At 68.2% G+C, this 52,993-nt stretch carries 54 protein-coding genes (1 of these 54 running past the window's edge); 24 read left to right on the top strand and 30 right to left on the bottom strand.

Annotated elements, in window-relative coordinates:
* Nucleotides 1-319 precede the first annotated feature (319 nt).
* The 7 genes from SGCZBJ_RS10385 (at nt 320) to SGCZBJ_RS10360 (ending at nt 6,282) form a co-directional block, all read left to right on the top strand.
* Complete coding sequence (locus tag SGCZBJ_RS10385; protein ID WP_101717918.1) at nt 320-808, top strand: TniB family NTP-binding protein; 489 nt, start codon at nt 320-322, stop codon at nt 806-808.
* A gap of 686 nt (nt 809-1,494) precedes the next feature.
* Entirely contained in the window at nt 1,495-1,878 is a 384-nt protein-coding gene (locus tag SGCZBJ_RS10380; RefSeq protein ID WP_101717917.1) for a YciI family protein, read from the top strand.
* Entirely contained in the window at nt 1,875-3,161 is a 1,287-nt protein-coding gene (locus SGCZBJ_RS10375; RefSeq protein ID WP_101717916.1) for an RNA polymerase sigma factor, read from the top strand. The genes SGCZBJ_RS10380 and SGCZBJ_RS10375 overlap by 4 nt, the downstream gene beginning before the upstream one ends.
* Nucleotides 3,162-3,221: 60 nt before the next feature.
* A complete protein-coding gene (locus tag SGCZBJ_RS10370; protein ID WP_101717915.1) occupies nt 3,222-3,746 on the top strand; it encodes an SRPBCC family protein in 525 nt (174 codons plus the stop codon).
* A 35-nt stretch (nt 3,747-3,781) separates the two neighbouring features.
* Nucleotides 3,782-3,943, top strand: a complete 162-nt coding sequence (locus SGCZBJ_RS25625) for a hypothetical protein (RefSeq protein WP_165799294.1) — start codon at nt 3,782-3,784, stop codon at nt 3,941-3,943.
* A 354-nt stretch (nt 3,944-4,297) separates the two neighbouring features.
* Nucleotides 4,298-5,884 carry a DEAD/DEAH box helicase gene (locus SGCZBJ_RS10365; RefSeq protein WP_101717914.1) on the top strand — a complete coding sequence of 529 codons (1,587 nt, stop codon included), beginning with the start codon at nt 4,298-4,300 and terminating at the stop codon, nt 5,882-5,884.
* Nucleotides 5,885-6,024: 140 nt separating this feature from the next.
* Entirely contained in the window at nt 6,025-6,282 is a 258-nt protein-coding gene (locus SGCZBJ_RS10360) for an aa3-type cytochrome c oxidase subunit IV (RefSeq protein ID WP_101717913.1), read from the top strand.
* A 9-nt stretch (nt 6,283-6,291) separates the two neighbouring features.
* Here the strand turns inward: SGCZBJ_RS10360 and SGCZBJ_RS10355 are convergent, their stop codons facing one another.
* Both SGCZBJ_RS10355 and SGCZBJ_RS10350 read right to left on the bottom strand, forming a co-directional pair.
* Nucleotides 6,292-7,422: a glycosyltransferase family 61 protein gene (locus SGCZBJ_RS10355; protein WP_101717912.1), complete on the bottom strand. Its 1,131-nt coding sequence runs from the start codon at nt 7,420-7,422 to the stop codon at nt 6,292-6,294.
* Nucleotides 7,423-7,473: 51 nt separating this feature from the next.
* Entirely contained in the window at nt 7,474-8,931 is a 1,458-nt protein-coding gene (locus SGCZBJ_RS10350; RefSeq protein WP_101717911.1) for a coniferyl aldehyde dehydrogenase, read from the bottom strand.
* 179 nt (nt 8,932-9,110) lie between these two features.
* Between SGCZBJ_RS10350 and SGCZBJ_RS10345 the strand changes: the two genes are divergently transcribed.
* From SGCZBJ_RS10345 to SGCZBJ_RS10335, 3 genes are all read left to right on the top strand, one after another.
* The gene (locus tag SGCZBJ_RS10345; protein ID WP_101717936.1) at nt 9,111-10,172 is read left to right on the top strand and encodes a GGDEF domain-containing protein; all 1,062 of its coding nucleotides are present in this window, start codon (nt 9,111-9,113) and stop codon (nt 10,170-10,172) included.
* A 134-nt stretch (nt 10,173-10,306) separates the two neighbouring features.
* Nucleotides 10,307-11,110 carry an enoyl-CoA hydratase/isomerase gene (locus SGCZBJ_RS10340; protein ID WP_101717910.1) on the top strand — a complete coding sequence of 268 codons (804 nt, stop codon included), beginning with the start codon at nt 10,307-10,309 and terminating at the stop codon, nt 11,108-11,110.
* 20 nt (nt 11,111-11,130) lie between these two features.
* The gene (locus tag SGCZBJ_RS10335) at nt 11,131-11,457 is read left to right on the top strand and encodes a low molecular weight protein tyrosine phosphatase family protein (RefSeq protein ID WP_101717909.1); all 327 of its coding nucleotides are present in this window, start codon (nt 11,131-11,133) and stop codon (nt 11,455-11,457) included.
* A gap of 84 nt (nt 11,458-11,541) precedes the next feature.
* Here SGCZBJ_RS10335 and SGCZBJ_RS10330 read toward each other — a convergent pair whose 3' ends face one another.
* On the bottom strand, nt 11,542-11,928 hold the full coding sequence (locus SGCZBJ_RS10330) for a DUF6165 family protein (protein ID WP_101717908.1): 387 nt from the start codon (nt 11,926-11,928) through the stop codon (nt 11,542-11,544).
* Nucleotides 11,929-12,903, bottom strand: a complete 975-nt coding sequence (locus SGCZBJ_RS10325; protein ID WP_101717907.1) for a glycosyltransferase family 9 protein — start codon at nt 12,901-12,903, stop codon at nt 11,929-11,931.
* Between the two features lie 96 nt (nt 12,904-12,999).
* Here SGCZBJ_RS10325 and SGCZBJ_RS10320 point away from each other — a divergent pair, with 96 nt between their 5' ends.
* From SGCZBJ_RS10320 to SGCZBJ_RS10310, 4 genes are all read left to right on the top strand, one after another.
* Nucleotides 13,000-13,560 carry a TetR/AcrR family transcriptional regulator gene (locus SGCZBJ_RS10320; protein ID WP_101717906.1) on the top strand — a complete coding sequence of 187 codons (561 nt, stop codon included), beginning with the start codon at nt 13,000-13,002 and terminating at the stop codon, nt 13,558-13,560.
* A gap of 35 nt (nt 13,561-13,595) precedes the next feature.
* Nucleotides 13,596-14,378 carry a lysophospholipid acyltransferase family protein gene (locus SGCZBJ_RS10315; RefSeq protein WP_101717905.1) on the top strand — a complete coding sequence of 261 codons (783 nt, stop codon included), beginning with the start codon at nt 13,596-13,598 and terminating at the stop codon, nt 14,376-14,378.
* A 168-nt stretch (nt 14,379-14,546) separates the two neighbouring features.
* Nucleotides 14,547-14,681 carry a hypothetical protein gene (locus tag SGCZBJ_RS26370; protein WP_276308945.1) on the top strand — a complete coding sequence of 45 codons (135 nt, stop codon included), beginning with the start codon at nt 14,547-14,549 and terminating at the stop codon, nt 14,679-14,681.
* A gap of 11 nt (nt 14,682-14,692) precedes the next feature.
* On the top strand, nt 14,693-15,235 hold the full coding sequence (locus SGCZBJ_RS10310; RefSeq protein WP_165799293.1) for a CDP-alcohol phosphatidyltransferase family protein: 543 nt from the start codon (nt 14,693-14,695) through the stop codon (nt 15,233-15,235).
* On the opposite strand, the gene SGCZBJ_RS10305 is transcribed toward SGCZBJ_RS10310, so the two are convergent.
* The 8 genes from SGCZBJ_RS10305 to SGCZBJ_RS10270 are packed head-to-tail and all read right to left on the bottom strand — an operon-like array spanning nt 15,201 to nt 22,159.
* The gene (locus SGCZBJ_RS10305) at nt 15,201-15,593 is read right to left on the bottom strand and encodes a HesB/IscA family protein (RefSeq protein ID WP_101717903.1); all 393 of its coding nucleotides are present in this window, start codon (nt 15,591-15,593) and stop codon (nt 15,201-15,203) included. The two genes, SGCZBJ_RS10310 and SGCZBJ_RS10305, sit on opposite strands and share 35 nt — an antisense overlap.
* 14 nt (nt 15,594-15,607) lie before the next feature.
* Nucleotides 15,608-15,958, bottom strand: a complete 351-nt coding sequence (locus SGCZBJ_RS10300) for an SUF system Fe-S cluster assembly protein (RefSeq protein ID WP_101717902.1) — start codon at nt 15,956-15,958, stop codon at nt 15,608-15,610.
* A gap of 4 nt (nt 15,959-15,962) precedes the next feature.
* On the bottom strand, nt 15,963-17,183 hold the full coding sequence (locus tag SGCZBJ_RS10295; protein WP_101717901.1) for an aminotransferase class V-fold PLP-dependent enzyme: 1,221 nt from the start codon (nt 17,181-17,183) through the stop codon (nt 15,963-15,965).
* Nucleotides 17,180-18,346 (bottom strand): Fe-S cluster assembly protein SufD, encoded by a 1,167-nt coding sequence (sufD, locus tag SGCZBJ_RS10290; protein ID WP_240621466.1) that lies wholly within the window; start codon nt 18,344-18,346, stop codon nt 17,180-17,182. The genes SGCZBJ_RS10295 and sufD overlap by 4 nt, the downstream gene beginning before the upstream one ends.
* On the bottom strand, nt 18,343-19,092 hold the full coding sequence (gene sufC / locus SGCZBJ_RS10285; protein WP_101711973.1) for a Fe-S cluster assembly ATPase SufC: 750 nt from the start codon (nt 19,090-19,092) through the stop codon (nt 18,343-18,345). Before sufC ends, sufD begins: the two co-directional genes overlap by 4 nt.
* Nucleotides 19,093-20,562: a Fe-S cluster assembly protein SufB gene (gene sufB / locus SGCZBJ_RS10280; protein ID WP_101717900.1), complete on the bottom strand. Its 1,470-nt coding sequence runs from the start codon at nt 20,560-20,562 to the stop codon at nt 19,093-19,095. It abuts the gene before it with no gap.
* Complete coding sequence (locus tag SGCZBJ_RS10275) at nt 20,562-21,710, bottom strand: cysteine desulfurase family protein (RefSeq protein ID WP_101717899.1); 1,149 nt, start codon at nt 21,708-21,710, stop codon at nt 20,562-20,564. Before SGCZBJ_RS10275 ends, sufB begins: the two co-directional genes overlap by 1 nt.
* On the bottom strand, nt 21,707-22,159 hold the full coding sequence (locus SGCZBJ_RS10270) for an Rrf2 family transcriptional regulator (protein ID WP_101717898.1): 453 nt from the start codon (nt 22,157-22,159) through the stop codon (nt 21,707-21,709). Before SGCZBJ_RS10270 ends, SGCZBJ_RS10275 begins: the two co-directional genes overlap by 4 nt.
* 195 nt (nt 22,160-22,354) lie before the next feature.
* On the opposite strand from SGCZBJ_RS10270, the gene SGCZBJ_RS10265 reads away from it, so the two are divergent.
* Entirely contained in the window at nt 22,355-23,008 is a 654-nt protein-coding gene (locus tag SGCZBJ_RS10265; RefSeq protein WP_101717897.1) for an alpha/beta hydrolase, read from the top strand.
* Between the two features lie 153 nt (nt 23,009-23,161).
* Nucleotides 23,162-24,442 carry an NAD(P)/FAD-dependent oxidoreductase gene (locus SGCZBJ_RS10260; protein ID WP_101717896.1) on the top strand — a complete coding sequence of 427 codons (1,281 nt, stop codon included), beginning with the start codon at nt 23,162-23,164 and terminating at the stop codon, nt 24,440-24,442.
* 29 nt (nt 24,443-24,471) lie between these two features.
* Here the strand turns inward: SGCZBJ_RS10260 and hflX are convergent, their stop codons facing one another.
* The 8 genes from hflX to dusB form a co-directional block, all read right to left on the bottom strand.
* Entirely contained in the window at nt 24,472-25,824 is a 1,353-nt protein-coding gene (gene hflX, locus SGCZBJ_RS10255; protein ID WP_101717895.1) for a GTPase HflX, read from the bottom strand.
* Nucleotides 25,825-25,837: 13 nt separating this feature from the next.
* Complete coding sequence (gene hfq / locus SGCZBJ_RS10250) at nt 25,838-26,086, bottom strand: RNA chaperone Hfq (RefSeq protein WP_058348899.1); 249 nt, start codon at nt 26,084-26,086, stop codon at nt 25,838-25,840.
* A 128-nt stretch (nt 26,087-26,214) separates the two neighbouring features.
* Nucleotides 26,215-27,078, bottom strand: coding sequence for a D-amino-acid transaminase (locus SGCZBJ_RS10245; RefSeq protein WP_101717894.1), 864 nt, complete (start codon nt 27,076-27,078; stop codon nt 26,215-26,217).
* Between the two features lie 8 nt (nt 27,079-27,086).
* Nucleotides 27,087-28,475, bottom strand: coding sequence for a nitrogen assimilation response regulator NtrX (ntrX, locus tag SGCZBJ_RS10240; protein ID WP_101717893.1), 1,389 nt, complete (start codon nt 28,473-28,475; stop codon nt 27,087-27,089).
* Nucleotides 28,472-30,715, bottom strand: a complete 2,244-nt coding sequence (locus tag SGCZBJ_RS10235) for a sensor histidine kinase NtrY-like (RefSeq protein ID WP_101717892.1) — start codon at nt 30,713-30,715, stop codon at nt 28,472-28,474. The genes ntrX and SGCZBJ_RS10235 overlap by 4 nt, the downstream gene beginning before the upstream one ends.
* 82 nt (nt 30,716-30,797) lie before the next feature.
* On the bottom strand, nt 30,798-32,219 hold the full coding sequence (locus SGCZBJ_RS10230; protein ID WP_058348895.1) for a sigma 54-interacting transcriptional regulator: 1,422 nt from the start codon (nt 32,217-32,219) through the stop codon (nt 30,798-30,800).
* 4 nt (nt 32,220-32,223) lie between these two features.
* Nucleotides 32,224-33,339, bottom strand: coding sequence for a two-component system sensor histidine kinase NtrB (locus SGCZBJ_RS10225; protein WP_101717891.1), 1,116 nt, complete (start codon nt 33,337-33,339; stop codon nt 32,224-32,226).
* Complete coding sequence (gene dusB / locus SGCZBJ_RS10220) at nt 33,336-34,343, bottom strand: tRNA dihydrouridine synthase DusB (RefSeq protein ID WP_101717890.1); 1,008 nt, start codon at nt 34,341-34,343, stop codon at nt 33,336-33,338. Before dusB ends, SGCZBJ_RS10225 begins: the two co-directional genes overlap by 4 nt.
* A gap of 100 nt (nt 34,344-34,443) precedes the next feature.
* On the opposite strand from dusB, the gene SGCZBJ_RS10215 reads away from it, so the two are divergent.
* Genes SGCZBJ_RS10215 through SGCZBJ_RS10205 form a run of 3 tightly spaced genes read left to right on the top strand, consistent with a single transcriptional unit; the run spans nt 34,444 to nt 37,226 of the window.
* Nucleotides 34,444-35,592, top strand: a complete 1,149-nt coding sequence (locus SGCZBJ_RS10215) for a bifunctional 2-C-methyl-D-erythritol 4-phosphate cytidylyltransferase/2-C-methyl-D-erythritol 2,4-cyclodiphosphate synthase (RefSeq protein ID WP_101717889.1) — start codon at nt 34,444-34,446, stop codon at nt 35,590-35,592.
* Nucleotides 35,593-35,616: 24 nt separating this feature from the next.
* Nucleotides 35,617-36,111 carry a CinA family protein gene (locus SGCZBJ_RS10210; RefSeq protein ID WP_101717888.1) on the top strand — a complete coding sequence of 165 codons (495 nt, stop codon included), beginning with the start codon at nt 35,617-35,619 and terminating at the stop codon, nt 36,109-36,111.
* Complete coding sequence (locus tag SGCZBJ_RS10205) at nt 36,111-37,226, top strand: FUSC family protein (RefSeq protein ID WP_101717887.1); 1,116 nt, start codon at nt 36,111-36,113, stop codon at nt 37,224-37,226. The genes SGCZBJ_RS10210 and SGCZBJ_RS10205 overlap by 1 nt, the downstream gene beginning before the upstream one ends.
* On the opposite strand, the gene SGCZBJ_RS10200 is transcribed toward SGCZBJ_RS10205, so the two are convergent.
* On the bottom strand, nt 37,223-37,675 hold the full coding sequence (locus tag SGCZBJ_RS10200) for a type II toxin-antitoxin system RatA family toxin (RefSeq protein WP_101717886.1): 453 nt from the start codon (nt 37,673-37,675) through the stop codon (nt 37,223-37,225). The two genes, SGCZBJ_RS10205 and SGCZBJ_RS10200, sit on opposite strands and share 4 nt — an antisense overlap.
* A 4-nt stretch (nt 37,676-37,679) precedes the next feature.
* Nucleotides 37,680-38,657, bottom strand: coding sequence for a lipoyl synthase (lipA, locus tag SGCZBJ_RS10195; protein ID WP_101717885.1), 978 nt, complete (start codon nt 38,655-38,657; stop codon nt 37,680-37,682).
* Nucleotides 38,658-38,740: 83 nt separating this feature from the next.
* Here lipA and SGCZBJ_RS10190 point away from each other — a divergent pair, with 83 nt between their 5' ends.
* From SGCZBJ_RS10190 to SGCZBJ_RS10180, 3 genes are all read left to right on the top strand, one after another.
* Nucleotides 38,741-39,784 carry an alpha/beta fold hydrolase gene (locus SGCZBJ_RS10190; RefSeq protein ID WP_101717884.1) on the top strand — a complete coding sequence of 348 codons (1,044 nt, stop codon included), beginning with the start codon at nt 38,741-38,743 and terminating at the stop codon, nt 39,782-39,784.
* A gap of 143 nt (nt 39,785-39,927) precedes the next feature.
* Entirely contained in the window at nt 39,928-41,472 is a 1,545-nt protein-coding gene (locus SGCZBJ_RS10185) for an AMP-binding protein (protein WP_101717883.1), read from the top strand.
* A 95-nt stretch (nt 41,473-41,567) separates the two neighbouring features.
* The gene (locus SGCZBJ_RS10180) at nt 41,568-41,963 is read left to right on the top strand and encodes a DoxX family protein (protein ID WP_101717882.1); all 396 of its coding nucleotides are present in this window, start codon (nt 41,568-41,570) and stop codon (nt 41,961-41,963) included.
* 154 nt (nt 41,964-42,117) lie between these two features.
* Here SGCZBJ_RS10180 and SGCZBJ_RS10175 read toward each other — a convergent pair whose 3' ends face one another.
* From SGCZBJ_RS10175 to SGCZBJ_RS10145, 7 genes are all read right to left on the bottom strand, one after another.
* The gene (locus SGCZBJ_RS10175; RefSeq protein ID WP_101717881.1) at nt 42,118-43,530 is read right to left on the bottom strand and encodes a porin; all 1,413 of its coding nucleotides are present in this window, start codon (nt 43,528-43,530) and stop codon (nt 42,118-42,120) included.
* A gap of 116 nt (nt 43,531-43,646) precedes the next feature.
* On the bottom strand, nt 43,647-45,047 hold the full coding sequence (lpdA, locus tag SGCZBJ_RS10170) for a dihydrolipoyl dehydrogenase (protein ID WP_101717880.1): 1,401 nt from the start codon (nt 45,045-45,047) through the stop codon (nt 43,647-43,649).
* 77 nt (nt 45,048-45,124) lie between these two features.
* On the bottom strand, nt 45,125-45,601 hold the full coding sequence (locus SGCZBJ_RS10165; RefSeq protein WP_101717879.1) for a glutathione peroxidase: 477 nt from the start codon (nt 45,599-45,601) through the stop codon (nt 45,125-45,127).
* Nucleotides 45,602-45,718: 117 nt separating this feature from the next.
* Complete coding sequence (locus tag SGCZBJ_RS10160) at nt 45,719-47,029, bottom strand: pyruvate dehydrogenase complex dihydrolipoamide acetyltransferase (protein ID WP_101717878.1); 1,311 nt, start codon at nt 47,027-47,029, stop codon at nt 45,719-45,721.
* Between the two features lie 138 nt (nt 47,030-47,167).
* The gene (locus SGCZBJ_RS10155) at nt 47,168-48,523 is read right to left on the bottom strand and encodes a pyruvate dehydrogenase complex E1 component subunit beta (RefSeq protein ID WP_101717877.1); all 1,356 of its coding nucleotides are present in this window, start codon (nt 48,521-48,523) and stop codon (nt 47,168-47,170) included.
* Entirely contained in the window at nt 48,520-49,551 is a 1,032-nt protein-coding gene (pdhA, locus tag SGCZBJ_RS10150; RefSeq protein ID WP_058348880.1) for a pyruvate dehydrogenase (acetyl-transferring) E1 component subunit alpha, read from the bottom strand. The genes SGCZBJ_RS10155 and pdhA overlap by 4 nt, the downstream gene beginning before the upstream one ends.
* A gap of 175 nt (nt 49,552-49,726) precedes the next feature.
* Entirely contained in the window at nt 49,727-50,023 is a 297-nt protein-coding gene (locus SGCZBJ_RS10145) for an FtsB family cell division protein (RefSeq protein WP_058348879.1), read from the bottom strand.
* Nucleotides 50,024-50,412: 389 nt separating this feature from the next.
* Here SGCZBJ_RS10145 and SGCZBJ_RS10140 point away from each other — a divergent pair, with 389 nt between their 5' ends.
* Nucleotides 50,413-50,994 carry a hypothetical protein gene (locus SGCZBJ_RS10140; RefSeq protein ID WP_133149226.1) on the top strand — a complete coding sequence of 194 codons (582 nt, stop codon included), beginning with the start codon at nt 50,413-50,415 and terminating at the stop codon, nt 50,992-50,994.
* 29 nt (nt 50,995-51,023) lie between these two features.
* The gene (locus tag SGCZBJ_RS10135; RefSeq protein ID WP_101717875.1) at nt 51,024-51,986 is read left to right on the top strand and encodes an alpha/beta hydrolase; all 963 of its coding nucleotides are present in this window, start codon (nt 51,024-51,026) and stop codon (nt 51,984-51,986) included.
* On the opposite strand, the gene eno is transcribed toward SGCZBJ_RS10135, so the two are convergent.
* On the bottom strand, nt 51,973-52,993 hold the 3' portion of the coding sequence (eno, locus tag SGCZBJ_RS10130) for a phosphopyruvate hydratase (protein WP_101717874.1). 260 nt of this gene lie beyond the right edge of the window; only the last 1,021 of its 1,281 coding nucleotides appear in the window; the start codon falls outside the window, past its right edge — the gene reads right to left on this strand; it ends in the stop codon at nt 51,973-51,975. The genes SGCZBJ_RS10135 and eno overlap by 14 nt on opposite strands.

Here is a 52,993-nt window from a genome sequence, read left to right as displayed (position 1 = left end):
GATGCGGGTGCTCTGGATCGGCTTAGCGCTGGCCATTTGCTTCGCCGGTGCCTTCCTCTTGATCAAGCCAGGCTGATAGGTCGGTCTGGGGGCAGCGCCTGAATGTCGCCTTCCTGGAGGCGTGCCAACGGCAGCAAATGGCGCAGAGCTGACAAAGAGGGCGCTCGAGAGCACTCTCAGAGCTCCGTGAGAAGGAATATCCCGATGTCCGATGCGAGAGAGGCCGAATTTGCGAGGATGCTGGAGCGGTCTCGCCTGGACTGCAGGGAAGGCCGCTGCCTCAAAGGTGATGAGGCTATAGAGTTCTTGGACCAAATGATTGAGCGCATGGAGCGGCATTTTGAGCGGGCCAGGATGGTCGACAACAAGGCGCTCCGAAGCGAATAACCAACCTACTTCGTTTGGCTCGGTGCTTTGGTTTGAACTGAACGACGGGCTCACCGAGAAGCGTCTGTATATCGACATCCTCACCGCCCTGAACTCGCCGGCTCCTGACACAGCCGCTCCAAGACTGCAGGCCATGGTGATGCGCCACCTAAGCGCACGCGGTACTCGTCTAATGATCCTCGACGAGCTTCAGCGCGTAACGGAACTTCGCCCACGGGAGCAGCGGGCAATTTTGAATGCCCTCAAATATCTGTCCAACCAACTCTCCATGAGCTTGGCGGGCTTCGGATCGGGGGAAGCCAAAGCACTGATCAAATCCGATCCACACTTGGAAGAGCGGTTCGATAAGAACCGCCGAGGCGCACTTACTGACCGTGCGCGAGCTGGAGAAAGAGATCGGAGCCTCGATTTCGGGGTTTGATCGAGGTGCGGATTTACTGATCCCGCGGCTCGCAATGATGTTGCGCGTCGCGCCTTCCGACCTTCACGCGATGGTTTGGGAAGACCTCATTGCTTGCCCAATGCGACCAGGACCACGCCCGCCTTATGGATGGTCAGTTTGCCCCCATTGCCTGGAGGCCGACATCCAGGAGGGGAGGGCTCCTCACATTCGGCGCAGTTGCCCGAGCAGCGGCTTGGCCGGCTGACCTACGCCGGCGCTTGACCTATGCGACGGCCGCCACGCGCGATAGGCACCGCTATTTTCCGGGGTTACCGCCAATTTTGATCTCTTAGTTCGAGCCTACGTGGCGGTGCATTCGCAGAGTTTGCGAGCAACTCGGTCGCTGAATTTGGAGTCAGAAAACGTGCAAACCCGGAACGTTATAGCAACCGGCGGCAAGCGACCTGCGACTCGCAGAATTTGGAGTCAGTGACACGACTCGCAGGGTTTGCGATCCGTGACACGTGTCGTTCCGCGTCAATATTTATCGCCTAAGGAATATTATCAGAAATAATGTTAGGCTCGATCTGAAGCGCCAGTCGCGCCGTGGGTCGATTTAGGCGCCTTCCATGCGCCACAGAGCGCATTTCTTCGTCGCCAGTGTCGGCTTGCGGCGCGTCACCACGTCCTTGGCTCACGGCGCTGCGGCCGTGGGAGCTTGTCGGATGCTGTACGCCGTTCTCTGCTATCACATGGAAGACGTCGTCGGCGCATGGAGTCCGGCGCATGATGAGGCTGTGATGGCGCGATTGGCGGCCGTGCGCGACGATCTGGCCGGCCAAGGCCGCCTGAGCCTTTCGGCGCGGCTGCTGCCGACCACGACGGCCGTGACGCTGCGCAAGGACCGCGAGCCGCCGCTGCTGGTCGACGGACCGTTCGCGGAAACCAAGGAACAGTTGCTGGGCTTCTACCTGGTCGACTGCGCGGACCTGGCTGAAGCCGCGTCCGCCGCGCGTGAACTCGCAGCGGCAAACCCCGGCGGCTGCTACGAAATTCGTCCCGTGGCGACCGCGTGGAAATCGAACGACGTTCACGGAGCGCGCCCGTGAGCGACCCCGACTGGATCGACGCTGCGCTGGTTTCGGCGCGCCCGCGGGCCATGGCGGCGCTGCTGCGCTATTTCCGCGACCTCGACACGGCCGAGGAAGCTTATCAGGACGCCTGCCTGCGGGCTCTGAAATCCTGGCCGGAGAAAGGCCCGCCGCGCGATCCCACCGCCTGGCTGATCCTGGTGGGCCGCAACAGCGGCGTCGACGCCGCCCGCAGGAAAAGCCGTCAGACCGCCCTGCCGTCGGACGAGGTCCTGACCGACCTGGCCGCAGGCCTCGACGACGCCGAGACCGCCCTTGCCGAGCGCCTGGACGGCGCCGACTATCGCGACGACATCCTGCGGCTGCTGTTCGTCTGCTGCCATCCAGACCTGCCGGCCACCCAGCAGATCGCCCTGGCGCTGCGCATCGTCTCAGGGCTCTCGGTGCGCCAGATCGCCCGCGCCTTCCTGGTCGGCGAAAGCGCCATGGAGCAGCGGATCACCCGCGCCAAGGCCCGGGTGGCCAAGGGCGACACGCCCTTCGAAGCCCCCAGCCCCACCGAACGCGCCGAGCGGCTGCTGACCGTGATGGCCATGGTCTATCTGGTGTTCAACGAGGGCTATTCGGCCGGCGGCGCCGAGGCCGACGCGCGCCGGCCGCTGTGCCACGAGGCGTTGCGGCTGTCGCGACTGCTTCTGCGGCTGTTTCCCACCGAACCGGAAGTCATGGGCCTTACGGCGCTCATGCTGTTGCAGCATGCCCGGACGCCGGCCCGGCTGGACGCCGACGGCCTGATCGTGCTGCTCGAGGACCAGGATCGCGGTCTCTGGGACGCGGCGATGATCACCGAAGGCCTGGCCCTGATCGACAAGGCCATGCGCCATCGTCGCCCGGGTCCCTACCAGGTGCAGGCCGCCATCGCCGCCCTGCACGCCCGGGCCGAACGCGCCGAAGACACTGACTGGGCCCAGATCGATCATCTCTACGCGGCCCTTGAGCGCATGACGCCCTCCCCGGTCGTCAGCCTCAACCGCGCCGTCGCCGTCTCGAAGGTCGCCGGCCCGCAGGCCGCGCTGGACATGATCGCGCCGCTGGAAGGGCGCCTGGCCGGCTACTTCCATTTTCATGGGTTGCGGGGCGCGCTGAGCCTGCAACTGGGCCGTGACGAGGCCGCCCGCGAGGCCTTCCATCAGGCCATCGCCCTGGCCGGCGGCGCCGCCGAGGCCGCCCATATCCGCCAGCACCTCGATCGGCTGCAGGCCGAAGGCGAGAAAAATCGCGCGGCGGTGTCGGAAGGCTGAGCCGTCGCGCGTCCTTGTGGCGAACGGCCCGCAAGGGGCCACGCTCAAGGAAGTCGCCCGATGTTCAAGATACTTGCCGCCATCGTCGTCCTGGCCGTGGTCGGCCTGCTGGTCGCCGCGGCCCTGCGTCCGCCCGCCTTCCGGGTCGAGCGCTCGGTGCTGGTCAACGCCCCGCCCGAGGCCGTGCTGGCCCATGTCGCCGACTTCAAGGCCTGGCGCGCCTGGTCGCCCTACGAGACGCTCGACGCCGACCTCTCGCGCACCTACGGCGGGCCCGAGCGGGGCGTCGGCGCGACCTACGCCTGGGCCGGCAAGAAGGCCGGAACCGGCCGCATGCGCATCGTCTCGGCGACCAATCGCGAGGTCGCCATCGCGCTGGACTTCGAAAAGCCCTTCAAGGCCAGCAACACCGCCGCCTTCACCGCCGAGCCGGCCGGCGAGGCGACCCGCGTCACCTGGGCGATGGCGGGGCCCGCGCCCTACGTCTCGCGCCTGATGGGCCTGGCCTTCGACATGGACAAGATGATCGGCCGCGATTTCGAGGCGGGTCTGTCCAATCTGAAATCCGTCGCCGAGCGTAACTAAGGTCCCCTTCCCCACGAGCTTTAGAGGAAATCCGCATGGCCCGCTTTCTTCTGCTGAAGTTCGAACCCGCCCCGGGGGCGCGGGCGCTGCCCGCGCCTAGCGAAAGCAAGCAGGGCGTTGGCGACAAACGGGCGGCTTTGGCGAGAAAAGCTGAACTCGCCGGTAAGCGGGATGGCGAGCACCTTGCGCATCACTAGGCGTAGCCACCTGACGGCGGCTTCAGAAAAACTGGGGCGATCGAATCCATACCAATCAAGTAGTAATTCATCAGCGCCGTCTTCCTCCCCTTTGGCGGCGCCGAGGCGAGCGCCGCCCCGCCAGGACGATACCGACGGCTCCGGTGTCCTGGTCTGGTCCTTCGGGGGAAGGATCGGGGCGGCGCTCGCCCTTGACCTCGCCGTCCACCGATCCCACCTGAAAGCGCGTAGGCCCCGCGAAGATTGACTTTGCGGCGATTGCGCCTATTTATCCGCACCTTCGGAGCAGGTCTGGCGAATCCGCGCCGCCCGCTCGCCCAAGCACGGGCGGCTCCGAGTCCAGACCAGCGTGACATGACAGAATTTTCCGACCTCGGGCTTTCGCCCACGACCCTTCAAGCGGTCGCCGACACCGGCTACACGACCGCCACGCCGATCCAGGCCCAGGCGATCCCGGTCGCCCTCGCCGGCCAGGATGTCCTGGGCATCGCCCAGACCGGCACCGGCAAGACCGCCGCCTTCACCCTGCCCCTGATCGACAAGCTCGCCTCGGGCCGGGCCAAGGCCCGCATGCCGCGCGCCCTGGTCATCGCCCCGACGCGCGAGCTGGCCGACCAGGTCGCCTCCAGCTTCGAGAAGTACGCCAAGGGCACCAAGCTCTCGTGGGCGCTGCTGATTGGCGGCGTCTCGTTCGGCGACCAGGAAAAGAAGCTCGACCGCGGCGTCGACGTGCTGATCGCCACCCCGGGCCGCCTGCTCGACCACTTCGAGCGCGGCAAGCTGCTGATGACCGGCGTGCAGTTCCTGGTCGTCGACGAAGCCGACCGCATGCTCGACATGGGCTTCATCCCGGACATCGAGCGCATCTTCAAGCTGACGCCGCCCAAGAAGCAGACCCTGTTCTTCTCGGCGACCATGCCGCCGGAAATCACGCGCCTGACCAAGCAGTTCCTGCGCGATCCGGTCCGCATCGAGGTGGCCAAGCCGGCCACCACCAACGCCAACATCACCCAGCTTCTGGTCAAGGTCCCCTCCTCCGACCCCAAGGCCAAGCGTCTGGCTCTGCGCACCATCGTGGAGAAGGCGGCGCCGGAAACCGGCATCGTCTTCTGCAACCGCAAGACTGAAGTCGACATCGTCGCCAAGTCGTTGAAGGTGCACGGTTTCGACGCCGCCGCCATCCATGGCGACCTCGACCAGAGCCAGCGCATGAAGACCCTGGCGGACTTCCGCTCGGGAGCGCTGAAGATCCTGGTGGCCTCGGACGTCGCCGCCCGCGGCCTCGACATCCCGGCCGTCAGCCACGTCTTCAACTACGACGTCCCGCACCACGCCGACGACTACGTGCACCGGATCGGCCGCACGGGCCGCGCCGGCCGTTCGGGCGTCGCGTACATGCTGGTCACCCCCGCTGACGACAAGGGCTTCGACAAGGTCGTCAAGCTGATCGGCTCGACGCCTGACGAGGAAGTCATCGACGTCGACTACACCAACGCCGTCACCGTGCCGCGCGAAGGCGACCGCCGCCGCGGCCGTGGCGAGCGCCCGGGTCGTGAGCGCGGCGAACGCAGCGAACGTCCGGGCCGCGGCCGTCGCGAACGCGCCGAAACCGCTCCGGAAGCCGAAGTTTTGGAAGCCGTCGCCGTCGAGGCCGCGCCGGAAGTCCCGACCGAACGCGCCGAGCGTCCGGAACGCGAGCGCAAGCCGCGCCGCGAGCGTTCGCGTGATCGCGCCGCCGCCCAGACGGTCGAGGCTGGTCCGGTCGAGGAAGTCGCACCGGTCGCCCGTCCGTCGCGCGAACGCCCGCCGATGCCGGTTCGCGGCGTCCAGCCGGTTCGTGGCCGCGAGGACGACGACGATCGTCGCGTGGTCGGCTTCGGCAATGACATCCCCGCCTTCCTGCTTCGCGCCCCGCCGAAGCTGGCCAAGGTCGAGGATTGATCGACCAGGACTGACGAGCGCCTGAAAACGGCGTAGATTGGCCGGCGTGCTCCCACGGAGCCGCCGGCTTTTTCTTTGCCGACAGCCGCGTCGCCAAGGCGGCTCCGCGTGTTTTTCCCGAAGACTTCGGAGGAACCGCCATGGCCGACTTCATGCCGCAGCAATCTGATCCCGAACTGCTGGTGCACGAGCGCACCTACCATGCCTTCAGCGTCTTCGTGCGCTGGTCGATCGTCGGCGTCGCCGTCGCCCTGACGGTGCTGACCCTGTGGTTCGCCACGCCGGCGGGCTTCGTCGGCGGCGCCATCGCCGGGATCCTGCTGGGCGTGGCCGGCTATTTCGCGGTCATCCGCCACGAACAGCATCAGCCGCTGGACCTGTGGACCGAGGGACGTTGATCACGGGGCTCAAAGCGCCGCGTCGATGAACTCCAGAAGCTCGCCCAGCGGCGGCCGATAGGCGAAGCGAAAGCCGCGACGCGCCCTCGACAGCCACGAGGCTTCTCGGGGATCGGTCGGCGACGGACAGACAAGGCCGCGCCATTCGACCCCGACCTGGCGACAGGCCGCCCATACCCATCGGCTGGTGAAGTTGGCCGGCTGCACTTCGATCACCCGGGCGCCTGGGCGCAGGAACATGGCGTTGGCCAGGGCCGCGCCCGATGCGCCGACCACGACCTCTGCGCCGCGCATCAAGGCGACCTGGGCCAGCGCCGACATTCGTTCGGGCTGTACGATTACAAAGCCGCGCCTGCGCAGGGCCTCTTCGAGGGCGGCCTCGTTGACCATCACCCGCATCGACTGACTGCGGCGCGACAGATAGACACGCCGACCGCCGACGGGGCGTTCAGGCGCGGTCGCCACGATCCGTTCGGCGACCCTGCGCACCAGCGCCGTGGGCGCGTGAAGGAAGTGATCCATGGAGGTGGCGTAGGCCGACTGCTCCAGGTGGATCCTGGGCCCGCGAAGCTCCCGGAACTCGCATTCCGGAAAAGCCGCGGCCAGGAGGCTTCTCTGCCAGGGCTTCAAGGGCGGCGCGAGAACCGGCGCGCCGGCGGCGAACCCGTGCTCGACCGCGGCCAGGACCGACGGCATGGCGTCCAGTAGGAAGTGCCCGTAGTTGAAGCCCCCGCCCCAGGGCATGAACACCACGCCGCGCTCGATGGTCGTGCTCGGCTGGCGCGCCGTCAGTTTGGCGACCGGCGCGAGGTCCGGCCAACGATGCAGCGCCTCTCCGCTGGCCGACCGAAGGACGCGCCCGCCCGGTCCGGCAAGCACGCCATAGGCGGGGAACCAGTCGACGTCGCGAACATGGCAGATGTCAGGCCCGCAGGCCTCCGGCGGGGCGTCTGGGGGAAACGGCCAAGCCGCCGCCATGTCGCGCACCACGTGCGGCGCTGATAGCGGCTCGCCGGCCTCCACCAGCGGCGAGCGCCCCTCCTCGCCCCTGTTGAAGAACGCATGGCGAAGCGTCGCCATCTCCCTGTCGGGCAGGGCCTGGCGTTCATCGACGATGTCGAGGGCGGCGAACTGAGCCATGCGGCCCCTAAGGTCGATGATTCTCGTTCGACGACCATTGGTCCGGACGGATTATCGCTTGATCTGCCCCGCCAGGTACTTGCGGATGCCTTCGCCATAGGGCGGACGCAGGGCCAGCATCGGCCCGATGTCCTTCTTCAACTGGTGGAACACCGCCTTGCGGTGGCTGAACTCACGGAAGCCGTCGTGGCCGTGATAGGCGCCCATGCCGGCCGGACCGACGCCGCCGAACGGCAGGTCCTCCTGGGCGACGTGGAAGATCACGTCGTTGACCGTGGCCCCGCCGCTGGTCGTGGCGGCCAGCACCCTTTCGCGCTCGGCCTCGTCGGTCCCGAACCAGTAGAGCGCCAGGGGGCGATCCCGGCCGTTGACGTAGTCGATGGCGTCCTCGATGCGGTCATAGGCCTTCACCGGCAGCAGCGGGCCGAAGATCTCGTCCTGCATCACCGCCATGTCGTCGGTCGGTTCGAGGATCAGGGTCGGCGGGATCTTGCGGTGCTGCTGCTGGGAGAAGTCCTCGCCGGCCGGGTTCAGCTCGACCACCTTGCCGCCCTTGGCCCTGGCGTCGTCGACATAATCCTTGACCCGATCGTAGTGCCGCTGCGCCACCAGGGCGGTGTAGTCGGGGTTGTCCTTCAGCGTCGGGAAGCTCTTCGCCACCGCCGCGCGGGCGGCCTCGACGAAGCGATCGACGTCCTCGGCCGGGGCCAGCACATAGTCGGGCGCCAGGCAGATCTGGCCGGCGTTCAGCGTCTTGCCGGCCATCACCCGCGCGGCGGCGGTTTCGAGGTCGGCCCCGCGCGACAGGATCACCGGGCTCTTGCCGCCCAGTTCCAGCGTCATCGGCACCAGGTTCTCGGCTGCGGCCCGCATCACGTGCCTGGCCACCGAGGTCGCGCCGGTGAACAGCAGGTGGTCGAAAGCCAGCCCCGCGAAGGCCTGGCCGATCTCGGGCCCGCCGGTGACGACGGCGATCTCGTCCTCGTCGAAGGCCTTGGCGAACATCGCCTTCAGCAGCTCGGAGGTCGCGGGCGTGTATTCCGACGGCTTGATCATGGCCCGATTGCCGGCCGACAGCACGCCGGCCAGGGGCGCGAAGGTCAGATTGACCGGGAAGTTCCAGGGGCTGATCACGCCCACCACGCCCTTGGGCTGCCAACGCACCTCGGCCTTGGCGCCGAACAGTCCCAGCAGCGCCGGCGTCGTGCGGCGCTTCTCGGTCTTCATCCATTTGCGCACGTGGTCGCGGGCGTGCTTGAGCGGGCCGATCGAGCCGGCGACGTCGGTCAGCGCCGTGGCGTCCTTCGACCGCACGCCGAAATCGTCGCCGACCGCCTGGGCGATCTGCGTCTCGTGGTCGACCAGCAAGGCGATGCAGCGGTTCAGCCAGTCGATCCGGCGCTCGACGGGCGGCGCGCCGTCGCGCAGGTGCGCGGCCTTCTGTCGCTGAAGCAGGATCTCGAGGCTGGCCTTGGCGGCCTCGTGGCCGAGATTGGCGGGGGCGTTCATGCGGCGTCTCTCCCGAAAACGGCCTCTCGGCTCATCTTATCAGCGTTCAGAATGCTTTGGAGTTGTGACGGGCGCAAGCACCCCCGCGCAGCCTTAACCGCTCGTTTGAACTCTCGTGCCTATGCTCGCCGCGCAAGCGATCGGTCTGGGAGAAGCCCGGATCGGCGGGGGAATGAATGATGTCGGACGTCGAGACCACTCTGCGCGGGCCGGAAGCCTACAAGATCGCCCGTCGGGCCCTCGATCTGATGGAACGTCACCAGATCTGGCCGACCGCGCTGAACTTCGAACTCTGGACCCACTATGTGGCCGATCCCGACGGCGCCCTGGCGCGCGAGATCACCCGCCTGATCTCGATGGGCGAGCCCATCACCGAGATGCTGAGCGAGGAACTCGCCGCGGCCTACCTGCCCAAGGCTCGCCTCAACGAACAGATCCGCGACGCCGGCGACCTGCTCTCCAAGGAGCTGGAGTCGGTCTCCAAGGCCATCCAGAACGCCCAGAAGACCAACGCCGCCTTCGGCAAGACCCTGGCGGGCGTCTCCAAGGACCTCGACGCCCCGACCGGCGTCGAAGGCATCAAGGCCGTGGTCTCCAGCTTGGCCGACGCCACCCGTCGCGTCGCCAAGGAGAACAAGGCCCTCGAAACCCGACTGGCCGAATCCACCGCCGAGGTCGATCGCCTGCGCGAGCATCTCGAGCAGGTCCGCCGCGACGCCACTACCGATGGCTTGACCAACCTCGCCAACCGCAAGGCCTTCGACGAAGAGCTCGAGCGCGCCTGCGCCGAGGCAGACGAGGCCGGTTCGGCCATCTGTCTGGCCGTGCTCGACATCGACCACTTCAAGGGCTTCAACGACACCTGGGGCCACCAGACCGGCGACCAGGTGATCCGCTACGTCGCCAGCGTCATCGGTCGCGTCGCCGCCCTGCCCCGTTTCGCCGCCCGTTACGGCGGCGAGGAATTTGCGATGATCTTCCCGGGTGAGGCCGCCGCCATCGTCGGCGCCACGCTGGAAGAGATCCGCGTCGAGGTTTCCTCGCGCATGCTCAAGCGCCGCTCGACCAACGAGGACTTGGGCGCGATTACCCTGTCGTCGGGCTTCGCCGAGCGTCGCAAGGGCGAGACCGGCCACTCGGTCATGGAGCGCGCCGACGCCGCCCTCTACGCCTCGAAGCGCAGCGGCCGCAACCGCGTCACCGCCGCCGAGACGCAGAGCGAGTCGGCCAACGCCGCCTAAGGGATACCCGTTCTTCTCCAGAGAACCGGGTTTGAGAGAGCCGTCGGCGCTTCTGGCGCCGGCGGCTCTTGCGTTCCGCAGGGACAGTCGCGCCTAGCTGTCGTCCAGGCGCGTAAAGACGCCCGGAGGATAAGATGGCCTACGAGAAGATCCGGCTGGAAACCCAGGACGGCGTGGCCGTCGTCACCTTGTCAGACCCCGCCACCCTGAACGCCGCCAGCCCCGAGGTCGCCCGCGAACTGGCCCAGGCCTTCGGCGCGATCGCCGCCGGAAAGGTGGAGGCCCGGGCGGTGATCCTGACCGGCGAAGGGCGCGGCTTCTGCTCGGGCGCCAATCTTTCGGCGGGCGCGACCGCCGGCCGTCCCATGGATCCCGACGGCAAGCCCGACGCCGGCGCGGCGCTGGAGAGCGTCTACAATCCGCTGGTCACCCTGCTGCGCGATTTCCCGCTGCCGATCGTCACTGCCGTCAACGGCCCGGCCGCGGGCATCGGCTGCTCTCTCGCCCTGCTGGGCGACATCGTGGTCGCTGCCGACAGCGCCTATTTCCTGCAGGCTTTCCGCCGCATCGGCCTTGTGCCCGACGGCGGCTCAACCTACCTGCTGCCGCGCCTTGTCGGCAAGGCGCGGGCCATGGAGATGATGCTGCTGGGCGACAAGATCCCGGCCGCCACGGCGCTGGACTGGGGCCTGATCAACCGCTGCGTCCCCGACGCCGAGTTGATGCCCAAGGCCCTTGAGCTGGCCCGCGCCCTGGCCGAGGGGCCCGCCTCGCTCGGCGAGATCCGCCGCCTGGTCTGGAGCAGCCTGGACGCCGACTGGGTGGGGCAACTGCACGCCGAGCGCCACGCCCAGCGCGCCAGCGGCAAGACGGAGGACTTCATCGAAGGGGTCAGCGCCTTCCTGCAGAAGCGCCCGGCGGCCTTCAAGGGGCGATGAAGCCAAGCTAGACTGCGGCGATGAACGTGCTCTTCGTCTGCAGCCAGAACAAGCTGCGTAGCCCCACCGCCGAACAGGTGTTTTCGCGGTGGCCGGGGATCGAGGTCGACTCGGCCGGCCTCAACAACGACGCCGAGAACCCCGTGACGCCGGAGAACGTCGCCTGGGCCGATGTGATCTTCGTTATGGAGAAGATGCACCGGAACAAGCTGTCGAAGAAGTACCGCCAATACCTTCGCGTCAAGGTGGTATGCCTTGGTATTCCCGACGACTACGACTTCATGGACGAAGCCCTGGTGGCGCTGCTCCAGGCCCGCGTTCCGCCGTTTCTGCCGTCGCCCCGCTGACGGGGGCAGTGCACGAAACAGGGGCGGCCGCACCGGCGGCGCCCCTTTATATGTTTTCGACAATGATCTGATTTTCCTGGAAAATCAGTACGGCTTGTAACTCTTTTCTTCGACGATGTCCGACCCCGTCAGGGCGTTGATCTGGCGCTTCACGGCGGCGCGTTTGTCGTTGTCCTTGTAGACGCGGCGGGCCAGCTCGACGAACTCGGGGCCGAAGGTCTGGTTGCGCTCGCAGGCGCGCTTGCCGTCCTCGATGTCCCACAAGGCGGCGTTGATGGCGGTCAGTTCGGCCGTCAGTCTGTCCAGCTCGTCGCTCGGCGTCAGGGCGCCGGCGGCGATGCCTTCCAGCAGGGCCAGCTCCTTTCTGACGTTGGCCTCTTTCGCCGCGTCGCCGATCCGCTCGGCCTTCACGCGAAGGATGGTGATCTTGTCGACGAGTTCCCCGGCGGAGATGGGGGCGAGAATGGACATTCAGGATGCTCCGGCGATCAGGGTGTCGAGGGCGGCCTTGACCGCATCGGGCGGCAGGGCGGCCATGCCCTCTCCGTAGTCTTCGGCGCATAGCATCTCAAGACGGCGGGCCGCGGGCTTGAACTTGACGGCCTTGCGGCGGTTCAGTTGCAACGACAGCAAAGGTGCGCCACCGGCGGCCAGCATGTGGCCCGGACCGGCGTCATTGGCCACGGCCGCGGCAAGGCGTCCGGCCAGGGCGATGGCCAGGATGGGCCCCTTGACGCCTGTGAAGCCATCCGTCCGGTCTGCCTCCGGGAACAGCGCGGCGGGAACCTCCGCCCGGGCGATCGTCGCGTCTGCGGCCTCGTCGGGACCGAAGAAGAACACCGGGGTGCGTCCCGCCGCCTGCTGGGCGCGGGCCAGGTCGAGATAGCTTTCCAGCGGCCAGCGCTTTTCCTGGCCGCCGGCGCCGGGCGCCAGGCCGACATAGGTCGGGCCGTCCGGCAGAAGCGCTGCGGCGGCCGCCGTAGCGTCCACCTCGGTCAAGGTCAGCGGGCGCAAAGCCCCCTGCCCGTCACTGGCCATGCTGAGCAGCCGCGCCAGCCGATCGACCACGGCCGGCGGCCAGTCGGGCTTGCGGGCCTGCATGGCCGCCGAGACGAACCGCCCCCTGGCGGCGCGGCGCGCCACCAGGCTACGGCGCAGGTTTTCCTGGGTGTCGACGACGAGGTCGAAAGTCCGGCCGCCGAACGGCTTGACCCATGGCAGCACATCCAGCGCGCCAGCGCCCATGACCCCGTCCTTGAGGATTTCGTCTATGTAGCCGGCCACCACGCGCTTGAGCGGGCCGTCATAGACGGTATCGCCCTTGGCCGCGCACCAGGTGATCCGCGCGTCGGGAAAGGCCGCGCGCAGGCCGGCGATGAAGGGCAGCTTGATCAGGCCGTCGCCGATCACCTCGCCCATGGAATAGATCAGAACCGTCTGGACCATGGACGTCCATGGCCGCGACCGTCGCCTGCGTCAATCGCGCTGGCGGTATGTGAGCATTTACTTGCAAGTGGTGCGATTTGCGATAACGTCGGCTGCATGAGCGCCAAGCCCCGTATCGAACGCGCCGCCCTCGAGGTTTTCGCCGCCCATGGCGTCGACGGCGCCACGACCAAGCTGATCGCCGCCCGCGCCGAGGTCTCGGAGGGTGCGATCTATCGCCATTGGAAGAGCAAGGACGAGCTCGCCATCGGCCTGTTCATGGCCGCCCACAAGCGCCTGTCCGACCTGATCGAGGCCGAGGCCGGCGCCGTGCACGGCGTCGCGGCCAAGGCCGCCGCCCTGGTCAAGGCCTACTGCACGGCCGCCGACGAGGACTGGACGCTGTTCTCGTTCCACCTGCTGCAACTGCACCACTTCCTGCCCTACTACCAGGATGACGGCCGCGATCCGGTCACCCTGGTCGAGATGATCATCAAGTACGCCATGATGAAGATGGAGCTGCCGCCGGGCGATCCCCGGGTCGTGGCCGCCATGGCTATCGGCGTGATCACCCAGACCGCCCAGAACAAGGCCTACGGGCGCCTGGGCGACGACGCCCTTTCGGCCCATGCTCCGCTGATGACCGCGGCCGTCCTGGCCGTGCTCAAGGCCCGCTGACCCCCAACCGCCCAAGCCCTTCAAAGGACCGAACAATGCGCAGCGCGCTGTTCAACGCCTACTACTGGGTTCTGTCGATCTTCTACGGCCTGTCGGCCGCTCTCTCGGCCCTTTTGCCGGGCCGCCGCCCAGTGACCTTCGCCCTGCGGCTGTATTCCAAGCGCATGCTGTGGGCGCTGCGCGTCTTGGCCGGCATCCAGGTCGAGCTGAAGGGCCAGGAAAACCTGCCGAAGGGGGCCTTCATCATCGCCGCCAAGCACCACAGCTGGGGCGACGGCTTCGTGATGTTCGCCAATGTCGACAACCTTTCCTTCGTGACCGGCGACCACCTGGAGAAGTTCCCGCTGCTGGGCAACATTCTCAAGAAGTTCGGCGCCATCGTCGTCGACAGCTGCGGCGGCCCTGAAGCCCGCGCCGCCCTGTCCAAGAGCGCCGCCCAGGTCGCCGCCGAGGGGCGCCGCATCCTGATCTATCCGGAAGGCCACCTGGCCGCCCCGGGCGAGCGCTTCCGCTACCGCACGGGCGTCTACCACATGAGCCAGGATTTCGGCCTGCCGGTGGTGCCGGTAGCCACCAACCTCGGCTGTTTCTGGAAGCAGCAGGAAGCGAAAAAGACCCCCGGCCGCGCCACGGTGGAGTTCCTGCCTGCACTGCCCCAGGGCCTGCAGAAGGCCGAGTTCATGAAGCTGCTGGAGAACACGGTCGAGACCCGCACCAACGAACTGATCGCGGAGGCCACCGGCCAGCCGGTGAAGGCCTCGGTGCTGGTCGATCCGCCGAGGAAGAAGCCGGCCGAAGCCGAGCCGCTGTCGGCGTAACCCGATGCGCTTCGCTGTCCTCATGGGCCTGACCTATGCGACGGCGCTGGCTTCGGCGGCTCTCCACCTGGCCGCGACACGGGGGCCATCGACCCAAGACATCTGGGCGAAGGCGATCCCCTTCTCCTGGCCCTGTCGCACGCCGCGCGCCTGGCTTGGCTGCTGTCGATGATCGCGACGGTGTTCATGCTGCAGGGGCGGGTGCTGTGGACCGCGCCGAGCGCCCTGCCCGCCCTGCTGCCTTGGACCGGTTTCGCCGCGCTGGTGCTGGCCTGCGCAACAGGCTCGTCCGGCTGCTTCTGAGGGAGACGGCTATGCTGCCCAACCTGCTGACCGCGCTTCGCCTGCTCGCCCTGCCCTTCCTGGTCTGGACCGTTATGGTCGACGCCGGCTGGGTCGCTGTTGCGCTCTTCCTGGGCGCTGGCCTGACCGATGTGCTCGATGGCTGGATCGCCCGGCGCCTTGGCCTGACCTCGGCCTTCGGCGCGATGTTCGACCTGCTGGCCGACCGGATGCTGACCCTGGTCAGTCTGGGGACGCTGATGGCCTCCGGCGCGTTTACAGGCGCCTGGATCGCCGTTCCGCTGGTGCTGATCGCCAGGAACTTCGTCGTCGCCGGATTGCAGCAGGCGCTGCCGGGGCGGGACTTCAACTACCCGCCGATCGAACACCCGAAGATCGCCCTGAACTTCCTGGGCGTTGGCCTCCTGCTCTCGCCGGTCGGCGCGCAGTCAGTCGGCCTATGGATGCTGGCGGCCAGCGCGGCGCTGTCGGTCGTGACGATGGCGCTCTATGCGCGCCGGGCCGCGCCCAGCTTCCAGGTCAATCCAACGCCTCGGGCGCAGGCTGGATCGTGACGCTCTCGCCGCAGCCGCAGGCGTCGGTTTCGTTCGGATTGTGGAACACGAACTTCGACGACAGCTTGGTGATCTCGTAGTCGATCTGCGTGCCGATCAGGAACAGCACCGCCTTCGGCTCGATCAGTATGGTGACGCCCTTGTCCTCGACGACTTCGTCGATGGGGCCCTTCTCCTTGGCGTATTCGAAGACGTACTCCTGGCCCGCGCAGCCGCCGTTCTTCACGCCCACGCGCAGACCGGCATACGGCTGATCGGCGCGATCCATGATTTCCTTCACACGCGTGGCCGCGGCGTCGGTCAGGGTGACGACCTTGGGACGCGGGCGACGCGGACGGGGGCTGACGGCGGCTTCCATGGCGGGCTCCTGCCTTAGAACATGTTCAGCTGCAGCTTGGCCTCGTCGCTCATGCGCGAGGCGTCCCACGGCGGATCGAACGTCAGGTCAACATTGCACGACCGGATGCCCTCGATCTCCATGATCGCGTCCTTGACCCAGCCGGGCATGTCGCCGGCCACCGGGCAGCCCGGCGCGGTCAGGGTCATGTCGATGGCCACGTCCTTGTCGTCGCTGACGTCGACCTTGTAGATCAAGCCGAGCTCGTAGATGTCGACCGGGATTTCCGGGTCGTACACCGTCTTCAGCTTCTCGATCAGCTGGTCGGTCAGGCGGTTCAGCTCGTCCTGGGACAGGGCCGTCGCGGCGGGGGCTTGGTCGGTCATCGGCTCAACTGAAGAAGCTACGGGCCTTGTCCAGCGCGTCCACGAACGCGTCGGCCTCGGCAGGCGTATTATATAGGGCGAAGGAAGCGCGAGCGCTCGACGTCACCCCGAACCTTTTCATCAGGGGCTCGGCGCAGTGCGTGCCGGCGCGTACGGCCACGCCATAGCGGTCCAGCACCTGGGCCACGTCATGGGCGTGGGCGCCCTCGACGACGAAGCTCATCACCGCGCCCTTGCCCGGGGCCGTGCCAAGGATCCGCACGCCGTTGACGCCTTCCAGCCGCTGGGCCACCCGCTCGTACAACGCGTGCTCGTGAGCCAGGGCCGCGTCGCGGTCGATGGTGTTCAGCCACTCGATGGCCGCACCCAGGCCGACGGCTTCCAGGATCGCCGGCGTGCCGGCCTCGAACCGGTGCGGCGGGTCGGCATAGGTGATCTTGTCCAGAGAGACCGAACCGATCATCTCGCCGCCGCCCTGGTACGGCGGCAGGGCCGCCAGGCGCTCGGCCTTGCCATACAGCACGCCGATGCCGGTGGGGCCGTAGAGCTTGTGGCCGCTGAAGACGTAGAAATCGACGTCCAGCGCCTTCACGTCCACCTTGGTGTGGACGATGCCCTGGCAGCCGTCGAGCAGCACCGGCGCGCCGGCGTCGTGAGCCAAGCGCACGATCGTGGCCACGTCGTTGACCGTGCCCAGCACGTTCGACATGTGGGTGACGGCGACCATCTTGGTCTTCTCCGACAGCAGGCCCGCATAGGCCTCCATGTCGAGACGGCCATCGTCGAGCACGGGCACGAACTTCAGGACGACGCCGTAGCGTTCGCGCAGGAAGTGCCACGGCACGATGTTGGCGTGGTGCTCCATCTCCGAGAGCACGATCTCGTCGCCGGCCCTCAAGGACCGCCCAAAGGTGTCGGCCACCAAGTTCACCGCCTCGGTGGCGCTCTTGGTGTAGACGATCTCGTTGACGTCGGCGTTGATGAAGGCTGCGATGGTTTCGCGAGCCTTTTCATAGGCTTCTGTCGTTTCGTTGGCCAGCGTGTGCAGGCCGCGATGGACGTTGGCGTACGACGTGCGGGCCAGGCCCGTCATGGCGTCCAGCACCGAGTCGGGCTTCTGGGCGCTGGCGGCGCTGTCCAGATAGATCAGCGGCTTGCCGTGCACCGTGCGCGACAGGATCGGGAACTGGGCGCGGATCGCGTCGAGGTCGAAGGTCACGCTCATTCGGCCCCACCTTCTTCTGAGCGTCCCAACTGCTTGGCGACCCAGGCGGCGGCGATCTCGCGGGCGCCGTCGTGCTCGATGCGCTCGACCACCTCGCCCACGAAGGCCTGGGTGAGCATGGCGCGGGCCTCCAGCTCGGGAATGCCGCGCTGGCGGGCGTAGAACACCGCTTCCTCGTCCAGGGCGCCGATGGTGTTGCCGTGGGCGCACGAGACGTCGTCGGCGAAGATCAGCAGTTCCGGCTTGGCGTCGATCTCGGCCCTGTCCGACAGGATCAGGGCGTGGTGGCCCATGCGCGCGTCGGTCTGGTCGGCGCCTTCGGCGACGATGATGCGGCCCTGGAACACGCCGCGGGCCTGGTCGGCGACCATGCCCTTGGTCAGCTGGGTGGTGACGCCGTCGACGCCGCCATGGGTGACCACGGTGGTCTGGTCGGCGTGGCGCTGGGCGTTCAGCAGGTAGATCCCGTCCAGTCGCACCTGGGCGTGGGCGCCGGGATGGGCGACGTGGGTCTCGATCCGCTGGCGACGCGCGCCGCCGGTCAGGACGGTCTGGTTGAAGGTCGCGCCGGCGGCGACCTTGACGATCGCCGTCGTCACGGCGACGGCTTCCGCCGCGTCGTCGGCCAGCACGATGCGCTCCAGCTTGGCGCCCTCTTCGAGGAAGATCTCGATCAGGGTGTTGGCCAGGTAGCGGTCACCCCGCCCCTCATGGCTTTCGAGCAGCACGGCCGACACGCCGGCCTTCACCACGACGCCGAGACGAGCATGGTGGGATGTGCCGTCGGTGGCCGACACGAAGCGCACGCTCGCCGCGTCGTCGCCGTTGAACTGGATGATCGACGCCCGCGGCTCGATCGCATGATCCGCGGCGATCGCCGCCATCGGCAGGCTCGCGCGGTCATAAGGATTGTCCGGCGCGTCATGCTCGAAGAACTCGACGGTCTCGGCGTCTTTGCCCGGCCACCAGTTCTGGCGTCCGTTGGCGATGATCAGTTCGGCGTTCGCCTGCCCTTCGAACGGGCCGCTGGACTTGATCACGTCGAAGAACACCGGCGAGACCGGCGGCACGGTCCGGATCAGGCCGCGCAGGTCGGTCCAGCGCCAGTCTTCGTGACGGCGCGACGGCAGGTCGCTGTTCTCGATGGCGGTCGAAAGGCTCACGCGGCGGCCCCGACGTACTTGTCGTAGCCTTCGGCTTCCAGCTGCAGGGCCAGTTCCGGGCCGCCCGAGGCGACGATCCGGCCGGCGGCCAGCACGTGCACGCGGTCGGGTTTGATGTAGTCGAGCAGGCGCTGGTAGTGGGTGATCACCAGCATGCCGCGCTCAGGGCTGCGCAGGGCGTTGACGCCTTCCGACACGATCTTCAGGGCGTCGATGTCGAGGCCCGAGTCCGTCTCGTCGAGGATCAGGAACTTCGGCGACAGCATAGCCATCTGGAAGATCTCCATCCGCTTCTTCTCGCCGCCCGAGAAGCCGACGTTCAGGCCTCGCTTGAGCATCTCGAAGTCGATCTTCAGCGACGCGGCCTTTTCCTTGGCCAGCTTCAGGAAGGCCGGGGCGGCGATCTCGTCCTCGCCGCGGGCGCGGCGCTGGGCGTTCACGGCGGTGCGGATGAAGGTCAGGGCCGGCACGCCCGGGATTTCCAGTGGATACTGGAACGACAGGAACACGCCCTTGGCGGCCCGCTCGTTGGGCTCCAACTCCAGCAGGTCCTCGCCGTTCAGGCTGGCCGAACCTTCGGTCACTTCATAGCCGCCGCGACCGCTCAGCACATAGGACAGCGTCGACTTGCCGGCGCCGTTCGGACCCATGATGGCGTGCACTTCGCCGGCCGGCACCTCGAGCGTGACGCCCTTCAGGATCGGCTTGTCTTCGACGCGGGCGTGGAGATTATTGATCGAAAGCATTTAACCGACGGATCCTTCGAGAGAAATCGCCACGAGCTTCTGGGCCTCGACGGCGAACTCCATGGGCAGTTGTTGCAGCACGTCGCGGACGAAGCCGTTGACCAGCAGGGCCACGGCCTCTTCCTGCGAAAGCCCGCGCTGCTGGCAGTAGAACAGCTGGTCGTCCGACAGGCGCGTCGTGGTGGCCTCGTGCTCGAACACCGACTGGCCGTTGCGGGCCTCGATGTAGGGCACGGTGTGGGCGGCGCAGGTCTTGCCGATCAGCAGGCTGTCGCACTGGGTGAAGTTGCGCGCGCCCTTGGCCTTGGGGTGGGCCGAGACCAGGCCGCGATAGGTGCTGGTCGACTTGCCCGCGCTGATGCCCTTGGCGACGATCCGCGACTTGGTGTTGGCGCCCAGGTGGATCATCTTGGTGCCGGTGTCGGCCTGCTGATGACCGTTGGTGACGGCGATCGAGTAGAACTCGCCCGACGAGCCCTCCCCACGCAGCACGCAGGACGGGTACTTCCAGGTGATGGCCGAGCCGGTCTCGACCTGGGTCCACGACACCTTCGAACGATCCCCGCGGCAGTCGGCGCGCTTGGTCACGAAGTTGTAGATGCCGCCCTTCCCCGTTTCCGGATCGCCCGGATACCAGTTTTGGACGGTCGAGTACTTGATCTCGGCGTCGTCCAGCAGGACGAGCTCGACCACGGCCGCGTGCAGCTGGTTCTCGTCGCGCATCGGGGCCGTGCAGCCCTCCAGGTACGAGACGTAGGCGCCCTTGTCGGCGATGATCAGGGTGCGCTCGAACTGGCCGGAATCCTTAGCGTTGATCCGGAAATAGGTCGACAGCTCCATCGGGCAGCGCACGCCCGGCGGCACGTAGACGAACGAGCCGTCCGAGAACACCGCGCTGTTGAGGCAGGCGAAATAGTTGTCCGAAGTCGGCACCACGCTGCCCAGGTACTGCCGCACCAGTTTCGGATGCTCGCGGATCGCCTCGCTCATCGAGCAGAAGATGACGCCGGCCTGGGCCAGCTCTTTCTTGAAGGTCGTGACGACCGAGACGGAGTCGAACACCGCATCCACGGCGTAGCGCGGCGCGCCCTCGACGCCGGCCAGCACGGCCTGCTCCTTCAAGGGGATGCCCAGCTTCTCGTAGACGGCCAGCAGCTCGGGATCGACCTCGTCCAGGCTCTTGGGCCCTTCCTTGGTCTTCGGCGCGGCGTAGTAGTAGGTGTCCTGGTAGTCGATCTTGGGATAGCTGACCTTTGCCCAGTCAGGCTCTTCCAGCTCGAGCCAACGGCGATAGGCCTCCAGACGCCATTCCAGCATCCACTCCGGCTCGTCCTTCTTGGCCGAGATGAAGCGTACGATGTCCTCGGAGAGGCCCTTGGGGGCGAACTCCTGGTCGATGTCGGTCGTAAAGCCGTGCTCGTACTTTTCGAGCGCTGCGACAGTGTCGATCGTTTCCTTGACCGCGGCCATCAAGCCACCTCCCGGCGTCGTGCGCCGATACGCTTCCAGGCGGCGAGCCAGGCGTCGCCGCACACAATCCAATCCGCTTCCGTGCTCGCCCAGCCGCCGCTGACGCGCAGCGCGAAGGGGGCGAGATCGGAACGGCCCATGGCCTCGACCACGCGACTGGCCTTGACCTTGCCCGACGAGCAGGCGCTGCCGGCGCTGACCATCACCCCGGCGAGATCCAGGTTCATGACCTGGACCTGCGAGGCGAAGCCCTTGGCGGCCAAGCAGAGAGTTTGAGGCAGGCGCCCAAGGCCGCTTTCTGGGCCCTCCCCGAGCACCACGCCGCCAGCGTCCTTGACCCGCTGGGCCAAGGCGTCGCGCCAAATGCCCTGATCGGCCGCCTGGGGCAAGTCCCGCAGGGCGGCGACCGCGGCCGCGCCGAAGCCGGCGATGCCCGCGACATTCTCTGTGCCCGCACGGCGACCACGCTCCTGGCCGCCGCCATGCTGGCGACGCACCACATTGGCCCGCGTGCCGGCGACCAGGGCGCCGACGCCCTGGGGGCCGCCGATCTTGTGGGCCGACAGCGCCAGGGTGTCGGCGCCGAGGGCGGAGAAGTCGATGGCGATCTTGCCGGCCGCCTGCACGGCGTCGACATGCAGCAGGCCATCGGCCGCGCGCACGATCGCCGAAGCCTGCGCCACCGGCTGGATGACGCCCGTCTCGTTGTTGGCCAACATCAGGCAGACCAGCGTCCGCCCCTCGCCCGCCAGCAGGTCGGAAAGCTTGGAAAGGTCGGCCACGCCGTGTTCGTCGACCGGCAGCACCGCGACCGAGACGCCGCTGGCGGCGGCCGTCTCGATCACGGCGTCGTGCTCGATGGCGCTGACCACCAGGCGCTTCACGCCCGAGGCGACGGCGCTTTCGATGGCCAGGGCGTTGGCTTCGGTGCCGCCGCTGACGAAGGTTACCGAGCCGGCGACCACGCCGACCAGTTCGCCCACCTGTTTACGGGCGGTCTCGACCACGTCGCGGGCGGCGCGGCCGGACGCATGCACCGAGCTCGGATTGCCGGCCAGTTCGAAGGCGCGCAGCACCGCTTCACGCGCCTCGGGGCGGATCGGGGCGGTGGCGTTGTAGTCCAGATAGATGGCGGGCTTGCTGGTCACGCCGCGACCTTCGCCTCCGGCCGCAGGCGCCCTTCCAGCACGTCGGCGATGGTCACCGAGGCCAGGTACGAATGGATCTGCCGGCCCATTTCCTCCCAGAGGTCGTGGGTCAGGCACTTGGCGCCGCCGGCCATGCAGCCCTTGTGGCCGTTCTTGCCGACACCGCAGCGCGTTGCGCGCAACGGCTCGTCCACGGCCATGACGATGTCGGAGATGCGGGTGGCGCGGGCTTCGGCCGCCAGCCGGTAGCCGCCGCCCGGGCCGCGGGCGCTGACCACCAGGCCCTTGCGGCGCAGGCGGGCGAAAAGCTGTTCGAGATAGGAAAGCGAGATCTGCTGGCGGGCGGCGATCTCGGCCAGCGCCACCGCGCGACCTTCCGCCTCGTCCTGCTTACGGGCGAGGTCGGTCATGGCCATCACGGCGTAACGTCCCTTCGTGCTCAGGCGCATCGCGCGCTCTCCCTTGCAGATTCCCCGCGCAACGGCCTTTGCGTATGCTACAAGCCGCGACTTCGCGCCGCGCCCGGCAAGGGCGCTTCGCGCGATGCGGATGTAAGAAGACCAAGCGCGGCGGTCAAGTATTCCATGCGCCCTTCGCGGCGAATGGTGCGGCCCCCGACGCCCCAACTCGTGACGGGGATCTGAATGCCTGACGTTATTTTGACTGGCGCCGCGGGCCGTATCGAAGGTCGCTATTCGCCGGGCAAGACCGACAATGCGCCCATCGCGCTGATCCTGCACCCGCACCCCAAGGCCGGCGGCCACATGAATCACCCGGTGTCGGTGCAGCTGTACCACCTGTTCATGAAGCGCGGTTTCGCGACCCTGCGCTTCAACTTCCGCGGCGTCGGCCGCAGCCAGGGCGAGTTCGACAGCGGCATCGGTGAACTGGCCGACGCGGCCACGGCCCTGGACTGGTTGCAGGCCAACAACCCGGCCGCCGCCCAGACCTGGGTCGCCGGCTACAGCTTCGGCGCCTATATCGGCATGCAACTGCTGATGCGTCGCCCCGAGACGGACGGCTTCATCTCGGTGTCGCCGCCGACCAACATGTACGACTTCAGCTTCCTGGCCCCCTGCCCGGCCTCGGGCCTGATCCTGACCGGCGGCGCCGACACCGTCGTGCCGCCCGTAGAGGTCGAGCGCGTGGTCTCCAAGCTGCGCACCCAGAAAGGCATCGTCATCGACTACGAAGTCATCGACAAGGCCACCCACTTCTGGGCCGAGCACCTGCCCTTCGTGGAGCAGACGGTCGGCGGCTACATCGACAAGCGCCTGGAAGCCAACCCGATCCCGTAGGGGGCGGCGCCCTCCCGGCTCCGAAGAGCCCGCTCTCGGCGACGAGGGCGGGCTTTTTGTTTTCCGGGCGGAGCCTATCCTTCGCGACTGCGAGACAGCCTCGCCGCAAAGTTCTAAGACCGCAGGTATCGCTATCAGCGGAGATCGCCGGCCATGCACTACGACATCGTGATCGTCGGCGGCGGCGCGGGCGGACTGGAACTCGCCGCGCAACTGGGCCGCAAGCTCGGCCGTCGCGCCGGCAAGGAGCGGATCCTGCTGATCGACCGGTCCGGCTTCCACATCTGGAAGCCCAGCCTGCACGAAGTGGCCGCCGGCACGCTCGACGTTCACCAGGAGGGCCTCTCCTACCCGATCCTTGGTCGCGCCAATCACTTCAGCTTTCACCTGGGCGAACTGTCGGGCCTGGATCCCGTCGCCAAGCGGCTGACGCTGAAGGCCATCACCACCAAGGACGGCGCGGTGCTCGTGCCCGAGCGCTCGATCACCTTCACCTGGGGCGTGATCGCCCTCGGCAGCGGCTCAAACCTGTTCGGCACGCCGGGCGCCGAGACCGCCCACCTGCTGGAGCGCACGGAGGACGCCGAGGCCTTCCACACCCGCCTGCTGGCCGCCTTCATGAAGGCCTCGTTCGCGCCCGAGCGCACCATGGGCGTGGCCATCGTCGGCGGCGGGGCCACGGGCGTGGAGCTGTCGGCCGAACTGCTGGAGGCCCATCGCGAACTCCTGGAAAGCCTGGGCGTCGAGCAGCGCTTTCGTCTCGACATCACCATCGTCGAGGCCGCTCCGCGCATCCTCGGCGGGCTGCCCGAAAAGACCTCGGCACAGGCGACCGTGGCCCTGGAGCGCAAGGGCGTGCGCGTGCGCACCGGCGCCAAGGTCATCGCCGTGCACCCCGAGCGGCTGGAGACCAGCGTCGGCGACGTTCCCGCCGACCTGATCGTCTGGGCCGCGGGCGTGAAGGCGGCCGACAGCAATGTCGAGCTGGGCCTGGAGACCAATCGTCTCAACCAGTTCGTGGTCGACGACCACCTGGAAACCTCGGCGCCGGGCATCTGGGCCCTGGGCGACTGCGCCGCCTGCCCGTGGAAGGACGGCAAGCTGGTTCCCGCCCGCGCCCAGGCCGCCCACCAGCAGGCCAGCTACCTGGCCAAGGTGCTGCTGGCCCGCCTGCGCCAGGCGCGGGTGGAGGAGCCCTATGTCTACAAGGACTTCGGCTCTCTAGTGTCGCTGGGCGAGAACAAGGGCGTCGGCGCGTTGATGGGCGGCCTCGGCGGTCCCAACTTCTTCATCGAAGGCTTGGTGGCCAAGTGGTTCTACGTCTCGCTGCACCTGGCCCACCACAAGGCCATCCTCGGCGTCGGCAAGACCATCACCTTGGCGTTGGCCCGACTGCTGCAGCAGCGGGTGGCGGGGCGGTTGAAGCTGCATTAGCCCCTCTCCCACAGAGGGAGAGGGACAGCTCATTCGCCGATCGGCATCACCCAGACAGTGGGAAACTGACGCTCGAAACGGCCCAGGGCCTGCGGATCCATGCGGGCGACGAGGCGAACCTCGCCGTCCTCCATGTCCTCGCGCTCGACGACGCGGCCGTTGCGATAGATCCAGGCCAGAGCCTCGCCGTCGGCGGGGCCAAGGCGCAGGGCCATCGGCGGAGTGTCGTCGATCAGGCCGCCGACCCGCTTGAGCAGTTCGGCGCAGCCCTCGCCGGTCACGGCGGAGACCGGCGAGGCGTCGGACCGCTTGGCGCGGCCTTCGAGGATCTCGCGCTCCTCGCCCTCGACCAGGTCGATCTTGTTCCAGACCTCGACCACGGTCTTGCCGTCGTCGGCGGTGACCTTCAGCTCCGACAGCACCGCCTGGACGTCGCGCGCCTGGGCGTCGGTGTCGGGATTGGCCACGTCACGGACGTGCAGCACCACATCGGCCTCCTGCACCTCCTCGAGGGTGGCGCGGAAGGCCTCGACCAGCTCGTGGGGCAGGTCGGAGATGAAGCCCACAGTGTCGGACAGGATGGCCGGGCGGCCGTCAGGCAGCTTCACCGTCCGCAGCGTCGGGTCGAGCGTGGCGAACAGCATGTCCTGGGCTACGACCTCGGCGTTGGTCAGGCGGTTGAACAGCGTCGACTTGCCGGCGTTGGTGTAGCCCACCAGCGCCACCGTCGGGTACGGGACCTTCTTGCGGGCGCTGCGGTGCAGGGTGCGGGTGCGCCGCACTTCCTCCAGTTCGCGCTTGAGCTTGCCGATCGTGCCGGCGATCAGGCGCCGGTCGAGCTCGATCTGGGTTTCACCGGGGCCGCCGGTCGAGCCGGTGCCGCCCCGCTGGCGCTCAAGGTGGGTCCAGGTGCGCACGAGGCGCGAGCGCTCGTAGTCGAGCCTGGCCAGCTCGACCTGCAGCTTGCCTTCGCGGGTGCGGGCGCGGCGGGCGAAGATCTCGAGGATCAGGCCGGTGCGGTCGACCACCTTGACGCCCAGGCCGCGCTCGAGATTGCGCTGCTGGACGGGGGTGAGCTGGTCGTCGAACACGGCGACGTCGATTTCCTCGACCTCGCAGATGACCTTGAACTCCTGGATCTTGCCGCTGCCGAACAGGGTCGCGGGCGTGACGGCGCGCAGCGGCGCTATGGCCGTTTCGACGACGTCGAGATCAAGGGCGATGGCGAGGCCGACGGCCTCTTCGAGGCGCGCCTTGGGATCGCGCGCCTCCAGAGCGGCCTGCCCGCGAGCAGGCCGCACCGGATGGATCACGAAGGCCCGAAGGATCGGGTCGGCGTGATCGATAAGTCCATCGGGGGACTTAGAAGTAGATTTTGACAAAAGAGCCTTGGACTTAGTCGTCTTGATCGGCGCTCGGCTCGTACAGCTGAACGGGCTGAGCCGGCATGATCGTCGAGATGGCGTGCTTGTAGACCAGTTGAGACTGGCCGTCGCGGCGCAGCAGAACGCAGAAGTTGTCGAACCAGCTGACCACGCCCTGCAGCTTGACGCCGTTGACCAGGAAGATAGTGAGCGGCGTCTTGGACTTGCGCACGCTGTTCAGGAAGGTGTCCTGAAGATTCTGTTTCTTGTCGGCGGACATTGGGGATTCCCCTCTCGTTGAAATCGGAAGGCAGAACGCCCTCCACACAAACAAGCTCATGCTAGAGCATTTTTCGCCGTTTGATATGACTTTCCGGCGAGAAAATGCACGCGCAGCGGCGAGCGATCCTAGATCGCTCCCGCGCGCGCCCGCTCGATATAGAGAGCCCGCAGGCGGCTCGCCACCGGTCCCACGACGCCATCGCCGATCTTGACGCCGTCGATGCTGGTGATCGGGGTCACCAGGCTGCCGGCGCCGGTGATGAAGGCTTCCTTGGCGCTCTTGGCTTCTTCGACCGTGAATGGCTGCTCGGCGACCGGCAGGCCGGCCTCGGCGATCACGTCCAGCAGCGTCAGGCGGGTGACGCCGCGCAGGATGTTGGCCTGGGTGTCGCGGGTGCGCAGGCGGCCCTCGGCGTCGACGATCCAGGCGTTGGACGAGGCGCCTTCGGTCACCAGGCCCAGGTCGTCGACGAACCAGGCCTCGATGGCGCCGCGCTCGCGGGCGGCCTGCTTGGCCAGCGCGTTGGGCAGCAGGCCGATGGTCTTGATGTCGCAGCGGCCCCAGCGGTTCTCCGGCACGGTGATCACGGCCGAGCCCTTGGCCGCCTTGGCCTCGATGGCGGCGCGATCAACCGAGCGCGCGGTGATGACGACCGCCGGCGGCACGGCCGGATTGGGGAAGGCGTGGTCGCGCTTGGCCACGCCCCGGCTGACCTGCAAATAGACGAGGCCTTCGCGCACGTGGTTGCGACGGATGGCTTCACGCAGCACGACGGTCAGGGCCGCCTCGCTCATCGGGTGGGCGATGCGCAGTTCGTCCAGGCTTCGCCACAGACGGGCGAAGTGACCTTGCGCGTCGGCCAGCTTGCCGTCGAACACGGCCCAAACCTCGTAGACCCCGTCGGCCAGTTGGTAGCCGCGGTCCTCGATGTGCACGGCGGCCTGACCGTGACGCACGAAGCGGCCGTTGACGTAAGCGAAACGCGACATCGGGGTCCTTACTCTTCTTCCTCGCCGCGGCCGCCGGCCACGCCCAGGGACTTCAGCTTGCGGTGCAGGGCCGAGCGCTCCATGCCGATGAAGTTGGCCGTGCGCGAGATATTGCCGCCGAACCGCAGGATCTGGGCGTTGAGATACTCGCGCTCGAACAGTTCGCGGGCCTCGCGCAGCGGCAGTGCGATGATCCGCTCGGCGCCGATCGCGCCCGAGCCGCCGCTGGCGGGCTGCTCGGAGGCGTTCAGCATCTCGGCGGTGATCAGGTCGCCGGGCTCGCCGGCGGCGAGGATCAGCATCCGCTCGACGTTGTTGCGCAGTTGGCGGACGTTGCCCGGCCAGGCCTGGACCTGAAGCGTCGCCAGGGCGTCCTCGCCCAGGCGACGGCGCTGCATGCCGGTGGCCTCGCTGATCCGCTCAATGAAGTAGCTGATCAGTTCCGGGATATCCTCGCGCCGCTCGGCCAGGCCGGGCACGCGCACGGGCACCACGTTGAGGCGATGGAACAGGTCCTCGCGGAAGCGTCCGGCGGCGATCTCCTCGCGCAGGTCGCGCGACGTGGACGAGATCACCCGTACGTCGACCTGCACGTCGCTGTCCCCGCCCACGCGGCGGAAGCGTTGCTCGACCAGCACCCGCAGGATGCGGCTCTGGGTCTCGCGCGGCATGTCGGCCACTTCGTCGAGATAGAGGGTGCCGCCGTGTGCGCGCTCGAACACGCCGATCTTGCGCGGGCGACCGCCCTCGCCTTCCTCGCCGAACAGCTCGACATCGAGGCGCTCGGGGGCCATGCCGGCCGAGCTGACGGCCACGAACTCGGCGCGGGTGCGGGCGCTGGCGCTGTGGATCAGGCGCGCGACCAGTTCCTTGCCCGAGCCGGGCGGACCCGCGACCAGCACGCGGCTGTTGGCCGGAGCCACCTTGGCGATCATCTGGCGCAGGGCCTGGGCGGCCTGCGACTTGCCCATCAGGCCGTCGGAGGCGAAGCTCTGGGCCCGCAGGCGGCGGTTCTCGCGCTTGAGGTTGGCCGCCTCAAGCGCGCGCTCGACCACCAGCAGCAGCCGGTCGGACTTGAACGGCTTCTCCAGGAACTCGTAGGCGCCGCGCTTGATGGCGCTGACGGCCGTCTCGATGTTGCCGTGGCCCGAGATCATGATCACCGGCAGGTCGGCGTCGAGCGTCTTGACCATGTCGAGCAGCTCCAGCCCGTCCATGCCCCCGCCCTGCATCCAGATATCGAGGACCAGCAGGGCGGGCTTGCGGGCGCGCAAAGCGGCCAGGGCCTGGTCGGCGTCGGCGGCCGTACGCACGGCGTAGCCTTCGTCCTCCAGGATGCCCGCCACCAGATCGCGGATGTCGACCTCGTCGTCGACCACCAGCACGTCGGCGCTCATGTCATCTCCTCTACGCCGTTGGCAGTCGGCGCCGCGGCGAGCCGCGCCGACACCGGAAACTTCAGGACGACGCGCGCGCCAGCATGGCCGTGCGCGTCGGTGAGGACCAGCTCGCCGCCGTGGTCCTCCATGATCCGCTTGACGATGGCCAGGCCGAGGCCCGTGCCCTTCTCGCGGGTGGTCACATAGGGCTCGGCCAGCCGGTCGCGATCCTTCGCGGGCAGGCCGACGCCGTTGTCCTCGACGATGATGCAGAGCGCCTCGTCGTCGGAGACCAGGGTCGCACCGATCTGGCCGCGCGGTTCGGGCGTCAGGTGACGCCGCGCTCCGACCGCCTCGCCGGCGTTCTTCAGGATGTTGGTCAGCGCCTGGCCGACCATGCGCGCATCGCAATTGACCCAGACGGCGCCGCCCGGCTCGTCGATAACGACGTCGGTGTCGGCGTCGACCACGCGCTGGGCGAACACGCCCGCACGCAGAAGTTCGGCCAGGTCGGCCGGCGCGAAGCGCGGCGCGGGCATGCGGGCGAAGGCCGAGAACTCGTCGACCATGCGGCCGATGTCGCCGACCTGGCGGATGATGGTGTCGGTGCAGCGATCGAAGGTCTCGAGGTCGCCGGTGATGTCCTTGCGGTACTTCCGGCGGATGCGCTCGGCCGACAGCTGGATCGGCGTCAGCGGGTTCTTGATCTCGTGGGCGATGCGGCGGGCAACGTCCTTCCAGGCGGCGTTGCGCTGGGCCGCCATCAGGCGCGTCACGTCGTCGAAGGTCAGCACCTGGCCCTCGGCGGCGTGACCGGCGGCCCGGACGCGCAGGCGCAGGGTCTCGCCGCCCCGCACCACATCGATCTCGACCTCGGCGTTGGGGCGGCCCTGGCCGATCTCCTCCAGCACCTGGCCGAACTCCGGCGCGGCCTCGACCAGATCCTGGCCCTCGGCGGTCTCGTCCAGCGCCAGCAGCTCGCCCGCGCGCCGGTTAAGGGCCGAGATACGGCCGGCGCCGTCGAGGCTGATGACCCCGGCGCTGACGCCCGACAGGACGGTCTCGATGAACTGGCGACGCGACTCGGCGTCGAGGCTGGCGTCCTTGAGCGCCGCCTGCTGTGTCTGAAGGTCCGCCGTCATCATGTTGAAGGCGTTGGACAAGGCGCGGATTTCCTCTGGACCGGCCTCGGCGTCGACGCGTGCGTCCAGGTCTCCGGCCGACACCCGGCCCGCCGCCTGCACCAGGCCAGAGACGGGCGCGGCGATCGAGTTGGCGGCGGCGATGCCGACCCAGACGGCCGCGACCAGCACCAGCAGGGCGGTCTCGACATAGCTGAGGCCGAAGATCGCCTGGATCCGGGCGCGGTTCACCGCCGCGTCGCGATAGGAGATCAGCGACTCTTCGGACTCGATCAGGTGGGCCAGGATGCCCTTGTCGATCGGCCGGGCGATGTAGAGGTAGCCGTCGGGAAAGCCCTTCAGCTTGTAGAGGGCCCGAAACAGGTCCTCCGACACGAAGCGCTGCGAGGTGATCTCGCCGGTGTCGGTCCAGCGGAAGCTCGACGGCGGCGGGGCCAGGAACGGCGGGGCGTCGGCCAGCTCGGCCCGGGCCAGTATCCGGCCGTCGCGGTCGAGGATGTAGGCCGACGAGAAGCCGTTGTCCTCGGCCAGGGTGCGCAGGAAGTGGCCGAAGGCGACCGGCGATTCGGCCATGGCCGGCGCGGCGCTGTTCAGCGTCGCGGCCATCGGGCCCATGTGTTGGCTGATGTAGCTGGTCTGTTCGGAGACGTAGGACCGCGCCACGGTCGCCGAGTTCTCGACGACGGTGGTCACGCGCTTGCTGAACCAGCCGTCGACGCCGCGATTGACCAGCACGCCGAAGAACAGCGCCACGATCACCGCCGGCGCAACGGCCGCCACCGAGAACAGGCCCACGAATCGCAGGTGCAGTCGCGCCCCGGCGTCGCTGGAGCGGGCGTCGATAAGGTCGAGCAGCCGCCAGCCGACGATGGCGGCGACACACAGGATCAGGGCGAGGTTGAAGCCGAGGACCACCAGGATGGCGGTGCTGGCGGGGCCGATGGGGCCCGTGGTCGGCGGAGACGAGGCCAGGCCGACGCCCGTGGCCGTCAGTATGGCAGCCAGCACATAGCCGCCGCCCAGGACGTAGCGTGATCTCAAGAGTTCACGCCACCAGGACCGACTGAAACGGCGCGGGCGGTCTTCCGATTCCGAAACTGACGGGACCGAACTCATCGATGCGAGTTTAGGGCGGGGTGTGCCCTAAACTCAACACCGATGTGCTGAAAAAGCGTCAGCCTTGGAATCCGCTAATCGCCTAGCGGCGGCCGCGGCTCATCTCGACGCCCAGGTCCTGGATCTTCTTGCGCAAAGTGTTGCGGTTCAGGCCGAGGATTTCCGCCGCCCGAACCTGGTTGCCGCGAGTGGCCGACAGGGTCAACTGGATCAGCGGACGCTCGACCTCCTGCAGCACGCGGTCATAGAGGCCGGCCGCCGGCACGCCGTCGGGCTGTTCGGCGAAGTGCGAGGCCAGGTGCCTTTCGACCAAAGCCGCCAGGGTGACCGGACCTTCGTCGGCGCGCGGCGCCGGCGCGTGATCCTGCAGCTCGCGATCGACGATGCGGGCGGTGATCAGCTCCTCGGCATAGAGGGCGCACATGCGGCGGATCAGGTTCTCCAGCTCGCGCACGTTGCCCGGCCAGGAGTGGCTCTTCATCCGGTCGAGCGCGCTCTGGTCGATGGTCTTGGCCGGAAGGCCCTCGCGGTTGGCGCGCAGCAGGAAGGTGCGCGCCAGGTCCGGAATATCCTCGGCGCGGTCGCGCAGCGGCGGCAGGCGCACGGGGGCGACGTTGAGGCGGAAGAACAGGTCTTCGCGGAACAGGCCCTGCTGGATCAGGCCGCGCAGGTCGCGATTGGTGGCGGCGATGATCCGCACGTTCGGGCGGCGGCCGGTCTTGGGGTTGATCACCGGCTCGGTGCCGTCGATCACGCGCAGCAGGCGGGTCTGGGCGTCGAGCGGCATGTCGCCGATCTCGTCCAGGAACAGGGTGCCGCCGTCGGCCTCGACGAGGCGGCCGTTGTCGCCCTCCCCGCGCCCGAACAGCTCGGCCTCGACCCGCTCGCGCGGCACGGCGGCCAGGTTGATGACCACGAACTTGCCGTCGCGGCGGCGGCCCAGGTCGTGCAGCGCGCGGGCCACCAGCTCCTTGCCGGTGCCGCTCTCGCCCAGGATCAGGACGGTAAGATCCGCGCCGACCAGGCGAGCGATGGTGCGATAGACCTCCTGCATCGGCGCCGAGCGGCCGATCAGCGGCAGGCGCTCGTCGCGCATGGCGCGGGCCTGGGCCTTGGAGGCCTCGGCGTCGGCCGGACGCGACAGGGCGCGGCGGGCGGCGGCGGTCACGTCGTCGAGGTCGAAAGGCTTGGAGACGTACTCGAAGGCCCCCGCGTCTGCGGCGTTGACCGCGGTCAGCAGGGTGTTCTGCGCGCTCATCACGATGATCGGCAGCTTGGGGCGCTCCTTGCGGATGCGCGGCAGCACGTCGAACACGTTCTCGTCGGGCATCATCACGTCGGTCACGACCAGGTCGCCTTCGCCGTCGCTGACCCACTTGAGCAGGGTGGTGGCGTTGCCGGTGGCCCTGACCTGGTATCCGAGACGGGTGAAGGCCTGGCTGAGCACCAGACGGACTGAAGAGTCGTCGTCGGCGATCAGAATCTTCTTGTTTGCGGCGTTCATGTACTCACGCGTCTCCCAAGGAAGGCTCAGGCGCCACAGGCAGCAACACGCGGAACACGGTGCGGCCGGGCTCGGATTCGAAATCGATCAGGCCCCCATGGGCCGTCACGAGCTTGGTGACCAACGCAAGGCCAAGGCCGGTGCCGTTGGCCTTGGTGGTCACGAAGGGCTGGAACAGGTGCTCGCGCAGGCTTTGCGGAACGCCGGGGCCGTTGTCCTGCACCCGGATCTCGATCGGGGCGCTGGAGGCCGACTTGCCGTCGGCGCCACGCACCCGAACGCCGGGACGCCAGGCGGTATGGATGGTCAGCTCCCCCTGGCCGTCGCCACGCATGTGGGCGGCCTCGGAGGCGTTCTTCACCAGGTTCAGGAAGATCTGGATCAGCTGGTCCTCGTCGCCCCAGACCGGCGGCAGCGAGGGATCGTAGTGGTCGCGCAGGCGCAGGCCGTCGGCGACGCCGTTGGCGACCAGGGCGCGCACGCGGTCCAGCACCTGGTGGATGTTGACCGCCTCGCGCGGGGTCGGGGCCTGTTCGGAGAAGGCCTCCATCCGGTCGACGAGGCGGCGGATGCGGTCGGTCTCGTCCACGATCAGTTGGGCCAGCGGCTGGTCGGCGGCGCTGGCGCCGGTCTTCAGCAACTGGGCCGCGCCGCGAATGCCGGCCAGCGGGTTCTTGATCTCGTGGGCCAGCATGCGGCCAAGCCCGACGACCGAGCGCAGGCCCGCCTGGTCGGCGCTGCGCTCGACGCCCAGCGCGCCCTTGACGTGCAGGGTCAGCAGCACCGAGCCGTCGCCCAGCGGCACGGCGGCGCCGTCGGCCTCGAACGGCGGCTGGCCGAAGAGGTTGACCTCGACCCCGTGCTCACGAACCAGAGCGCCCTCGAACACGGCGCGGTCCATCAGCGAGACCAGCACCGAGCCGGGCGGCAGGGCGGCGCGGAAACGGCCGCGGGCCAGCAGCGACAGACCGTGACCGAAAAGGGCCTCGGCGGCCTCGTTGACGGCCACCAGGCCGCCATCGCGGTCGACCACCAGGGCCGGCTCGGGACTGAGCTCGAAGGCGGCGGCCTTCAGGGCGTCCAGCGCTGTGCCGGATAGGACGCGGGCGCGGTCGGTCATGCAGCGATCCTCCCGCCGGCGAGCCAGAGGTCGGCCAGGGCGATTTCCAGGGCGGCCGGATCCTCGATCCGGCAAAGGGCGGCGCGCGCGGCCCGGCGGGCCTCGGCGGTTTCGGGCCAGGGCGCGGCCTCGATGTACGAGGCCAGGTGCTTGCGGAACATCTTCAGCCCCTGCCGCTCGCCGTAGAACGAAAGGCTGCGGCGGAAATGGGTGAGCGCGATGGCCAGACGTTCCTCGGCCTGCGGCTCGACGAACTGGCGACCGTCGAGCGCCGCCTCGATGGCCTGGGCGATCCAGGGGCGGCCATAGACGCCGCGACCGATCATGACGCCGTCGGCGCCGGACTGCTCAAGCGCGCGGCGAGCGCTGTCAGCGTCGGTGATGTCGCCGTTGACCAGCACCGGCACCGACACGGCCTGCTTGACCGGCGCGACGGCGGCCCAGTCGGCCTCGCCCTTGTAGAACTGGCAGCGGGTGCGGCCGTGCACGGTGATGGCGCGGGCCCCGACGGCCTCGGCGCGGGCGGCGATCTCGGGCGCGTTGCGGCTGGCGTCGTCCCAGCCCAGGCGCATCTTGACGGTCACCGGCACGTCGACGGCCGCGACGGCGGCCGCGACAAGCGCCTCGGCCAGGTCGGGTTCACGCATCAGGGCCGAGCCGGAGGCGGCGCCGGCGGTGACTTCCTTGGCCGGGCAGCCGAAGTTCAGGTCGATGATCTCGGCCCCGGCTTCAGCCGCCAGGCGGGCGCCGTGGGCCATGAACTCCGGATCGCGGCCGACGAGCTGTACGACCATCAGCGGCAGGCCTTCGCCGACGGCCGCGCGGCGCACGACGTCGGGCCGGCCCTTCGCGAATTCCGCGCAGGCGACCATTTCGGTGGCCACGTATGATGCGCCGAGGCGCGTGGCCGTTTCTCTGAACGGGAGGTCGGATACGCCGGTCATAGGCGCAATCCATACCCGCCCGGGCACCGTGACGGCGCCGACTGCGAGCTGCTTGCTCATTTTATGATCATCCCCACCGCTGTGTTTTTAGGCACATTGTGCAGCGCAGTAAAGCCCTCCGTTGGCTGGACATGTCCGACGACAACGTTAGACACGGGCCATGACCTTCTCAGCCGTCATCGTCGCCGCCGGCAGCGGCACCAGGGCCGGACCCGGCCAGGCAAAGCAATGGCGAGATCTGGCCGGAAAACCCGTGCTGCGCTGGTCGGTCGAGGCCCTGCTGGCGAGCGGCGCAGCTGATCTCGCAATCGTGACCGACCCGAGCATGCAGGACATGCTGGGCGAAACCTTGGCCGGCCTCGAAGGCTGGCGGTTCGCGCCCGGCGGCGCCACCCGCGCCCTGTCGGTGCAGTCGGGCCTGGCCGCCCTCGCCCACCGCCCCGCTGACGAGCCCGTACTGGTGCACGACGCCGCCCGCCCCTTCCTGACCAAGGCCGTGGTCGACGGCGTGCTGGCCGCGCTGGACGGCGCCGATGGCGTCGTCCCGGCCCTGCCGGTGGCCGACACCCTCAAGCGCGCCGGCGAGTCGGGCGCGACCACGACCTCGCGCGACGGCCTGTGGCGCGCCCAGACCCCGCAGGCCTTCCGCCGGGACCGCCTGCTGGCCGCCTACGCCGCCTGGACCGGTGAAAGCGAGCCGACCGACGACGCCCAGGTGGTCGAGGCCGACGGCGGCAAGGTCGCCATCGCGGCCGGCGATCCGCTGCTGACCAAACTGACCTATCCGGAGGACTTCGCCATGGCCGAACGGCTGGCGGGCGCGGCCCGCATCACCCGCATCGGCCAGGGTTTCGACGCCCACCGCTGGGGTCCGGGAGAATCGGTCTGGCTATGCGGCGTCGAGATCGCTCACGACGAGACACTCATCGGCCATTCGGACGCCGACGCCGGCCTGCACGCCCTGACCGACGCGGTGCTGGGCGCGATCGGCGACGGCGACATCGGCGACCACTTCCCGCCGACCGACCCGCAATGGAAGGGCGCGGCCTCCGACAAGTTCCTGATCCACGCCGTCGACCTGGTGCGCCGGCGCGGCGGCCGACTGATCAATGTCGACGTGACGCTGATCTGCGAGCGCCCCAAGATCAAGCCGCACCGGGAGGCCATGCGCGCCCGTCTGGCCGAGATCCTCGACCTGCCGCTCGACCGCGTCAGCGTGAAGGCGACGACGACCGAGAAAATGGGCTTCACCGGCCGGGGCGAAGGCCTGGCCGCCCAGGCCGTGGCGACGGTGGAGACGCCGCTCTAGTCTCAGCGCAAAAGGAGTCGCGGCATGTTTCCCATCGAGATCGAAACCCTCGCCCGGCTGCTCATCGACGAGGCGCGCGAGAAGAAGCTGCGTCTGGCGGCGGTCGAAAGCTGCACCGGCGGGCTGGTGGCCGGATCGATCTGCGCGATCTCCGGCGCGTCGGACGTCTTCGAGCGGGGTTTCGTCACCTACACCAACCGCGCCAAGAGCGAGATGGTCGGCGTGCCGGGCGACCTGATCGCCGACAACGGCGCCGTCTCCGAACCGGTGGCGCGGATGATGGCCGAGGGTGGTCTCGCCAACAGCAACGCTCACGTGGCGGTGGCGATCACCGGTATCGCCGGCCCGGGCGGCGGCACGCCGATGAAGCCCGTGGGCACAGTCCATTTCGCCGTGGCCCGGGCGACCCGCTCGGTCGTCCATCGGCACGAACACTTCGAGGGCCTTCCGCGCGAGGGCGTGCAACTGGCGGCGATCCGGACGGCGCTGGAGATGCTGCGTGAGGCGGTGGCGTCCTGATGCCCGACAGCGCGCCCTCCGACTGGCGACGGTTCGTCGGCGCGGGCTTTTCGCGCTCGGCCCTGGCGGCGGCCGCACGTCGGCAGAGCGAATTGCGGCACGCGGTGCGGGTGTCGGCGGCGGTCGTGGCGGCCTATGCCCTGGCGACCCTGCTTCGGCTGCCGCAGGGCTATTGGGCGGTGTTCACGGCGGTGATCGTCGTGCAGTCGAGCCTGGGCGCGACCATCACCGCCTCGATCGAGCGGTTCATGGGCACGGTGGTCGGCGCGGCCGTCGGCGCCGGCGCGGCCTGGCTGCATACGCGGCACCCCGAATGGGGCGGCGTGATCCTGGCGGCTTGCGCGGCTTCCCTCGCTTTCCTCGCGGCGGTGCGCCCGGCCTTCAAGGTGGCGCCGGTGACGGCGGTGATCATGCTGATCGGCACCACCACGCACATGGACCCGCTGACGGCGGCCTTCCTGCGGGTGGCCGAGATCACCGTCGGCAGCCTGGTGGGCGTGGCCGCCACCCTGCTGATCTTCCCTGCCCGCGCCCACGCGTCGGTGGTGGAGAGCAGCCAGAAGGCGGCGGGCCTGCTGGCCGACCTCTTGTCGCACTACGCCGCCAAGCTGGAGGCCAAGCCCAGCACGCTGGACCCGCGCGAGCATTACGACGAGACCCTGAAGGCCCTGGCCAAGCTGCAGACGGCGATCACGGAGGCCGACCGCGAGACGGCCAGCAAGCTGTCGGACCGCTCGGTGTCGGACGCCCTGCCCCGCACGCTGTGGAGGCTGCGCAACGACTGCGTGATGATCGGCCGGGCGCTGCGCGAGCCCCTGCCCGCCCCCGCCCTGGCCCCGCCGAGCGCGGCGATGCTGGCTGCCTCATCGGCCTATCTGCGGGCGGTCGCCCAGAGTCTTTCAGGCGCGGCCAAGCCCGACCGCCTGGCCTTCGCCCAAGGGCACAAGAGCTTCCAGGACGCCATCGAGGGCATGCGCGACGTCGGGGCGACCCGAGAACTCGCCTTCGACGACGCCGCGCGAACCTTCGGCCTGGTGTTCGCGGTCGAGAACCTGTTCGCCAACCTTGGGGACTTCGCCGACCGGGTCGAAGAAACGGCGGCGAAGCGCGACTAGACCTTGGCGCCGTAAAGCTGCGCCGCGCGGGCCTCGAAGCAGGCGATCAGCTTGTCGACCGCACGATCCATGTTGGCCGCCAGCATGGCGTCGAGCAGCTTTGCCTTGAAGGCGAAGTCGATGACGAAGTCGATGGTCGCGCCGTCCGGGTGAGCCGAGAACCGCCACTGGTTCGACAGCCGCTTGAACGGCCCGTAGAGCAGGCTGACGGTCACGCTGAGGTCGGACCGGTCCCGGCGGACGCGCGTGGCGAACTTCTCGCGCAGGAACGAGAAACCGACCTGGGCCTCGGCGTCGAGGCTGCTGACCTCGCCGCTCTCGTGAGCGTTCCAGGTCCGCATGCCCGTGATCCACGGCACGAACGACGGATAGGCCTCGACGTCGCCGACGAGCGTGAAGAGTTGCTCGGGCGCGTAGGGCAGCACCCGGGTGACGACGTGGCGGTGCAAGTGGTCAGCCGGCTTTGGCGTCGAGCGCTCGGCGCGCCGCCTGCAGCTTGGCGAAGTCCTCGCCGGCGTGGTGCGACGAGCGGGTCAGCGGGCTGGACGAGACCATCAGGAAGCCCTTGGCCCGGGCGATCGCCTCGTAGGCCTTGAACTCTTCCGGCGTCACGAAGCGGTCGATGGCCGCGTGCTTGCGGGTCGGCTGCAGGTACTGGCCGATGGTGATGAAGTCGACGCCGGCCGAACGCATGTCGTCCATGACCTGCATGACCTCTTCCTTGGTCTCGCCAAGGCCGACCATCAGGCCGGACTTGGTGAACTGGGAAGGATCGCGCTCCTTAACCCGCTCCAGCAGGCGCAGTGAGTTGTAGTAGCGGGCGCCGGGGCGGATCTTCAGATAGAGCCGCGGCACGGTCTCGAGGTTGTGGTTGAAGACGTCCGGACGGGCGTCGATGACCACGTTCTCGGCCCGGTCCTTGCGCAGGAAGTCGGGTGTCAGGATCTCGATGGTGGTCTTGGGCGCCGCCGCGCGGATGGCGGTAACCACCTCGGCGAAGTGGCGGGCCCCGCCGTCAATCAGGTCGTCGCGGTCCACCGAGGTGATGACCACGTGGTTCAGGCCCATCTTGGCGACGGCCTCGGCCACACGGCGCGGCTCGTCGGGATCAAGCTGAGTCGGCAGACCCGTGGTGACGTTGCAGAATGCGCAGGCGCGGGTGCAGATCTCGCCCATGATCATCATGGTCGCGTGCTTCTGGCTCCAGCACTCGCCGATGTTCGGGCAGGCCGCCTCTTCGCAGACCGTGGTAAGCTTGTGCTCGCGCACGATGCCCTTGGTCTCGTTGTATTGACCCGAGCCCGGGGCGCGAACGCGCAGCCACTCGGGTTTGCGCAGGACCGGCGTATCCGGGCGATTCTGCTTTTCAGGGTGGCGAACGGCGCGATCCTCGGGACCGCGGGCCTTCAGCGTGTCGATCAACGTGACCATGTGGGCCTAGATCGGCCTTCTTGGCCTCCGGATCAAGCTCTCGATCTTGCATGCGGCGCAAAGGCGCGAAATGAGTGGCGTATATGCGTCGCTTCGCTCTCGTTCTGCTGCTCGCCCTGCCCCTTTTCGCCTGCGGCGAGCAAGGATCGCGCGCGCCTTTCGCCGACAGTCGCACCCCGCCGGGTCTCGAGCGCCGTTTCCTGCCGCCCGCCGGCTGGGCCTGGGGCTACGTGCAGGTTGCAGACGACAAGGTGCAGCGCTACGGCGTCTCGGCCCCGCACGGCGCGGCGACCAGCCAGGTGCTGATCCTGACCGACTACGGCGAGAGCGCCGAAACCTGGTTCGAGACGGCCCGCGACCTCAACGCCAAGGGCGTGGTCGTCTGGATCCTGGAGCGCCAGGGCCAGGGCGGCTCCGAGCGTCTGGCCGGCAGGCGCGATCGCGGCCATGTCGCAAGCTACGCGCCCGACGTCACGGCGACCAAGGCGATGGTCAAGGTGGTGATCCGCCCCGACGGCCGCTTGCCGCTGACCTTGCTGGGCCAGGGCCAGGGCGGCCTGGTCGCCCTGCGCGCCGTCGAGGAGGGGCTGATGACCGACGCCCTGGTGCTGTCGGCCCCGGTCTTCGAGCTGTCCTCCCTGCCCTGTCCCAAGGGCCAACTGATCGAGACCGCGCAGTGGGCCCGGCGGCTTCGGTTGTCGTCGCTGCCCTGGCCCGGCGCCGCCGACTGGCGGCGCGACGGCCCGGACGATCGCGCCCTGGGCCTCACCGGCGATCCCGCGCGCGGCGCAGTCAACCACGCCTGGCAGACCGCCAATCCCGACTTGCGGATGGGCGCGCCGAGCCTTGGCCAGTACGCGGCCTTCTACGACGTGCTGGACGTGACGGCCCGTGACCTTTCCCGCGTGAAGACCCCGGTCGTCCTGCTCGCGGGCGACGCCGACACGGTCACGCCGGCCTTCGCCCAGGACAGCGTCTGCAAGGGGCTGGCTGATTGCCGGCAAACCCGCCTGCCGGGCGGACGCCACGCCCTGCACCTGGAACGGGATTCGGTGCGGGCGCCTTGGCTGGAAGCTGTGCTGGCGACCATTCGGTCCGCGGGCCGCCCAAAGCCCGCCACGCCTTGAGCCATAAGGGGCGGCGCACCATCTGCAGAACGCGGTTCGCTCACGAAACGTGACCGATCTTTGCAAACCGCGCCTGGGCCGCTAGGGTCCCGTCTCAATCGAACGAGGGCGGAACCACCGTCTTTGTGGGAGGTTTCGCCGGCATGCCGGTTGTTTACAAAGCGGAAGACGGCCAGAAGGCGCTCTTCGACGCCCTTATCGACGCCAAGGACAAGTTCGGAGCGAAAAAGCCGATCCTGGAAGACCAGGACCGCAGCCCGCTCAGCTATACCGACCTGATCCGGGCCAGCTTCGCCCTGGGCCGCAAGGTCGCGGCCATGACCAAGCCGGGCGAGCACGTCGGCGTGCTGCTGCCGTCGGGCGTCGGCGCGGTCGTGGTGTTCTTCGCCCTGCACGCCTTCGGCCGCGTGCCGACCATGCTGAACTTCACGGCGGGCCTGCGGAACATCAAGGCCGCGGTGAAGCTGGCCAACGTCAAGCACGTGCTGACGGCCCACAAGTTCATCGAGTTGGGCAAGCTGCACGACGTGGTCGACGCGATCGACGACCTGGCCAAGGTCGTCTACCTGGAGGACGTGCGAAAGACGATCGGCCTGGCCGACAAGCTGTTCGCCGCCGCCGCCGGAGCCTTCCCGCGCCAGTTCCGCGCCCCAGCCAAGCCTTCGGACAAGGGCGTGGTGCTGTTCACCTCGGGCAGCTTCGGCGCGCCGCGCGGCGTGGTGCTGAGCCAGGCCAACCTGGTTTCCAACGCCGCCCAGATCGCCGCGCACATTCCGCTGGATCCGAACTGGGTGATGTTCAACCCGCTGCCGGTGTTCCACTGCTTTGGCCTGACCGGCGGGGTGATCCTGCCGCTGCTGCAGGGCATGAAGGCGTTCGAATATCCCTCGCCGCTGCACACCAAGCAGATCCCGCCGCTGATCAAGGACGCCAAGGCCTCGCTGCTCCTGGCCACCGACACCTTCGTCAACCAGTACGCCCGGGCCTCGGAAACCGACGAGCTGGGCGGCCTGCAGTTCATCGTCTGCGGCGCCGAGAAGGTGCGTGACGAGACCCACGCCCTGATCAAGGAGCGCTTCGGCGACGTGCCGGTGCTGGAAGGCTACGGCGCCACCGAGGCCTCGCCGGTGATCGCGGTCAACAAGCCGACCGACAATCGCCCCGGCACCGTGGGCGGCCTGCTGCCGGGCATGGAGACCCGCATCGAGCCCGTCGAGGGCATCGCCGAGGGCGGCCGCTTCTTCGTGCGCGGCCCCAACATCATGGCCGGCTACCTGCGCGAGGACGGCGGCGTCGACGCTCCGGAAGACGGCTGGCACGACACCGGCGACGTGGTCACCATGACCGACGACCAGTGGATCACCATCAAGGGCCGGGTGAAGCGCTTCGCCAAGATCGGCGGCGAGATGGTGTCGCTGACCGCCGCGGAAGACCTGGCCGTGGCCGTGTGGCCGACCGCCCGCCACGCCGTGATCTCGATGCCCGACAAGAAAAAGGGCGAGCGTCTGGTGCTGGTCACCGATTGCCAGACCGCCGACGCCGCGCCGCTGGTGGCCCACGCCCAGTCGATCGGCGCGCCGGAACTGGCCGTGCCGCGCAAGATCCTCAAGGTCACCCAGGTGCCTGTGCTGGGCAGCGGCAAGACCGACTATGTCGCCATCCAGCGCATGGCCGAGGCCGCGGCCTGACGAACCAGGGCCCGCCCGCCGCGTTTCAGTAGAGCTTACGGTCGCCGTCTGGGGCGGCGGCCGGTTCCTCGACCGACAGCGAACGGGAGACACGCTTGGAACGACTTTACGTTTGGACGCCGCGGGTGCTGAGCCTGCTGCGGGTGATCGCCGCCCTGCTCTTCATGGAGCACGGGCTGATGAAGCTGTTCCATTTCCCTGCCCCGCAGCCCGGCGCGCCCGATCCGCTGCCGCCGATGCTGCTGGCGGCCGCCTGGCTGGAAGTGGTCGGCGGCGGCCTGCTGGTGCTGGGCCTCTTCACCCGGCCGGTGGCCTTCATCCTGTCGGGCCAGATGGCTGTGGCCTACTTCCTCGCCCACGCCAGCCAGGGCTTCTGGCCGGCGCTGAACGGCGGCGAGGCGGCGATCCTGTTCTGCTTCGTCTTCCTGTACCTGGTGTTCGCCGGGCCCGGGGAGTGGAGCGTGGATGCCCAGGTGCGCAAGCGGCCGTAGTGGCTTCCTTCTCCCAGAGGGAGAAGGTGGCGGCGTAGCCGTCGGATGAGGGGTTAGGGACGGTCGATGGCGTGCCGGCACGCCGGCTGAAGGCGTAACCCCTCACCCTCCCAGGCTTTGCCTGGGCCCCTCCCTCTCCCTCTGGGAGAGGGTTTTAGAAATCCAGTTCCATCCGTGCACCCGTCACGTGCACGCTGTAGTCGCGGTCGCCGCCGGCGAGAGGCGTGGCGCCCTGATACGAAAGGTAGGCGTAGTTGACGTTGAAGCGCAGGTACTCGACCGGCTGCCAGATCAAGGCGGCGATCCAGGCGTCCTGCCGCCCGCCGACGATCGCGCCGTCGTTGAGGTCCAGGTAGTCGTAGCGGGCGTTGACCTGCACTGCGCCCAGGCCGCCGCCGCCCAGCGGCTTCCGGGGCTTGGCGCGATCGAAGATGCCGCCCTTGTAGCCGCGCGTGTCGTCGGTCAGGAACCAGCCGAGCTCGGCATAGCCGCCGAAGAATTCCGCGTCGGGACCGGCGGCGAGATCGCTGCGCAGCCAGTGGGTCTCGGCCGCGCCGTGCAGGCGGCCGCGCACGAAAGCCGCCTCCAGGCCGTAGTGGGCCTCGTCCTTGACGTCGAGGGTCGAGGTCCCGATCAGGCGGGTGTTGCTGGTGTGCACGAACGGCCGCTGGCGATAGCGCGTGCCGGCGTCGCCGACCCGCTTGAGGTCGCGCCAGTGGGCCGAACCGCCCAAGTGCAGCTGCATGTCGCCGAGCTTGGGCGCATAGACCAGCCGGCCGTCGAGGCCGTAGCTGTTGTTCTCGTCGCCACCGGTCTCGCCGTCGCTGTCATTGGAGAGTGCCGTGATGTCGTCGGCGAACAGGCCCGCCTGCAGCAGCCAGGCGGCCTTTTCGTACTGGGCGGCGATGCCCAGGCGGCGCTCGAAGTTGAAGGCGTCGGTGAAGGCCGCGCGCTCCATGACCGAGCCGGAGGTGTCGCCGGTCAGTTCGTCCAGTGACTGGAACTGGTTCTGGTTGCCGATCGACAGCAGCAGGCCGCCGTTCTTGTAGGTCACGAAGGTGTCGACCAGGTCGACGCTGTTGTCGGAAAGCTCGAGTTCCAGCTTGTAGCCTATGCCGGCCCCCAGCCCCCCTTCCCCGCCGAGGCGGATGCGGCGCATTTCGGCGGCGTAGCCCAGGCCGCGATCGGTCGAGCCGGCGGGGCGACCCACATAGCCTACGTCGGTCTGTATCCGGCCCTTGGCCTTGAAGCTGCGGCCGCCGCTGCTGGTGAACTGCGGCGAGCCCTTCCAGGCGATCTCGGTCGGCGGCGGGGCCTTTGACGGCGCCGGCGCGGCGATCGTCGCCGGCTGGGGCGCGACCTGGGCGGCCGGAGCCGCCGTGCGCTGGGGGGCGCCCGTCGCGGCGTCCAGCCTCTGCTCCATCAGCTGGATCTGGGCCTTCAAGGCAGAGATCTGGGCGCGCATGGCGGCGGCCTCGTCGGCGCTGATGGCGCCGTCCTGGGCGAAGGCCGGGGTCGCAAGGCCAAGGGCGCTGGTGGCCAGCAGGGGCAGGACGGATCGGCGCACGGCGTTGCTCCGGACATGAAAAGGCCCGTCCGGAGGGTGCTCCGAACGGGCCTTCCTAATGCGACACTTCAACGACAGTTTCGCGACAGTCGCCGCGAAAATCGTTCGATGACGGATTAAATGTGCAGGACGCGGCCGTAGGCGTCGAGCGAGGCTTCGTGCATGGCTTCCGACATGGTCGGGTGAGCGTAGACGATGCCGTGCAGATCTTCCTCGGTCGCCTCGAGGGTGATCGCGGTGACGAAGCCCTGGATCATCTCGGTCACTTCGTGGCCGATCATGTGGGCGCCGATCAGCGCGCCGGTCTTGCCGTCGAACACCGTCTTGACGAAGCCTTCGGTCTCGCCCGCGGCCACGGCCTTGCCGTTGACCTTGAACGGGAAGCGGCCGGCCTTGACCTCGATGCCGGCGGCCTTGGCGGCGGCTTCGGTGTAGCCCACCGAGGCGACCTGCGGGTTGGCGTAGGTGCAGCCCGGGATCGGCGAGTGGACGTTCGGGGTCTTGTAGCCGGCGATGTGCTCGGCCGCGTGGATGCCTTCGTGGCTGGCCTTGTGGGCGAGCCAGGGGGCGCCTGCCACGTCGCCGATGGCGTAGAGGCCAGGCACGTTGGTCTTGCAGTGCTTGTCGGTGACCACGTGGCCGCGGTCGAGCGCCAGGCCTACCGACTCGACGCCTTCCGTGTTCGGAACGATGCCGATGGCGACGATGCACTTCTCGGCGGTCAGCTGCTCGGCCTTGCCGCCCACCTCGACCGAGACCGACACGCCGGTGGCGGTCTTGTCGATCTTGGTGACCTTGGCGCCGATGCGGAACTTGATGCCGCGCTTTTCGAAGGCCTTCTGGGCGGCCTTGGAGACTTCGGCGTCCTCGACCGGCATGATGCGGTCCACGGCCTCGACGACGGTCACTTCGGCGCCGAGGGCGCGGTAGAAGCTGGCGAACTCGATGCCGATGGCGCCCGAGCCGATGACCACCAGCGACTTGGGCATCGACTTCGGCGCCAGGGCGTCGCGATAGGTCCAGACCTTTTCGCCGTCGGAAACGGCGCCGATCGCGGGGATGTTGCGGGCGCGGGCGCCGCTGGCCAGGATGACGTTCTTGGCCTGGACCGTGCGGCTGCCGCCGGCCTTCAGGGCGATCACGACCTTCGGAGCGGGAACGCCCTTCTCGAGCTTGGCCTCGCCCTCGATGACCTCGATCTTGTGCTTCTTCATCAGGAAGGCGATGCCGCCCGACATGGTCTTGGCGACGCCGCGCGAGCGCTCGATGATCTTGGTGAAGTCGAACGAGGGCTTCTCGACGGCTAGGCCGTAGCTGTCGAGGTGCGACAGCTGCTCGAAGATCTCGCCGGACTTCAGCAGCGCCTTGGTGGGGATGCAGCCCCAGTTCAGGCAAATGCCGCCCAGGTTCTCACGCTCGACGATCGCCGTCTTCAGGCCCAGCTGGCTGGCGCGGATGGCGGCGACGTAACCGCCCGGACCGGCGCCGATGACGACGACATCGAATTCCGTGGACATAGTGTCTTACCCTAGCTTGGACGCCAGCCGGGGGAGCGGCGGCGTCGAACGACCGGCGCGGGCCGGCCTGGGAAATTCTATAACAGCGCCTCGACGGCGGCCTGGAGGTCTTCAGGCTTGGTGGTCGGGGCGAAACGCTCGACGACGTTCCCGTCGCGGTCGATCAGGAACTTGGTGAAGTTCCACTTGATCCCTTCGGTGCCCAGGACGCCCTTCTGCTGCTTCTTCAGCCAGGCGTAGAGCGGATGGGCCGAGGGGCTGTTGACGTCGATCTTGGCCATCATCGGGAAGGTCACGTCGTAGGTCAGCGAGCAGAAGCTGCCGATCTCCTCCGCCGTGCCTGGCTCCTGCGCGCCGAACTGGTTGCAGGGAAAGCCCAGGATGGTCAGGCCGCGATCCTTGCCAGCCTTGTAGAGCGCTTCCAGGCCCTCGTACTGCGGGGTCAGGCCGCACTTGCTGGCGGTGTTGACGATCAGCAGCACCTGGCCGCGATAGTCAGCCAGGCTGACGTCCTTGCCTTGAAGCGTCTTGGCCGAGAATTCGTAGACCGACATCGCGTGTTCTCCTCGGGGCCGTCCCCGTCCTGAAAGGTCCAGGATGGGGCCTCGCCGAGCCGCTTTCGAAATCCCCGCCCCGCGTTTGACCGAGGAGCGAGGATTCCAGAAGCGCTCTTAGACGATCAGGGTCAGCGGTTCCTCGATCAGCGGCTTGAAGGCCGCAAGGAACTTGGCGCCGACCGCGCCGTCGACCACGCGGTGATCGCAGGTCAGGGTCACGGTCATGACCGTGGCCACGGCCAGTTGGCCATTCTTGACCACCGGGCGCTGCTCGCCGGCGCCGACGCTCATGATCGCGCCCTGCGGCTCGTTGATGATCGACGAGAAGGCCTTGATGCCGAACATGCCGAGGTTGGAGACCGAGAAGGTGCCGCCCTGGAATTCCTCGGGCTTCAGCTTCTTGGCCTTGGCGCGGGCGGCCAGGTCCTTCATCTCGGCCGAGATCTGGGCCAGGCCCTTGGTCTCGGCGGCGCGGATGATCGGGGTGATCAGGCCGCCGTCGATGGCCACGGCGACCGCGATGTCGGCATGCTTGTGCATGGCGATGCCTTCCGGCGTGTAGGAGGCGTTGGCCTCCGGCACGCGCTTGAGCGCCACGGCGGCGGCCTTGATGACGATGTCGTTGACCGACACCTTCACGCCCTGGCCCTCCAGCAGGCTGTTGATCTTCGCGCGAGCGGCCAGCAGGCCGTCCAGCTCGATGTCGATCGTCAGCGGGAAGTGCGGCACGTCGCGGAAGCTTTCCGTCAGGCGGCGCGCGATGGTCTTGCGCATGCCGTCCAGCGGGACGAGATCATAGGAGCCGGCGGGGATGCCCATCTGCTCCAGCGACTGAACCTTGCGCGGCTCGGCGGCCGGGGCAGACGCGGCGGGAGCCGCGGCCGGAGCAGCCTTGGCGGCCGGAGCGCCGCCCGACTTCGCAGCTTCCACATCCGACTTCACTACGCGGCCGTGCGGACCCGAGCCCTTGATGGACTTCAGGTCGAGATTGGCGGCGGACGCCAGTCGGCGGGCCAGCGGCGAGGCGAAGACGCGCGAACCGTCGGCGGCGACCGGAGCAGCCGGAGCCGGGGCGGCCGGCGCAGCAGCGGGGGCGGGAGCCGGAGCGGCGGGGGCCTTCGGGGCTTCAGCCACGGCGGCGGCGGCGGGCGCAGCAGCGGCCGGAGCCGGCGCGGGAGCCTCGCCCTCGCCCGCCAGCTTGGCGATCGGGGTGTTGACCTTGACGTTCTCGGCACCGGCTTCGATCAGGATCGCTTCGATCACGCCTTCATCGACGGCTTCGACTTCCATCGTGGCCTTGTCGGTCTCGATCTCGGCGATGACGTCGCCGGCCTTGACGGTGTCGCCGACCTTGACGTGCCACTTGGCGAGGGTGCCCTCTTCCATGGTGGGCGACAGGGCGGGCATCAGGATGTCGATCGACATTTGAGCTCTTTCCTCAAGCGTTCGGGACGGCTTCGACCAAGGTGGTCGGCGTCCACGATACCCCGCCCTGGGGCGGGATGAATTCGTTGGCCAAGACGATGCGGCCCCCGCCCATCAGGAGCGGGGGCCGCGCCGGTCTTAGCGGTAGCAGACCGCCTTGGCCGCCTTGACGATCTTGTCGACCGACGGCAGCGACAGGGCTTCCAGGTTGGCCGCATAGGGCAGCGGCACGTCTTCCTGGTGAACCCGCAGCGGCGGGGCGTCCAGGTAGTCGAAGCCGAATTCCGTGATGCGGGCGACGATCTCGGAACCGACGCCCATCGGGCCCCAGCCTTCCTCGACCGTGACCAGGCGGTTGGTCTTCTTGACGCTTTCCAGGATCGTCGCGTGGTCCATCGGACGGATGGTCCGCAGGTCGACGACCTCGGCCGAGATGCCTTCGGCGGCCAGCGCTTCAGCGGCCTGCAGGGCGAAGCCCACCATGCGGCTGTAGGCGACCAGGGTCACGTCCGTACCTTGACGACGGACCTTGGCCTTGCCGAGCGGCACGACGTAGTCCTCGACGTCCGGGATGTCGAACTCGTGCCCGTACATCATCTCGTGCTCGAGGAAGACGATCGGGTTCGGGTCGCGGATGGCGGCCTTCAGCAGGCCCTTGGCGTCGGCCGCGTCGTACGGCGCGATGACCTTCAGGCCCGGGATGTTGCCGTACCAGGCCGCGTAGTCCTGGCTGTGCTGGGCGCCGACGCGCGAAGCCGCGCCGTTCGGACCGCGGAACACGATCGACGACTTGATCTGACCGCCCGACATGTAGAGCGTCTTGGCGGCCGAGTTGATGATGTGGTCGATCGCCTGCATGGCGAAGTTCCAGGTCATGAACTCGACGATCGGCTTGAGGCCGGCCATCGCCGCGCCGACGCCCATGCCGGCGAAGCCGTGCTCGGTGATCGGGGTGTCGATGACGCGCTTGTCGCCGAACTCCTGCAGGAGTTCGCGGCTGACCTTGTAGGCGCCCTGGTACTGGGCGACTTCCTCGCCCATCAGGAACACGCGGTCGTCGCGACGCATCTCTTCGGCCATGGCGTCGCGCAGGGCGTCGCGCACGGTGATCTTCTTGGTCGGCGTGCCTTCCGGCAGTTCCGGGTCCGCGAAGTTCGAGGCGGCTGCGATCGGAGCCGGGGCCGCGGCGACCGGAGCCGGAGCGGCTTCGGCGACGACCGGGGCGGCGGCCGGAGCAGCCGACGCCGAGGCGCCGTCTTCACCCGCCAGCTTGGCGATGATCGTGTTGACCTTGACGTTTTCCGAGCCGGCCGGGACGAGGATGGCCTCGACCACGCCCTCGTCGACGGCTTCAACTTCCATCGTCGCCTTGTCGGTTTCGATCTCGGCGATCACGTCACCGGCCTTGATGGCGTCGCCTTCCTTGACGAGCCACTTGGCCAGGGTGCCTTCCTCCATCGTGGGGGAAAGCGCGGGCATCAGGATGTCCGTCACTCGGCGGCCTCCAGGTATACGTCGGTGTAGAGTTCGGAGGGATCCGGCTCGGGGCTGGTGCGGGCGAACTCGGCCGCTTCGGCCACGATACGCTTCACTTCGGCGTCCACCGTCTTCAGATCGTCCTCGGTGACGCCGGCCGCGGCCAGGCGTTCCTTGATGTGGTCGATCGGATCGCGGGTCGTCTTGACCTCGTCGACTTCTTCCTTGGTGCGGTACTTGGCCGGGTCCGACATCGAGTGGCCGCGGTAGCGGTAGGTCTTCATCTCGAGGATGTAGGGACCTTGGCCGCTGCGGGCGTGCTCGCTGGCGCGGGCGCCGGCTTCACGCACGGCCACCACGTCCATGCCGTCGACTTCCTCGCCCGGGATCCGGAACGAGACGCCGCGCTTGTGGAAGGCGGTTTCCGACGCCGAACGTTCGACGCTGGTGCCCATGGCGTACTGGTTGTTCTCGATCACGTACACGACCGGCAGCTTCCACAGCTGGGCCATGTTGAAGCTCTCGTAGACCTGGCCCTGGTTGGCCGCGCCGTCGCCGAAGTAGGCGTACGAGACGTTGCCGTTACCCTGGTAGTGGTTGGCCAGCGCCAGACCGGTGCCCAGCGCCACCTGGGCGCCGACGATGCCGTGGCCGCCGTAGAAGCCGGTCTCGATGTCGAACATGTGCATCGAGCCGCCCTTGCCGCGCGACGAACCGCCAGCGCGACCGGTGAGCTCGGCCATGACTTCCTTCGGATCCATGCCTGCGGCCAGCATGTGGCCGTGGTCACGGTAACCGGTGATGATCTGGTCGCCCTTGTGCGAGATCGACTGCATGCCGACCGCAATGGCTTCCTGACCGATGTAGAGGTGGCAGAACCCGCCGATCAGGCCCATGCCGTAAAGCTGGCCAGCACGCTCCTCGAAGCGGCGGATCAGCAGCATGTCCTGATAGAATTTGAGAAGCTCTTCCTTGCCGACGAAGGCGTTGACACCGGTGTCGGTAGCCTTCTCCGCCGGGGCTTCACCCTTGCGCGTTCGCGCCATTAAACTCTCCCTGGCCAATCATCATAACGGCCTTCATCTCAGAGGCTTCCATTGCCCGCCGCAGAGCGGCTTTTGGCGCAGCAACGCGCTCGTGTTGACGCCTAGACCGCCCCTCGAGCTGCAACTCGAAGCGTGGTCTACAAGGCAGCTCAGGACCGGCGGGAGCCGACCCAGCTCAGCGCTTGGTGCGGATCACGTAGTCCTTGGGATCGGCGTATCCAAGGAGTGAACGCGCACGTTCCTCCAGAAGATCGGCCGACAAGCTGCCGCTGCGTAATAGACGAGCCCGGGCCTCCAGGTCCATCCTCTCAGCGCGGATCTTCTTAAGTTCCATCGTCTTGGCGGCCAAGTCCGCGTTGCGTTGAGACGAGGAAAGCAGGCCTCTCTCGCCCGTCAGAGCGTGAAAGACGAAGTACGTGATCAGGAGAAGAAGCGCCGCGGTCGGCAGGTAGGGTTGCAGTCGAGCGAACATCGGCGAATCCCGGACAGGGAGCTTCAGGCTGCCAGAACGTGCTTAACATGGTCTAAATCCCCAACGGCGCAAAGGGCTTGCAAGTCTCTCGCGACCGACGCGAAAATACTTTCAAGTGAGACCGTTTCAGGGGCATCGAGATACCGCATCGCGGCATTTCCTTCGCACGCGCGAGAGCATTGAAAACCGGCGGTTTTCTAAGACCGGCCACGCTTATAGAAAAAATGTGGGCCAACTATTTTGATCAAGGAGCGGCCAAGCCTGTTTTGCAGGCGCCCTCGCCTCAGAATCGCCGCCGTCGGGGCAGTGAAATATCCGGCAAGGTTGATATATGGGTTGCATGCACGCTTAGCGTGTCGAAAAACGACCTGCCTCGGGGGAGGAACAGCATGCTTCGACGACAGGCGCTGTGGGGTTTGGCAGGCGCGGTGATCGCCCTCCCCGCCGCTGCACGGCAACGCAGCGAAGACGGGATCGCCAAAGGCCGTCGCGGCGGCCCCAACATGATCAAGGGCGAGCCGCCCAGGCTCGATTTCGGCGGCGGCCTCGTGATTCCGATGAACGCCTCGATCTTCCGCACGCTGTGGGAGGGCGAGGACCGCTGGGTGACCTACGGCCGCGCCGTGTCGCGGCTGGAGGTGAAGGCCATGCAGCAGGCCGAGATCGCCGCCACGGGCACGATGAAGCTGATGCTGCTGACCCAGGCCTTCGCGCCCGAGCGCCTGGTGCGCTTCGAGAGCTGCGGCTGGCGCAACCGCACCAATGACGCCAAAGATCTCGTGCTGGGCGAGGTCGCCCTCCCCGGCAAGCCGGTCATGCCGACCACGGATCGCATCACGGGCTCGGTCACCGATGGCGACACCGGCGGCGGCGGCGAGGACGGCTGGCACGCCGTGACCGGCTACATGGTCATGAAGAAGGACGTCACCCTGGCCGAGGTCAGGGCCCGGGCTCAGTTGCTGAAGAGCTGAATCACAGCAAGCGGGGGAACGCGACGAGGATGAAGTTCAACTGGAGCAGGCGGCGGCTGCTGGTCGCCGGCGGCGCGATGGCCCTGGCGGACGCGACATCAGCCAGGGCCGAGGTCGAGCCCGAAACCCTTGAGCTTTGGCCTGGCGGGCCGCCAGGCGGCGACCGCGTCAGTGTCGAGGAACGTCGCGTCGCTTACAATTGGCCGGACGGCCGGGTGGACTATTCGATCGAGGGCGTCAGGCGCCCTACCCTGGCGCTCTATCCGCCGGCGAAGGGCCGCCGGCCCAGGGCGGCGGTCCTGGTCGTGCCCGGCGGCGGCTTCAGCAAGGTCGTGATCGGCAAGGAGGGCGACGAGATCGCCCGCTGGCTGGCCGCCAACGACATTCTGGCGGGCGTGCTGCTCTATCGGCTGCCGCGCGACGGCTGGGCGGCCGGCGCGGACGCTCCGCTGCAGGACGCACAGCGAGCCTTGCGACTGCTGCGCGAAAGAGCCGGTGGGATAAAAACCGGCGCTCTCGGCTTCTCGGCGGGCGGGACGATCGTGGCCGCCCTGGCGTCGCGCGGCGCCACGGCCCTCTATCCGCTTGTCGCCCCGCTGGACGCTCAACCTTCCCTGCCCGACTTCATCGGGCTCGGCTATCCGTGGCTCACCCGGCCGCTACCGCCCAGGAGCGCGACGCCCTTTCACGGCTTCATCGCGCCGACCAGGGCCTTTCTGTTCCATGCCCAGGACGACCCCAAGGTCGACGTCGGCAACAGCCACGACGCGGCCGGAGCCATCATTGCCGCCGGAGGCAAGGCCCAGGTCAGGATCTTCCCGACCGGCGGCCACCGCCCTGCGCTCCTGCCCGCCGGCGCCGGAGGCGGCCTGGGCCGACGACTTCCTGCACTGGTTGGAGCGGCTGGACGGCTGAGGCCAAACAAAAAGCGCGCCGGGCGAACCCGACGCGCTCCTGTTCATCCGAGGATGGATCCGATCAACGGCCCTTGAGGGCGGCGCGACCGGCGTAGACGCCCTGGTCTTCCAGCTGCTGCTCGATGCGCAGGAGCTGGTTGTACTTGGCCAGCCGGTCCGAACGGGCCAGCGAGCCGGTCTTGATCTGACCGCAGTTCAGGGCCACGGCCAGGTCGGCGATGGTGCTGTCCTCGGTCTCGCCCGAGCGGTGGCTCATGACGCTGGTGTAGCCGTGGCGGTGGGCCAGTTCGACGGCGTCGATGGTTTCCGACAGGGTGCCGATCTGGTTGACCTTCACCAGGATCGAGTTGGCCAGGCCCTTGTCCAGGCCCATCTGCAAGCGGGCCGGATTGGTCACGAACAGGTCGTCGCCGACCAGCTGGACCTTCTTGCCCAGGGTGTCGGTCAAGAGCTTCCAGCCGTCGAAATCGTCTTCGGCCATGCCGTCCTCGATCGAGGCGATCGGGAACTTGGCGACCAGGCCGGCCAGGTAGTCGACCATCTGTGCCGGGTCGAGCGACTTGCCCTCGCCTTCCAGCTCGTACTTGCCGTTCTTGAAGAACTCGGTCGAGGCGACGTCGAGGCCCAGCAGGAAGTCGTCGCCGGCCTTGTAGCCCGCGGCTTCACCGGCCTTGACGATGAACTCGAGCGCGGCTTCGGCCGAGGCGAGGTTCGGGGCGAAGCCGCCCTCGTCGCCGACGTTGGTGTTGTGGCCGGCGTCCTTCAGGGCCTTCTTCAGGCCGTGAAAGATCTCAGCGCCCATGCGCAGGGCTTCGGAGAAGCTGGCCGCGCCGGTCGGCAGGATCATGAATTCCTGGATGTCGATCGGGTTGTCGGCGTGGGCGCCGCCGTTGATGATGTTCATCATCGGGGTCGGCAGGACGCGGGCGTTCACCCCGCCGATGTAGCGGTGCAGCGGCAGGCCGGCCGACTCGGCGGCGGCCTTGGCCACGGCCAGCGAGACGCCGAGGATGGCGTTGGCGCCCAGGCGCGACTTGTTCGGCGTGCCGTCCAGGCCGATCAGCAGGCTGTCGATGCGGCGC

The sequence above is a fragment of the Caulobacter zeae genome (assembly GCF_002858925.1).
GTDB lineage: Bacteria > Pseudomonadota > Alphaproteobacteria > Caulobacterales > Caulobacteraceae > Caulobacter > Caulobacter zeae.
Note: the sequence above shows the minus strand (reverse complement) of the source record. Positions and strands in the feature narration are given on the sequence as shown.

What these genes read in the sequence shown, in the direction of transcription:
- SGCZBJ_RS10235 (WP_101717892.1), bottom strand. Translation starts at nt 30,715, where the DNA reads ATGAGTTCGGTCCCGTCAGTTTCGGAATCGGAAGACCGCCCGCGCCGT.
- SGCZBJ_RS10315 (WP_101717905.1), top strand. Translation starts at nt 13,596, where the DNA reads ATGCGCAGCGCGCTGTTCAACGCCTACTACTGGGTTCTGTCGATCTTC.
- SGCZBJ_RS10355 (WP_101717912.1), bottom strand. Translation starts at nt 7,422, where the DNA reads ATGGCTCAGTTCGCCGCCCTCGACATCGTCGATGAACGCCAGGCCCTG.
- SGCZBJ_RS10330 (WP_101717908.1), bottom strand. Translation starts at nt 11,928, where the DNA reads ATGTCCATTCTCGCCCCCATCTCCGCCGGGGAACTCGTCGACAAGATC.
- dusB (WP_101717890.1), bottom strand. Translation starts at nt 34,343, where the DNA reads ATGAGCAAGCAGCTCGCAGTCGGCGCCGTCACGGTGCCCGGGCGGGTA.
- SGCZBJ_RS10160 (WP_101717878.1), bottom strand. Translation starts at nt 47,029, where the DNA reads ATGTCGATCGACATCCTGATGCCCGCCCTGTCGCCCACCATGGAAGAG.
- SGCZBJ_RS10305 (WP_101717903.1), bottom strand. Translation starts at nt 15,593, where the DNA reads ATGGAAGCCGCCGTCAGCCCCCGTCCGCGTCGCCCGCGTCCCAAGGTC.
- SGCZBJ_RS10310 (WP_165799293.1), top strand. Translation starts at nt 14,693, where the DNA reads ATGCTGCCCAACCTGCTGACCGCGCTTCGCCTGCTCGCCCTGCCCTTC.
- SGCZBJ_RS10320 (WP_101717906.1), top strand. Translation starts at nt 13,000, where the DNA reads ATGAGCGCCAAGCCCCGTATCGAACGCGCCGCCCTCGAGGTTTTCGCC.
- hfq (WP_058348899.1), bottom strand. Translation starts at nt 26,086, where the DNA reads ATGTCCGCCGACAAGAAACAGAATCTTCAGGACACCTTCCTGAACAGC.
- SGCZBJ_RS10225 (WP_101717891.1), bottom strand. Translation starts at nt 33,339, where the DNA reads ATGACCGACCGCGCCCGCGTCCTATCCGGCACAGCGCTGGACGCCCTG.
- SGCZBJ_RS26370 (WP_276308945.1), top strand. Translation starts at nt 14,547, where the DNA reads ATGATCGCGACGGTGTTCATGCTGCAGGGGCGGGTGCTGTGGACCGCG.
- SGCZBJ_RS10205 (WP_101717887.1), top strand. Translation starts at nt 36,111, where the DNA reads ATGCCCGACAGCGCGCCCTCCGACTGGCGACGGTTCGTCGGCGCGGGC.
- SGCZBJ_RS10340 (WP_101717910.1), top strand. Translation starts at nt 10,307, where the DNA reads ATGGCCTACGAGAAGATCCGGCTGGAAACCCAGGACGGCGTGGCCGTC.
- ntrX (WP_101717893.1), bottom strand. Translation starts at nt 28,475, where the DNA reads ATGAGCGCCGACGTGCTGGTGGTCGACGACGAGGTCGACATCCGCGAT.
- SGCZBJ_RS10185 (WP_101717883.1), top strand. Translation starts at nt 39,928, where the DNA reads ATGCCGGTTGTTTACAAAGCGGAAGACGGCCAGAAGGCGCTCTTCGAC.
- SGCZBJ_RS10270 (WP_101717898.1), bottom strand. Translation starts at nt 22,159, where the DNA reads ATGCGCCTGAGCACGAAGGGACGTTACGCCGTGATGGCCATGACCGAC.
- SGCZBJ_RS10260 (WP_101717896.1), top strand. Translation starts at nt 23,162, where the DNA reads ATGCACTACGACATCGTGATCGTCGGCGGCGGCGCGGGCGGACTGGAA.
- SGCZBJ_RS10380 (WP_101717917.1), top strand. Translation starts at nt 1,495, where the DNA reads ATGCTGTACGCCGTTCTCTGCTATCACATGGAAGACGTCGTCGGCGCA.
- SGCZBJ_RS10365 (WP_101717914.1), top strand. Translation starts at nt 4,298, where the DNA reads ATGACAGAATTTTCCGACCTCGGGCTTTCGCCCACGACCCTTCAAGCG.
- lpdA (WP_101717880.1), bottom strand. Translation starts at nt 45,047, where the DNA reads ATGTCCACGGAATTCGATGTCGTCGTCATCGGCGCCGGTCCGGGCGGT.
- SGCZBJ_RS10345 (WP_101717936.1), top strand. Translation starts at nt 9,111, where the DNA reads ATGTCGGACGTCGAGACCACTCTGCGCGGGCCGGAAGCCTACAAGATC.
- sufB (WP_101717900.1), bottom strand. Translation starts at nt 20,562, where the DNA reads ATGGCCGCGGTCAAGGAAACGATCGACACTGTCGCAGCGCTCGAAAAG.
- SGCZBJ_RS10360 (WP_101717913.1), top strand. Translation starts at nt 6,025, where the DNA reads ATGGCCGACTTCATGCCGCAGCAATCTGATCCCGAACTGCTGGTGCAC.
- SGCZBJ_RS10210 (WP_101717888.1), top strand. Translation starts at nt 35,617, where the DNA reads ATGTTTCCCATCGAGATCGAAACCCTCGCCCGGCTGCTCATCGACGAG.
- SGCZBJ_RS10140 (WP_133149226.1), top strand. Translation starts at nt 50,413, where the DNA reads ATGCTTCGACGACAGGCGCTGTGGGGTTTGGCAGGCGCGGTGATCGCC.
- SGCZBJ_RS10325 (WP_101717907.1), bottom strand. Translation starts at nt 12,903, where the DNA reads ATGGTCCAGACGGTTCTGATCTATTCCATGGGCGAGGTGATCGGCGAC.
- SGCZBJ_RS10245 (WP_101717894.1), bottom strand. Translation starts at nt 27,078, where the DNA reads ATGTCGCGTTTCGCTTACGTCAACGGCCGCTTCGTGCGTCACGGTCAG.
- SGCZBJ_RS10215 (WP_101717889.1), top strand. Translation starts at nt 34,444, where the DNA reads ATGACCTTCTCAGCCGTCATCGTCGCCGCCGGCAGCGGCACCAGGGCC.
- SGCZBJ_RS10165 (WP_101717879.1), bottom strand. Translation starts at nt 45,601, where the DNA reads ATGTCGGTCTACGAATTCTCGGCCAAGACGCTTCAAGGCAAGGACGTC.
- SGCZBJ_RS10190 (WP_101717884.1), top strand. Translation starts at nt 38,741, where the DNA reads ATGCGTCGCTTCGCTCTCGTTCTGCTGCTCGCCCTGCCCCTTTTCGCC.
- SGCZBJ_RS10370 (WP_101717915.1), top strand. Translation starts at nt 3,222, where the DNA reads ATGTTCAAGATACTTGCCGCCATCGTCGTCCTGGCCGTGGTCGGCCTG.
- SGCZBJ_RS10135 (WP_101717875.1), top strand. Translation starts at nt 51,024, where the DNA reads ATGAAGTTCAACTGGAGCAGGCGGCGGCTGCTGGTCGCCGGCGGCGCG.
- lipA (WP_101717885.1), bottom strand. Translation starts at nt 38,657, where the DNA reads ATGGTCACGTTGATCGACACGCTGAAGGCCCGCGGTCCCGAGGATCGC.
- SGCZBJ_RS10335 (WP_101717909.1), top strand. Translation starts at nt 11,131, where the DNA reads ATGAACGTGCTCTTCGTCTGCAGCCAGAACAAGCTGCGTAGCCCCACC.
- SGCZBJ_RS10265 (WP_101717897.1), top strand. Translation starts at nt 22,355, where the DNA reads ATGCCTGACGTTATTTTGACTGGCGCCGCGGGCCGTATCGAAGGTCGC.
- pdhA (WP_058348880.1), bottom strand. Translation starts at nt 49,551, where the DNA reads ATGGCGCGAACGCGCAAGGGTGAAGCCCCGGCGGAGAAGGCTACCGAC.
- SGCZBJ_RS10300 (WP_101717902.1), bottom strand. Translation starts at nt 15,958, where the DNA reads ATGACCGACCAAGCCCCCGCCGCGACGGCCCTGTCCCAGGACGAGCTG.
- SGCZBJ_RS10145 (WP_058348879.1), bottom strand. Translation starts at nt 50,023, where the DNA reads ATGTTCGCTCGACTGCAACCCTACCTGCCGACCGCGGCGCTTCTTCTC.
- sufC (WP_101711973.1), bottom strand. Translation starts at nt 19,092, where the DNA reads ATGCTTTCGATCAATAATCTCCACGCCCGCGTCGAAGACAAGCCGATC.
- SGCZBJ_RS10295 (WP_101717901.1), bottom strand. Translation starts at nt 17,183, where the DNA reads ATGAGCGTGACCTTCGACCTCGACGCGATCCGCGCCCAGTTCCCGATC.
- SGCZBJ_RS10350 (WP_101717911.1), bottom strand. Translation starts at nt 8,931, where the DNA reads ATGAACGCCCCCGCCAATCTCGGCCACGAGGCCGCCAAGGCCAGCCTC.
- SGCZBJ_RS10230 (WP_058348895.1), bottom strand. Translation starts at nt 32,219, where the DNA reads ATGAACGCCGCAAACAAGAAGATTCTGATCGCCGACGACGACTCTTCA.
- SGCZBJ_RS25625 (WP_165799294.1), top strand. Translation starts at nt 3,782, where the DNA reads ATGGCCCGCTTTCTTCTGCTGAAGTTCGAACCCGCCCCGGGGGCGCGG.